This is a genomic window from Sulfurospirillum deleyianum DSM 6946 (assembly GCF_000024885.1).
In the GTDB taxonomy this organism is placed as follows: Bacteria; Campylobacterota; Campylobacteria; order Campylobacterales; family Sulfurospirillaceae; genus Sulfurospirillum; species Sulfurospirillum deleyianum.
In genome coordinates this window covers 517,967-575,637 of sequence record NC_013512.1, presented here as the reverse complement: position 1 = coordinate 575,637, position 57,671 = coordinate 517,967, and the positions used below count along the sequence as shown (strand labels likewise).

61 protein-coding genes (2 of these 61 running past the window's edge) are annotated in these 57,671 nt (G+C 38.8%); 29 read left to right on the top strand and 32 right to left on the bottom strand.

Annotated features, from left to right (window positions below; translation table 11 throughout):
* From uvrC to SDEL_RS03015, 5 genes are all read left to right on the top strand, one after another.
* Positions 1 to 1,156 carry the 3' portion of an excinuclease ABC subunit UvrC gene (uvrC, locus tag SDEL_RS03035; protein WP_041666236.1) on the top strand. The gene continues 647 nt to the left of window position 1, outside the view, so 1,156 of the gene's 1,803 nt are visible here — the last part of the coding sequence; its start codon lies beyond the left edge, outside the window; the stop codon is at positions 1,154 to 1,156.
* 65 nt (positions 1,157 to 1,221) lie between these two features.
* Positions 1,222 to 2,397, top strand: a complete 1,176-nt coding sequence (locus tag SDEL_RS03030; RefSeq protein ID WP_012856392.1) for a hypothetical protein — start codon at positions 1,222 to 1,224, stop codon at positions 2,395 to 2,397.
* Entirely contained in the window at positions 2,394 to 2,789 is a 396-nt protein-coding gene (locus SDEL_RS03025; RefSeq protein ID WP_012856391.1) for an SEL1-like repeat protein, read from the top strand. Before SDEL_RS03030 ends, SDEL_RS03025 begins: the two co-directional genes overlap by 4 nt.
* 22 nt (positions 2,790 to 2,811) lie before the next feature.
* Entirely contained in the window at positions 2,812 to 6,018 is a 3,207-nt protein-coding gene (locus SDEL_RS03020) for a nitrate- and nitrite sensing domain-containing protein (RefSeq protein ID WP_012856390.1), read from the top strand.
* Positions 6,019 to 6,030: 12 nt separating this feature from the next.
* On the top strand, positions 6,031 to 6,411 hold the full coding sequence (locus SDEL_RS03015; RefSeq protein ID WP_012856389.1) for a response regulator: 381 nt from the start codon (positions 6,031 to 6,033) through the stop codon (positions 6,409 to 6,411).
* A 10-nt stretch (positions 6,412 to 6,421) separates the two neighbouring features.
* Here the strand turns inward: SDEL_RS03015 and hisG are convergent, their stop codons facing one another.
* From hisG to SDEL_RS02990, 5 genes are all read right to left on the bottom strand, one after another.
* Positions 6,422 to 7,033, bottom strand: coding sequence for an ATP phosphoribosyltransferase (hisG, locus tag SDEL_RS03010; protein ID WP_012856388.1), 612 nt, complete (start codon positions 7,031 to 7,033; stop codon positions 6,422 to 6,424).
* 11 nt (positions 7,034 to 7,044) lie between these two features.
* Positions 7,045 to 7,668 (bottom strand): type III pantothenate kinase, encoded by a 624-nt coding sequence (locus SDEL_RS03005; protein WP_012856387.1) that lies wholly within the window; start codon positions 7,666 to 7,668, stop codon positions 7,045 to 7,047.
* A complete protein-coding gene (locus tag SDEL_RS03000; protein WP_223295833.1) occupies positions 7,655 to 7,912 on the bottom strand; it encodes a hypothetical protein in 258 nt (85 codons plus the stop codon). Before SDEL_RS03000 ends, SDEL_RS03005 begins: the two co-directional genes overlap by 14 nt.
* A 94-nt stretch (positions 7,913 to 8,006) precedes the next feature.
* Positions 8,007 to 9,017, bottom strand: a complete 1,011-nt coding sequence (locus SDEL_RS02995) for a hypothetical protein (RefSeq protein WP_012856385.1) — start codon at positions 9,015 to 9,017, stop codon at positions 8,007 to 8,009.
* Positions 9,017 to 9,598: a YfgM family protein gene (locus SDEL_RS02990; RefSeq protein WP_012856384.1), complete on the bottom strand. Its 582-nt coding sequence runs from the start codon at positions 9,596 to 9,598 to the stop codon at positions 9,017 to 9,019. The genes SDEL_RS02995 and SDEL_RS02990 overlap by 1 nt, the downstream gene beginning before the upstream one ends.
* A 150-nt stretch (positions 9,599 to 9,748) precedes the next feature.
* On the opposite strand from SDEL_RS02990, the gene gatC reads away from it, so the two are divergent.
* The 12 genes from gatC (at position 9,749) to SDEL_RS02930 (ending at position 21,184) form a co-directional block, all read left to right on the top strand.
* Positions 9,749 to 10,039, top strand: coding sequence for an Asp-tRNA(Asn)/Glu-tRNA(Gln) amidotransferase subunit GatC (gene gatC, locus SDEL_RS02985; RefSeq protein WP_012856383.1), 291 nt, complete (start codon positions 9,749 to 9,751; stop codon positions 10,037 to 10,039).
* A 29-nt stretch (positions 10,040 to 10,068) separates the two neighbouring features.
* Positions 10,069 to 11,136: a type IV pilus twitching motility protein PilT gene (locus SDEL_RS02980; RefSeq protein ID WP_012856382.1), complete on the top strand. Its 1,068-nt coding sequence runs from the start codon at positions 10,069 to 10,071 to the stop codon at positions 11,134 to 11,136.
* Positions 11,137 to 11,223: 87 nt separating this feature from the next.
* Positions 11,224 to 12,171, top strand: coding sequence for a GGDEF domain-containing protein (locus SDEL_RS02975; RefSeq protein ID WP_012856381.1), 948 nt, complete (start codon positions 11,224 to 11,226; stop codon positions 12,169 to 12,171).
* Positions 12,171 to 12,725, top strand: coding sequence for a CvpA family protein (locus SDEL_RS02970; protein WP_012856380.1), 555 nt, complete (start codon positions 12,171 to 12,173; stop codon positions 12,723 to 12,725). Before SDEL_RS02975 ends, SDEL_RS02970 begins: the two co-directional genes overlap by 1 nt.
* Positions 12,718 to 13,188 (top strand): Fur family transcriptional regulator, encoded by a 471-nt coding sequence (locus SDEL_RS02965; RefSeq protein ID WP_012856379.1) that lies wholly within the window; start codon positions 12,718 to 12,720, stop codon positions 13,186 to 13,188. Before SDEL_RS02970 ends, SDEL_RS02965 begins: the two co-directional genes overlap by 8 nt.
* 26 nt (positions 13,189 to 13,214) lie before the next feature.
* Positions 13,215 to 14,732 (top strand): lysine--tRNA ligase, encoded by a 1,518-nt coding sequence (gene lysS, locus SDEL_RS02960; RefSeq protein ID WP_190275671.1) that lies wholly within the window; start codon positions 13,215 to 13,217, stop codon positions 14,730 to 14,732.
* A gap of 3 nt (positions 14,733 to 14,735) precedes the next feature.
* Positions 14,736 to 15,983 carry a serine hydroxymethyltransferase gene (locus tag SDEL_RS02955; RefSeq protein WP_012856377.1) on the top strand — a complete coding sequence of 416 codons (1,248 nt, stop codon included), beginning with the start codon at positions 14,736 to 14,738 and terminating at the stop codon, positions 15,981 to 15,983.
* A gap of 9 nt (positions 15,984 to 15,992) precedes the next feature.
* Positions 15,993 to 16,535 carry a DUF1882 domain-containing protein gene (locus tag SDEL_RS02950; RefSeq protein ID WP_012856376.1) on the top strand — a complete coding sequence of 181 codons (543 nt, stop codon included), beginning with the start codon at positions 15,993 to 15,995 and terminating at the stop codon, positions 16,533 to 16,535.
* Between the two features lie 53 nt (positions 16,536 to 16,588).
* Positions 16,589 to 17,311, top strand: a complete 723-nt coding sequence (locus SDEL_RS02945; RefSeq protein WP_012856375.1) for an SPOR domain-containing protein — start codon at positions 16,589 to 16,591, stop codon at positions 17,309 to 17,311.
* Between the two features lies 1 nt (position 17,312).
* Positions 17,313 to 18,725, top strand: coding sequence for an anthranilate synthase component I family protein (locus tag SDEL_RS02940; protein ID WP_012856374.1), 1,413 nt, complete (start codon positions 17,313 to 17,315; stop codon positions 18,723 to 18,725).
* A gap of 4 nt (positions 18,726 to 18,729) precedes the next feature.
* Complete coding sequence (locus tag SDEL_RS02935) at positions 18,730 to 19,521, top strand: shikimate dehydrogenase (RefSeq protein ID WP_012856373.1); 792 nt, start codon at positions 18,730 to 18,732, stop codon at positions 19,519 to 19,521.
* A 22-nt stretch (positions 19,522 to 19,543) separates the two neighbouring features.
* Positions 19,544 to 21,184, top strand: a complete 1,641-nt coding sequence (locus tag SDEL_RS02930; RefSeq protein WP_012856372.1) for a fatty acid--CoA ligase — start codon at positions 19,544 to 19,546, stop codon at positions 21,182 to 21,184.
* Positions 21,185 to 21,217: 33 nt separating this feature from the next.
* Here SDEL_RS02930 and SDEL_RS02925 read toward each other — a convergent pair whose 3' ends face one another.
* The 7 genes from SDEL_RS02925 to SDEL_RS02895 all read right to left on the bottom strand — a co-directional run bounded on the left by SDEL_RS02925 (position 21,218) and on the right by SDEL_RS02895 (position 27,647).
* Positions 21,218 to 21,478: a TFIIB-type zinc ribbon-containing protein gene (locus SDEL_RS02925; RefSeq protein WP_012856371.1), complete on the bottom strand. Its 261-nt coding sequence runs from the start codon at positions 21,476 to 21,478 to the stop codon at positions 21,218 to 21,220.
* A 113-nt stretch (positions 21,479 to 21,591) separates the two neighbouring features.
* Positions 21,592 to 23,352, bottom strand: a complete 1,761-nt coding sequence (locus SDEL_RS02920) for a putative bifunctional diguanylate cyclase/phosphodiesterase (protein WP_012856370.1) — start codon at positions 23,350 to 23,352, stop codon at positions 21,592 to 21,594.
* On the bottom strand, positions 23,342 to 24,493 hold the full coding sequence (ercA, locus tag SDEL_RS02915; protein ID WP_012856369.1) for an alcohol dehydrogenase-like regulatory protein ErcA: 1,152 nt from the start codon (positions 24,491 to 24,493) through the stop codon (positions 23,342 to 23,344). Before ercA ends, SDEL_RS02920 begins: the two co-directional genes overlap by 11 nt.
* 82 nt (positions 24,494 to 24,575) lie before the next feature.
* On the bottom strand, positions 24,576 to 25,145 hold the full coding sequence (gene recR, locus SDEL_RS02910) for a recombination mediator RecR (RefSeq protein ID WP_012856368.1): 570 nt from the start codon (positions 25,143 to 25,145) through the stop codon (positions 24,576 to 24,578).
* A complete protein-coding gene (locus SDEL_RS02905; protein WP_012856367.1) occupies positions 25,142 to 26,389 on the bottom strand; it encodes an ArsS family sensor histidine kinase in 1,248 nt (415 codons plus the stop codon). Before SDEL_RS02905 ends, recR begins: the two co-directional genes overlap by 4 nt.
* Positions 26,386 to 27,057: a response regulator transcription factor gene (locus SDEL_RS02900; RefSeq protein ID WP_012856366.1), complete on the bottom strand. Its 672-nt coding sequence runs from the start codon at positions 27,055 to 27,057 to the stop codon at positions 26,386 to 26,388. The genes SDEL_RS02905 and SDEL_RS02900 overlap by 4 nt, the downstream gene beginning before the upstream one ends.
* A 98-nt stretch (positions 27,058 to 27,155) precedes the next feature.
* On the bottom strand, positions 27,156 to 27,647 hold the full coding sequence (locus SDEL_RS02895) for a Spy/CpxP family protein refolding chaperone (RefSeq protein ID WP_012856365.1): 492 nt from the start codon (positions 27,645 to 27,647) through the stop codon (positions 27,156 to 27,158).
* Between the two features lie 152 nt (positions 27,648 to 27,799).
* Here SDEL_RS02895 and dnaJ point away from each other — a divergent pair, with 152 nt between their 5' ends.
* The 3 genes from dnaJ to SDEL_RS02880 all read left to right on the top strand — a co-directional run bounded on the left by dnaJ (position 27,800) and on the right by SDEL_RS02880 (position 30,247).
* Positions 27,800 to 28,930 (top strand): molecular chaperone DnaJ, encoded by a 1,131-nt coding sequence (dnaJ, locus tag SDEL_RS02890; RefSeq protein ID WP_012856364.1) that lies wholly within the window; start codon positions 27,800 to 27,802, stop codon positions 28,928 to 28,930.
* Positions 28,896 to 29,537, top strand: coding sequence for a M48 family metallopeptidase (locus SDEL_RS02885; RefSeq protein WP_223295858.1), 642 nt, complete (start codon positions 28,896 to 28,898; stop codon positions 29,535 to 29,537). The genes dnaJ and SDEL_RS02885 overlap by 35 nt, the downstream gene beginning before the upstream one ends.
* An 89-nt stretch (positions 29,538 to 29,626) precedes the next feature.
* Positions 29,627 to 30,247 (top strand): outer membrane beta-barrel protein, encoded by a 621-nt coding sequence (locus tag SDEL_RS02880; RefSeq protein WP_012856362.1) that lies wholly within the window; start codon positions 29,627 to 29,629, stop codon positions 30,245 to 30,247.
* 28 nt (positions 30,248 to 30,275) lie between these two features.
* Here SDEL_RS02880 and SDEL_RS02875 read toward each other — a convergent pair whose 3' ends face one another.
* From SDEL_RS02875 to SDEL_RS02840, 8 genes are all read right to left on the bottom strand, one after another.
* Entirely contained in the window at positions 30,276 to 30,815 is a 540-nt protein-coding gene (locus tag SDEL_RS02875; RefSeq protein WP_012856361.1) for a manganese efflux pump MntP, read from the bottom strand.
* Positions 30,812 to 33,469, bottom strand: a complete 2,658-nt coding sequence (gene polA, locus SDEL_RS02870; protein ID WP_012856360.1) for a DNA polymerase I — start codon at positions 33,467 to 33,469, stop codon at positions 30,812 to 30,814. Before polA ends, SDEL_RS02875 begins: the two co-directional genes overlap by 4 nt.
* Positions 33,470 to 33,495: 26 nt before the next feature.
* Entirely contained in the window at positions 33,496 to 34,305 is an 810-nt protein-coding gene (locus SDEL_RS02865) for an HDOD domain-containing protein (protein ID WP_012856359.1), read from the bottom strand.
* 375 nt (positions 34,306 to 34,680) lie between these two features.
* Complete coding sequence (locus SDEL_RS02860) at positions 34,681 to 36,000, bottom strand: cation:dicarboxylate symporter family transporter (RefSeq protein WP_041666429.1); 1,320 nt, start codon at positions 35,998 to 36,000, stop codon at positions 34,681 to 34,683.
* Positions 36,001 to 36,257: 257 nt separating this feature from the next.
* Positions 36,258 to 37,580, bottom strand: coding sequence for a cation:dicarboxylate symporter family transporter (locus tag SDEL_RS02855; RefSeq protein WP_012856357.1), 1,323 nt, complete (start codon positions 37,578 to 37,580; stop codon positions 36,258 to 36,260).
* Between the two features lie 133 nt (positions 37,581 to 37,713).
* Positions 37,714 to 40,530: an excinuclease ABC subunit UvrA gene (uvrA, locus tag SDEL_RS02850; protein WP_012856356.1), complete on the bottom strand. Its 2,817-nt coding sequence runs from the start codon at positions 40,528 to 40,530 to the stop codon at positions 37,714 to 37,716.
* Entirely contained in the window at positions 40,527 to 41,279 is a 753-nt protein-coding gene (locus SDEL_RS02845) for a sulfite exporter TauE/SafE family protein (protein WP_012856355.1), read from the bottom strand. The genes uvrA and SDEL_RS02845 overlap by 4 nt, the downstream gene beginning before the upstream one ends.
* Positions 41,280 to 41,515: 236 nt before the next feature.
* Positions 41,516 to 42,853: an amino acid permease gene (locus SDEL_RS02840; RefSeq protein ID WP_012856354.1), complete on the bottom strand. Its 1,338-nt coding sequence runs from the start codon at positions 42,851 to 42,853 to the stop codon at positions 41,516 to 41,518.
* 122 nt (positions 42,854 to 42,975) lie between these two features.
* Between SDEL_RS02840 and SDEL_RS02835 the strand changes: the two genes are divergently transcribed.
* Together SDEL_RS02835 and thiC are read left to right on the top strand one after the other, a co-directional pair.
* The gene (locus SDEL_RS02835; protein ID WP_012856353.1) at positions 42,976 to 43,392 is read left to right on the top strand and encodes a chemotaxis protein CheX; all 417 of its coding nucleotides are present in this window, start codon (positions 42,976 to 42,978) and stop codon (positions 43,390 to 43,392) included.
* A 240-nt stretch (positions 43,393 to 43,632) separates the two neighbouring features.
* Positions 43,633 to 45,501 (top strand): phosphomethylpyrimidine synthase ThiC, encoded by a 1,869-nt coding sequence (thiC, locus tag SDEL_RS02830; protein WP_012856352.1) that lies wholly within the window; start codon positions 43,633 to 43,635, stop codon positions 45,499 to 45,501.
* 135 nt (positions 45,502 to 45,636) lie between these two features.
* Here thiC and SDEL_RS02825 read toward each other — a convergent pair whose 3' ends face one another.
* The 7 genes from SDEL_RS02825 to SDEL_RS02800 form a co-directional block, all read right to left on the bottom strand.
* Entirely contained in the window at positions 45,637 to 45,945 is a 309-nt protein-coding gene (locus tag SDEL_RS02825) for a hypothetical protein (protein WP_012856351.1), read from the bottom strand.
* Positions 45,946 to 46,061: 116 nt separating this feature from the next.
* Positions 46,062 to 46,352, bottom strand: coding sequence for a hypothetical protein (locus tag SDEL_RS02820; protein ID WP_012856350.1), 291 nt, complete (start codon positions 46,350 to 46,352; stop codon positions 46,062 to 46,064).
* Positions 46,349 to 46,630 carry a DUF4258 domain-containing protein gene (locus SDEL_RS02815; RefSeq protein WP_012856349.1) on the bottom strand — a complete coding sequence of 94 codons (282 nt, stop codon included), beginning with the start codon at positions 46,628 to 46,630 and terminating at the stop codon, positions 46,349 to 46,351. The genes SDEL_RS02820 and SDEL_RS02815 overlap by 4 nt, the downstream gene beginning before the upstream one ends.
* A 58-nt stretch (positions 46,631 to 46,688) precedes the next feature.
* Complete coding sequence (locus SDEL_RS12220; RefSeq protein WP_223295832.1) at positions 46,689 to 46,943, bottom strand: hypothetical protein; 255 nt, start codon at positions 46,941 to 46,943, stop codon at positions 46,689 to 46,691.
* Between the two features lie 40 nt (positions 46,944 to 46,983).
* Positions 46,984 to 47,175, bottom strand: a complete 192-nt coding sequence (locus tag SDEL_RS12215) for a pyridoxamine 5'-phosphate oxidase family protein (protein ID WP_223295831.1) — start codon at positions 47,173 to 47,175, stop codon at positions 46,984 to 46,986.
* A gap of 101 nt (positions 47,176 to 47,276) precedes the next feature.
* A complete protein-coding gene (locus SDEL_RS02805; protein ID WP_012856348.1) occupies positions 47,277 to 47,672 on the bottom strand; it encodes a cupin domain-containing protein in 396 nt (131 codons plus the stop codon).
* A gap of 109 nt (positions 47,673 to 47,781) precedes the next feature.
* A complete protein-coding gene (locus SDEL_RS02800; protein ID WP_012856347.1) occupies positions 47,782 to 48,216 on the bottom strand; it encodes a MarR family winged helix-turn-helix transcriptional regulator in 435 nt (144 codons plus the stop codon).
* Positions 48,217 to 48,398: 182 nt separating this feature from the next.
* Here SDEL_RS02800 and SDEL_RS02795 point away from each other — a divergent pair, with 182 nt between their 5' ends.
* The 7 genes from SDEL_RS02795 to SDEL_RS02765 all read left to right on the top strand — a co-directional run bounded on the left by SDEL_RS02795 (position 48,399) and on the right by SDEL_RS02765 (position 54,415).
* Positions 48,399 to 49,736 carry a c-type cytochrome gene (locus tag SDEL_RS02795; RefSeq protein WP_012856346.1) on the top strand — a complete coding sequence of 446 codons (1,338 nt, stop codon included), beginning with the start codon at positions 48,399 to 48,401 and terminating at the stop codon, positions 49,734 to 49,736.
* A gap of 9 nt (positions 49,737 to 49,745) precedes the next feature.
* Complete coding sequence (locus SDEL_RS02790) at positions 49,746 to 50,939, top strand: hypothetical protein (RefSeq protein ID WP_012856345.1); 1,194 nt, start codon at positions 49,746 to 49,748, stop codon at positions 50,937 to 50,939.
* Between the two features lie 120 nt (positions 50,940 to 51,059).
* A complete protein-coding gene (locus SDEL_RS02785) occupies positions 51,060 to 51,824 on the top strand; it encodes an exodeoxyribonuclease III (RefSeq protein WP_012856344.1) in 765 nt (254 codons plus the stop codon).
* A gap of 124 nt (positions 51,825 to 51,948) precedes the next feature.
* On the top strand, positions 51,949 to 52,260 hold the full coding sequence (fliN, locus tag SDEL_RS02780; protein WP_012856343.1) for a flagellar motor switch protein FliN: 312 nt from the start codon (positions 51,949 to 51,951) through the stop codon (positions 52,258 to 52,260).
* The gene (locus SDEL_RS02775) at positions 52,257 to 53,129 is read left to right on the top strand and encodes a hypothetical protein (RefSeq protein WP_012856342.1); all 873 of its coding nucleotides are present in this window, start codon (positions 52,257 to 52,259) and stop codon (positions 53,127 to 53,129) included. Before fliN ends, SDEL_RS02775 begins: the two co-directional genes overlap by 4 nt.
* A 6-nt stretch (positions 53,130 to 53,135) precedes the next feature.
* Entirely contained in the window at positions 53,136 to 54,065 is a 930-nt protein-coding gene (locus tag SDEL_RS02770) for an AEC family transporter (protein ID WP_012856341.1), read from the top strand.
* Positions 54,062 to 54,415 carry a hypothetical protein gene (locus SDEL_RS02765; protein WP_012856340.1) on the top strand — a complete coding sequence of 118 codons (354 nt, stop codon included), beginning with the start codon at positions 54,062 to 54,064 and terminating at the stop codon, positions 54,413 to 54,415. Before SDEL_RS02770 ends, SDEL_RS02765 begins: the two co-directional genes overlap by 4 nt.
* Here the strand turns inward: SDEL_RS02765 and SDEL_RS02760 are convergent.
* The 5 genes in view from SDEL_RS02760 to accD are tightly spaced (at most 41 nt apart) and all read right to left on the bottom strand, a layout consistent with a single transcriptional unit that may run on beyond the window.
* A complete protein-coding gene (locus tag SDEL_RS02760; protein ID WP_012856339.1) occupies positions 54,409 to 55,347 on the bottom strand; it encodes a tRNA dihydrouridine synthase in 939 nt (312 codons plus the stop codon). The genes SDEL_RS02765 and SDEL_RS02760 overlap by 7 nt on opposite strands.
* On the bottom strand, positions 55,344 to 56,354 hold the full coding sequence (locus SDEL_RS02755) for a hypothetical protein (RefSeq protein WP_012856338.1): 1,011 nt from the start codon (positions 56,352 to 56,354) through the stop codon (positions 55,344 to 55,346). The genes SDEL_RS02760 and SDEL_RS02755 overlap by 4 nt, the downstream gene beginning before the upstream one ends.
* 21 nt (positions 56,355 to 56,375) lie before the next feature.
* Positions 56,376 to 56,735 (bottom strand): RNA polymerase-binding protein DksA, encoded by a 360-nt coding sequence (dksA, locus tag SDEL_RS02750; RefSeq protein WP_012856337.1) that lies wholly within the window; start codon positions 56,733 to 56,735, stop codon positions 56,376 to 56,378.
* A 41-nt stretch (positions 56,736 to 56,776) separates the two neighbouring features.
* A complete protein-coding gene (locus SDEL_RS02745; RefSeq protein ID WP_012856336.1) occupies positions 56,777 to 57,232 on the bottom strand; it encodes a 23S rRNA (pseudouridine(1915)-N(3))-methyltransferase RlmH in 456 nt (151 codons plus the stop codon).
* On the bottom strand, positions 57,229 to 57,671 hold the 3' portion of the coding sequence (gene accD, locus SDEL_RS02740) for an acetyl-CoA carboxylase, carboxyltransferase subunit beta (protein WP_012856335.1). It continues 436 nt past the right edge of the window; the window shows 443 of its 879 coding nt (coding positions 437-879); the start codon falls outside the window, past its right edge; the stop codon is at positions 57,229 to 57,231. The genes SDEL_RS02745 and accD overlap by 4 nt, the downstream gene beginning before the upstream one ends.

The following is a 57,671-nucleotide window of genomic DNA, read 5'->3' as shown; positions in this document are numbered from 1 at the left end:
TTCTTTAAAGCTCAATTTTGAGGAAGCCGCAAAACTTCGAGACCTGATGCGCTCTATCAAAGAATCTTTACATGTAACGCATGTGGAACTCTCAACTTTGGAGAATTATGACGTTTTTGCGATTGAAATAGTGGAAAAAACAGCGGTGATTATGCGTCTGTTTATTCGTGCGGGGAAAATCGTCTCCACCTCACACTCCTTCTTGCATCACGTGCATGGATTTGATAAAGAAGAACTCTACCAGCGAGCATTGTTTGAATTTTATCAACCCATGCATCAAACGTTCGCACACCATATTCTCGTCGCAGAATCCTTTGAAGAAGCAGATGCCCTAGCAGTGTTTTTAAGTGAAAAATTTAACCAAAAAATCACTATTTCAACACCCCAAAAGGGAGAAAAGCGACACCTCATTTCCCTTGCAAAAGAGAATGCCCACCTTCTTCTCTTGCAACATATCACAAAACAGCATACGTCTATCACCGAGCAACTCCATGCCCTTTTTGATTTAACTGCTCTGCCAAAGCGTATTGAAATCTTTGATAATTCGCATCTTGGCGGCACTTCTCCTGTGGGCGCTATGGTCGTCTGGGATGAAGGATTTCTCAAAGCTTCCTACCGTCACTATCTTTTGCATCATAAAGATGAATATGCCCAAATGCGTGAAATGCTAGAACGCCGTATTGCAGATTTTAAAAAAGAATCTCCCCCTGATTTATGGCTTTTAGATGGAGGCAAAACCCTACGACAATTAGCATTAGGGCTCTTAAAAGAAGCACGTATCTCGCTTGATGTTCTTGCCATTGCCAAAGAAAAAATTGACGCAAAAGCGCACCGTGCAAAAGGAAGTGCGCATGATCTTGTTTATGGGAAATCTTCCGCTTTAAAACTAGCACCCGCAGATAAACGACTACAATTTTTACAAAAATTGCGTGATGAAGCACACCGTTTTGCTATCAGTTTTCACCAAAAGAAAAAACGCTCCAAAGATTTAAGTATGGAATTGCTTAGCATTGAAGGAATGGGTCAAGCAACCCTTAAAAAGTTAGTAAGTTATTTTGGAACCTTCGAAGCTATCTATGCTGCCACACAAGAAGAACTTGAGGTCACCATCGGTAAAAAGATGGGAGAAAAACTCTTTCAAAGCTTAAATAAGTAGGTTAATCTTAAGCATAGGTGGGCTAGAATGAGAAAATTAATGTTCACTTAATAAAGGATCTTCGTTTGGTACTTTATGACAAAAATGGTTTATTTTTAGGGATCGGGAATGAAGAGTTGTCCCTTTTAGGGTACGAAGATATGGAAGAATTCCGCAATTATCACAACGATTTTGCCGATCTTTTTATGAATAAACCCGGTTTTATTTTTAAATTTAAAAATTTTTCATGGATTGATTATGCCCTGCACAGTGGCACTCCCCATAAAAAAGCATTGATCAAACTTAAAAATGGCAAAGAGATTGAAACAACACTAAGTATCCATGAGATCTATCTACAACACGAGATCAATGGCAACACCCTTTTTTATGGAATAGAAGTGACGCACCCTCTTATGCAACATGATTTTGAACACACTATTGCTTTTGAGCCTGTTCTTGCAATTCCCGTTCCCCCCAAAGAAGAAACAACCCTGAGTGAATCGTTCTCCTCTTCTTTTGAGCGTCCCTCTTTTACTTCATCCAAGGAGACGATAGAAGAAGATTTCTCATTCACCCCTCAAGACGCCACCTCTCTTTTTGAAGCACCTATAGCACAAGAGAGTGATGCACGCGATGAGGAGAGCTCATTGGGGCTTCCACTCAAGAGCGTTATAGAAGATGAAGAGGAGCCCTCTTCCTTCAAATTAAAATTCGACGAAGCAATTTTAGAGACAAAAAAAGCAGACAAACCCTTGGAAGAAGAGAGCGTTACGCCTGTTGAATATTGTTCTATTGATCAGATTCAGCCTCACGATTTAACATTTGAAACAGTCTCATCTCCTGTTGATGAAGCGTACCCAGAAGATAACTACGAAGATTTACTCAAAGACACCACCCTTTTTGCAGATGAAAAAACGCTACCCCAGCAAGAGGAGTATGATGAAACATTTGATTTGTCAGAATGCGCAGAATCTCTGGGGCTTGATATTAGTACTCTCGCACAGATTATGGAAGAATATCTTGAAACCCTTAGCACATCTATGCCACTCATTACACAAGCGATTACGATCAATGATCGTTTTCAAGCAAAAGAAGAGCTTAATAAATTAAAAAGTGTTGCTTTACACTTACATATCCTTTCGCTATATCATCATTTTGAGCATCTTGAAACCAGCTTAGATTTTGATACCAAAGATGAAATCTTACATATCTTAGAAAAACTTCAACACAGCATTGAAACATTTAAGGAAAGTATTTTATGAAAAAAGTTTTGTTTTCGACCCTTTTTCTTCTCTCGTTTGCTCATGCAGACCTTTTTAGAGAAGCGGTATTGGCATACAAAAGTGGTCATTATAGCGATGCCAAGGAGCTATTTGAACGCTCTATTAAACAAGAAAGTAGTATGCAAAGTTACTTTTACCTAGGAAAAATGTACCTTTATGGAGAAGGATTAGAAGCCAATGCTGCCCTTGCCATTCCCTATTTAGAACAAGCCGTTATGAAAGGAAATGTTAAAGCAAAATGCTATCTTGCAGAAGCTTATCTTAAAAATCACACCAAACAAGATGAAGCCATTTTGCTTTTAAAAGAAGGTTCAAAAAACAGTCCCTTATGTCAAGAGATTGCCTCCACTTACAAAATAACATTAAATTAACCGTTAGTAAAGGACGCTTACCATGAAATTAACCATGCAAAACACGTTGAGGATGATTAGTCAATATCCGTTGATTATTCTTTTTATTTTTTCAAGTTATTTTTTCTTTGTGACTTACACGCAATTTGATGCGACTTTACAACACAAAAGCAAATTTGAAAGCACTAAAGTTCTCAGTGCACTCTCTATTGAACTTGCAAAAGAGAGAGGGTTAAGTGCTTCATACCTTTCAAGCGAAGGCGGTATTGCTAAGGAGGCACTCCAAGAACAACGCATTAATGTCAATAAAGCGATTAAAGAATTTCATGATTATTTTCAAACACGTGAGATGTCATCTTCTGTTAAAAATTCGGTTGCGCTTCTCACAAAAATTGTTGAAATTCGTCAAAAAATTGATAATTTTTCCATCAATTTTAATGACGTCTTTTTTGGTTACTATAGCCAACTTAATACCCATTTACTTAAAGAAGTAGAGTCGATTGGAACGATTAATACCAACTCCACTATTTCAAACTTAAGCTATTCTCTTATTGCTTTGTACAAAAATATAGAGTACTTAGGACAAGAGAGGGGATTTGTTTCTAAAATTCTAAGTCAATATGTTCCTTTTAGTCCAGAAGATCTTAAAATATGGATTAGTATTTTAAGTGTTTCAAATACATTCGATCATACAACTATTAACGACATCGCAACAAAAACAAGTATCGAAAACCTTTATAAACTTCCTGAAAACTTAAAGCTAGAAGAAGACATCACTCGGGTTAAAGCTGAACTGATGACCGCAGCACAAAGTGGTGAATATTTGATTGATCCAACATTATGGTTCAATCTTCTCACCAAAAAAATTGATCTTTTAGACAAATCTGCACAAATTATCAAACTCTCTTTAAATAACGAAGAGATGAACTACAACAACCAAAATCAAATTCAACTTGTTCTCACAGGTCTTATTTGGGTTATTTCTATTGTTTTAATGTTCTTAGGATTAGGGCTTTCAGCACAATTTAGAAAGAATGTTAAAGGACTTGAAAATATTTTCACACGTGTTGAAGAATTGGCTGAGACAAAAGAAAAAGTTGACTTTAATACGGCAGAAGGTATGAACGTCGCTTATGGCATCATTGATAAAGCGATTGAAAATATTGCCAAAGAGAAGAAAAATGCAGAAGAAGCAAGTGCAGCAAAAAGTATCTTTCTTGCTAACATGTCACACGAAATCAGAACGCCACTTAATGGCATTATCGGTTTTACAGAATTACTCAAAAATTCTGACTTAGATGAAGAAAAACGTGAATTTGTAGATGTTATTGAGAAAAGTTCAGAAAATCTTTTAGCGATTATTAATAATATCCTTGACCTTTCAAAAGTGGAAAGTAATAAAATTGAAATCGATGAAAGTCTTTTTTCTCCTATTGATGAATTTGAAAATGCTGTTGAAGTCTATGGACCTAAAGCGGCAGAAAAAAATATTCAACTCTCTCTTTATATGGATCCAAGTCTTCACAATTACCTTAAAGGGGACTCGGTTAAAATCAAAGAGGTTCTCATTAACCTTATGAGTAACGCTGTTAAATTTACACCCAACAATGGTCAAATTACGGTTGAAATTAAACGTTTAGAAAATGCCCCTCTGGATAAAGCAAAAGTGCTCTTTAGTGTCCGTGACTCTGGAATCGGTATTAACAAAGAGAAAATTGAAGGTATTTTTGACGCATTTAATCAAGCAGATTCTACCATTACTCGAAAATTTGGAGGAACAGGACTTGGTCTTACTATCTCTTCAAAATATATCGCCCTCATGGGAGGAAAACTTGACGTTGAAAGTGAAGAAGGACAAGGTAGCCGTTTCTTCTTTATTTTAGATCTTCCAGAATCCAGCGCGAGTGGAACCGATTACAAGAATCACTTCAGTGACTTTAATTGTGCGCTCTACTCTCCACTGAATAGTACTAAAGCGCATACCGAATTTATGTACGATTATTTCAAATATTTTGGTTCTCAAGTTCGCTACTACAGTGACTTTCCAGCACTTAAAAATCTTATTTTTAAATCTGGAAGCAATATCATTGTGGCGGATTATAATAATTTAACCAAAGAAGAACTCGAAGAGTACAAAAAAATCAAACTTCCTATTCTACTCATTTTTAAATCTTCACAACAATCAAAATTTGGTGAATACAACACACGCTATATCACCCCGATTTATGAGCCAATTAATATTACAAAACTCGTCAAAGCACTCGAAGCAAAACGCGAGTTTTTACCAGCTAAAGAGAATAGAGTTGAAGTACAACCTCTTCCAAAAGGAGCGATTGGTAAAAAATTTAAAGCCAATGTATTAGTGGCAGAAGATAATGAAATCAACCAAAAGCTCATCCGTCGTACCTTAGAAGATTTAGGCTTAAATATCACTATCGTACCCAATGGTCTTCAAGCATTAGAGCGCAGAAAAACAGATACGTTTGATATGATTTTTATGGATATTGCAATGCCTGTTATGGATGGTATTGAAGCGACCCATAAAATTTTAGAGTATGAAGAAAAAAATCATCAAACGCACATACCTATCGTTGCTATTACCGCTAACGCACTTAAAGGTGATCGTGAGCGTTTTATGAAAGAGGGATTGGATGAGTACATCACAAAACCTATTAAAAAAGATAATATCATTAACATCCTCAATGTTTTTATGCACAATAAAATAGACAATGAAGCAACCACCAATGAGGTACAACCAGAGATAGCACCGATATCAAATCCCGAGACAAAAGTAGAAGAGACTATAGAGCACTCTCCCTCTTTTGAGGCTCTTACAGTAAATGAAAATGAGTCAAATGAACCAATCATCCCAGCGTTATCTTCCGTTGTCGTAAAAGATATTTTGGTTTTGAAAAAAAGCCCGATTGAAACAAAAATTTTCACCAGCGTACTCAGTAAAATGTGTGAAAATGTTGACGCTTCGACATCGTATAATGATCTTAAAAACAAGCTTCAATCCAACCATTATAAATTAGTTCTGTTTGATAAAGAGATGCTTTTAGAAGATTTAGAGAGCTTCGCATCGATTGTTCAATCCATCACAAATGAACAAAATTTAGGTAAAATACATACCGTTATGTTTGTTGATCCAAAAGATAAAAATCTAGAAAGCACGGTTGCATTTGACGCTATCTTACCAAATCAAATTAGCAAAAAAGATTTAGAAACACTCATTCACAAGTTTATTTAAAAAGGTACTCTAATGCAAAAAAAGTTAAAAATTTTAGCCGTTGATGACGATTTTATTAATCTGAAATTAATTAGTTCCATGTTGCGCAAAAATCAAACCGTTGATGTGATTATGGAAGCCACCAACGGACTCGATGCTATCAATCTTCTTAAGACACAAGGCGATATTGACCTTGTATTGCTAGACATCAAAATGCCTGTTATGGATGGCATCGAATTTTTGACAAACATTCAATCTATGCTAGAATTTAAAAAAATTCCTATTATTGTTCTCACCACAGATGAAACACGTAAAAATGAAGCATTTGAACATGGAGCGTTTGATTTTTTGGTAAAGCCTATTCGAGAGAATGATTTAAGCAGTAAAATTGCTAAGGTTGCTGATCTTTTTTGATCAGCAACCTTTAATTTACAATCGCATTAATCTTATAATAAAGTGATGTGATTTCTTCTTTTTTTTCAATAAAACTATTTTTATTCGCAATTAAATACGCCGATGATTCCAAAATCGTTTCGACTACTTTTAAGCCATTTTGTTTCATCGTACTTCCCGTTTCAACGACATCCACAATCACATCTGAAAGCCCAACAAGAGGAGCTAACTCAATCGAGCCATAGAGTTTAATAATCTCTACTGCCATCGCTTTTTTTGAAAAATACTTTTGAGTAATATGGGTCATTTTCGTTGCAACTTTTAATTCAGGAGCACTGTAATCAATCTCTTTACCTTCTTGAATCCCCACACACACCTTACACTTACCAATACCCAAATCTAATAATCGCAATAAATCTTCATCTTTCTCTTCTAAAACATCCAAGCCTACAACACCAATATCAGCGGATTGATGTAAAACATACGCAGGGACATCTTGATTGCGCACCAACAAAAAGCGAAATCCATCTGCCTCTAAAATGAGCTTACGATCATCAAAACGAAATTCTGTTCCAAAAATTTTTTCAAAAATAGCAAGGGTATCTTCTGCAATTCTACCTTTAGGTAATGCAACAGTTAACATAGGTTTTCCTTTTAATCTAAATGTGCTTCTTGAATGACTTTCAGCATTCCTCTAAAAATAAGTGTACGATCAAAAATCGCATTACTAAAAAATTTAGAAAAAAACTTCCCGTCTCCACCTGTAAAAAAGATTCGTTTATCTTTACATGTAATCTCTAAAAGAGTAATAATAGATTTAATGACGCCATAAGAGAGTGCATCACTCGTTTTTTGAGGCAGAGCATCCAGCGCAATGCTAGGATTAAGTGGCATCTTTAAACGCTCAGAAATGGAGGCATATCCTTTTTCATACGCACTCAGTCCTGGCAAAATAAATCCACCTAAATGCATTCCTGCGGACATAATATCAATCGTAATGGCACTTCCTGCATCCACAATCATTCCATCTTTAATCGTATAACATGCCGCAATTCTATCAATTCCCATCCCTTGATAAATGGTGTCAAACTCAAAGTAAGGCTCTAGGTCAATAAACAACTCTTTTGTTTTTAATCTTTTTTGAATCGGATCATTCACACAAATATAATACACTTTCTCTTTAGGCGTAAAGTGTTCAAACTCTTTATGTGAGAGTGTCCATACCTTTCCATCTTGATAAAAATCTGCATTGGAATTACCAATATCACACAACATCATTGTAAATTTTCCAACCTTTTTCGTGAAGAAGAGACGCCGCTTTAGAACACAAAGGGGCTTGTATCATCAAATGTTTATATTTATACTGATGGTTTACATGTAAAGAGATGAGACCATATAAATGCACTATCTCGTCTGCATTTTTTCGAATAAATCGACTTGTTTGCTCAGAACGTATCATGAGATGATAAAAAGATTTTTGATCAACACCGCTGAAAATAGCTATTTTTTTACGGCTATTCAACACCTTGGGGTCTATTACGTGTAGAGATGTAAAAACGATATGTTTATTGCAAATACGTTCTAACATCTCTTTCATGATAACACTAGACTAACGATTAGGGTTTTCGATTGAGTTTAAAAAAGTGATTTTCGTAGTAAAGCGTATCTTCTGTTGTAAACAGATAACTTTCAATCTCATCAGGCAGTTTATAAACATTGGTAGAGATTAAATCTATATCCGTTGCTATCACATATCCACCCTTCTCAATCATATAAATGAAATCACCATAAATTGTTCCTGCAAATGTCGCAAAAGTAAATTTTCTATCTTTGAGCACTTTAAGATCTGCATCTGTTAACATGACTTTACCATCTTTGGTGAAAACAAAAATACGATTTTTTAATACAATCACATCCCTGACATCTGCTTCTAAAAAGTTAATTGAACGAGGACTAATAGAAACGACTTTACTTTTGGTTGCAGCCACTAAACGATCACCTAAGACCTGAAGATAGATGACATTACCAAAAAACTTTTCATTACTAACCACAACATCACGAATCGGTTTTTTTGTCACTTCGTCCACAATCACCAATTTTCCATCTAATGTGGGGAAAATAATAAGATCCCCTAAAAAATGAGGTGCTGCGATCCGTGAATCTAACGCATACACATTTTCTTGCGAAAGGTGCATAACCTCTTTACCTTCGTTAATATCAACTAAGACCAGTTCGTTCGAAGCTAAAACAAGCGCTAATAAATTGCCTTTCAAAGCAGCTGAGGCGATAGAAATATCACACGCTTTTTGGAAAAGCGTATTTTTTTTCTCATCGACAATCACCAAAGCTCCACATTTTGATGCAGCAATATAACGTCCATTATTTTCGCCATAATAGACATAATCTTTAGGTAAAATAACCGATGAGAGTCCTTTTTTCGTGACAACTTGACCATTTTCTAAAGTTGCACCATCCCTTACGGTATCCACAATAGACGCAGGCAAAGAACCATCATAACTCAATTTTCCAGAAAGCGTTTCAGGCTCAAAATATTGACGTTTGGTACCACAACCACTTACGATAAATGCTAAAGCCAAAAGTGAAAAAACAATTTTTGCGTATTTCATTATTTCAAACCTTGATAGTGTTCTAAATTTTTTGCAATCTGTTTTAAAGGTGAATTCACATCAATTTGTGCAAACTTCAACCTCGCCTCATCAACTTTTCCCTCTTTTAAAAGCGTATAACCTTCCTGAAGCAAAATCATCCCACCCATCAATGCTCCTTTTTCAGTAGCATTCGCATCAAGTTGCGATAATTGATACAAAGCGATATCGTGTAAAATAGCATCTTCTTTCGACGAAGCCACCTGAACAAGTGTCGCTTTATCTCCTTGAAAAAGAGCTTGTTCAAAAAGAAAAAGCGTATATAACTTTGGATTTTTTTGCTGCAATACCTCTTTAGCTGCTGTATTATTAGCATCCTTTAAAAGAAGTGCGTAGGCTTCATTGGAAGCTTTAAGTTGCTGTGAAACAATCATGTCATTGATACCATATGCTCCAATACCAAGAAATGCGAGTACCACTGCCGAAAGAATATATTTTTTATTACGCTTAAAGAAACGCTCTCCCTTGATGATTCCCTCAAGAAATTGCTCTTCTGTACTCATCTCTTCTTTAACCACTTGAATATTTTCTTTAAGTCCCAAACGGTTTCCTTACTACGAATTTTTATAATCTTCCAAAAGTTTATCACAAGAAATATAAAAAGATTATATGTTTGCAGATTCGTATTTCAGTATCTCACAATAGAGAATTTGCTATAATGCCTCTTTAAAATAACTTAAGGCTTTTTACGAATGAAAATTAATAACACCTTACTGACAAAACTCGAAAAGCTCTCTTCACTACGTATTAGTGACGAAAAAAGAGAAGGCGTGATTCAACAACTCAGTGAAATTGTAAATTTTGTTGAAAATCTCAATGAACTCGATCTTCAAGGCGAAGAAGCAACCTTTACAACGCTTCAGGGAGGAACACCGTTTCGAGAAGATGTTCCTGCTTTAAATTCCAACATTGTGAAAACAATTTTACAGCATGCCCCACAGAGTGAAAATGGTTTTTTTGTCGTTCCAAAAATTATTGAGTAAGTATCAAACTAGCTAAAAAAGAGGAATCTATGGCATCAATTAACATTAAGGCATTATTGAAAAATGTTGTTGCGTATAAAGCATCTGATTTACATCTGGTCAGCCGTAGTGAACCTCAAATTCGTATCGATGGGAAACTAGTTCCTCTTGATATGGAAAAACTTGATGGTAATATCATCGAAGAAATTTGCTATACCCTCATTACCGATAAACAAAAAAAGAAACTTGAAGAAGAAAAAGAACTCGACTTTGCCATTATGTTCCCAGATATTGGACGTTTTCGTGCGAATTATTACTATACGATGGGAGGCGAATTAGCTGCGGCATTTAGAATTATCCCCATAGAAATTCCCTCGTTAGATGAACTCAATGCGCCTATTGTTTTTAAAGATGTTGTTAAAAGAGAAAAAGGACTTATCTTAGTTACTGGGCCAACAGGTAGCGGAAAGTCAACGACCCTAGCTGCCCTCCTGAATGAAATCAACCTTTATGAACATCGTCACGTTATTACCATCGAAGATCCTGTCGAATTTATTCACAATAACAAAAAAGCTCTCTTTTCCCACCGCAATGTGGGGGATGATACCAAAAGCTTTGCACGTGCACTTAAATTTTCTTTACGTGAAGACCCCGATGTCATCCTTGTAGGGGAAATGCGTGATCAAGAAACGATTAGTACCGCTATTACCGCAGCTGAAACAGGTCACTTGGTACTAGGAACATTGCATACAAACTCTGCTGTTCAAACGATTAATCGTATCGTCGATAGTTTTGAAGGTGCAGAACAGGTACAAGTGAGAAATATGCTAGCATCCTCATTATATGCTGTTATTTCACAAAGTCTCCTCCCTCGTATTGGCGGAGGAAGGGTGGCTATTCACGAAATTATGATCAATAATGCGCCTATTGCGAACCTTATCCGTGAAAATAAAATGCACCAAATCTATTCACAAATGCAACTCAACCAACAAAAAACAGGCATGATTACGCAGACACAAGCAATGATGAAACATCTTCGAGCCAACTTTATTACCAAAGAAGATGCGATTCGTTATTCGACCCAACCTCAAGAACTTTTAAACAATATGGGCATTTAAATTCTTGCATAATCAAACTATTTTACAAAGATTACAGCTTCTTCAAGCTATAATCGAACAAAATTAATTTGTCTAAATTAGGGTACCATGAACAATAATAATCATATTTCAACACTTATTTTTCAAATTGCTGGAGAGACATTTCAAAAATTACATACCTTAGAGATTCCTCCTTATCCTAAGTATTACCATGACATGTTCATTGAAACATTAGAAAAAAATGGTAACGATGAGATTTTGGATCTCCCCAAAAAACACAGTTATCTCTTTTCTAACGCCTCTCAAGAAGAGATGGTGAGTGAAACATGCTTTGGATTGGTCAAAAAAGGCTTGGAAGAGTTTGTCAAAACCAATGATACTTTAAAATTTATTTCCGATGAAACTGCTGTCGATATTGATGCTATTAAAAAAGGGTATAACAGCATCGATACAAACTATGTGCTTCAAGCATTTGATAATTTCCAAACTAAAATTTTTCAAGAACTTCAAGTCGCTGATGAAACGATTGCCAAATTAAAACTTGAAGTGGAGAGGTTGGAGCGTGAATCCAATATTGATCCATTGACAAAAACACACAATCGAAGAGTTTTGGTTAAAGACCTTGAAGAAGTTTTAAGTTTTGGAAAAGAGAAAGACCTTGATATGCACCTTGTCATGTTTGATGCGGATGATTTTAAGAGTATCAACGACGCGTTTGGACATATTGCAGGAGATAAAACACTCATTTTTCTCTCAAAACTCATTCAAAACTCACTGAGACGTGGTACGCGTATTTATCGTTATGGAGGGGAAGAGTTTGTTGTCATTTTAAATCGAACATCCCTTGATGAAGCCATTAAAATTATCGACCGTATTTTAAAAGAGACCAGTGATAGTAAACTGCTTTACAAAAATCATGATATTCATCTGACCCTCAGTGCAGGTATTTGTTCCCATAGACAAAACATGAGCGTAGATGAAATACTAGACAAAGCTGATAAGGCACTGTATGAAGCAAAAAAAAGTGGTAAAAATTGTTTTAGGAGTGCGTTTTAATGACACATGTTGTAATGTTTGATCTTATTGCATTAGCTTTGGTACTTATTCTCGGAATCAAAGGTATTATCAATGGCTTTATCAAAGAAGTTTTTGGTCTTTTAGGAATTATTGGTGGTATCTTTTTTGCATCACGGTATGCCTCTGAAGCAGGAGAACTCATCCACGCACACCTTTTCGCATTCGGAAACAAAGCATCCCTCTACCTTTTTGGTTTTATCGCTGTGTTAATTCTTTTTTGGATCAGTGCTCTTTTGTTGGGTTATCTTCTTTCACATATTATCAATTTAAGTGGTCTTGGTATTATTGACAAACTTTTAGGATTTGCCGTAGGAAGTATGAAAATCTTTTTAGTTTTTTCAGCACTCTCTGTAGCTCTTAACAACATTGAGTTTGTTAAATCTCGTATTGAGCCTTATGTCCAACAAAGCATGATGTTCCCCCTCTTTTTAGAAACAGGAAAAGCTATTGTAAAACTAGATACCCATACGATGTTAGAAAGCATTCAAGCTAAAGAAAACAACACCTCTTCAGAAGGAAAACCCAATGATTAATGATACCTTTGAAAACCTTGAGTATGCATCTTTGCTTTCCACTTTTAAAGAGTTACTGAAAGAGAATAAACTGAAATTTACCAAACAACGTGAAGTGATTCTCAAAACACTCTATGAACAAAACGAGCACTTTACACCAGAAGATCTTTATATTTATCTTAAAACCAAATATCCCGAACTCAATATTGGCATTGCAACCGTTTATCGTACGCTAAACCTTTTAGAAGAGTCCCTTATGGTCACATCCATCTCATTTGGTGTTGCGGGAAAGAAATTTGAACTAGCCAATAAGCCACATCATGACCATATGATTTGTAAAAGCTGTGGGCTTATCATCGAATTCCAAAACGATAAAATTGAGCAATTACAGCTGGATATTGCCAAAGCACATAATTTTCATATCACAAGCCATCTGATGCAACTGCGTGGATTGTGTGAAAAGTGTGCGAAAGAAAAACATTAACCCCTCACAAGAAGGATACTATTTTGATATTTCAAGACCAATACCAACAACAACGGATTGAAAAAGGTAAAGCACTTCAATCTCTAGGACACAACCCTTATCGACATAATATTATTAAAGACACGAGCACAAAAGAGTTTTTAGAATGTTATGATTATGTGATTGAGAGTGAACTCAAACGCGATGAGAATAAAAACAATACTATTGTTGGACGTATTAAATTTTTGCGCCATATGGGAAAAGCTGCGTTTGCTAAAATCGAAGATGAACATGGCATTTTGCAAATTTATTTCAGTCGTGAATCCATAGGAGAAGCATGGTTTGATGAGGCGAAAAAGCTGATTGAAGTCGGTGATATTATCACTGTTTCAGGTTTTCCTTTTGTCACTAAAACAGGTGAATTATCGTTACATGTAAAAGCGCTTGATATTGCGACAAAGTCTATTATTCCTCTACCAGAGAAGTTTCATGGTCTTCAAGATAAAGAACTTCGGTATCGAAAACGCTACCTTGATATGATTATGAACAGTGATGTTCGAAAAACATTTAAAATCAGAAGCAAAATCGTTAGTGAAATTCGTCATTTCTTTGAAGAGAGAGATTTTCTTGAAGTCGAAACACCAATGATGCATCCTATCGCAGGGGGAGCAAACGCCAAACCATTTGTTACCCATCACAATGCACTAGGTGTGGATAGATACCTTCGCATTGCACCTGAGCTTTACCTCAAACGTTTAGTGGTCGGTGGCTTTGAAGCTGTTTTTGAAATTAATCGTAACTTTAGAAATGAGGGGATGGATCAAACCCACAATCCAGAATTTACCATGATTGAGTTTTATTGGGCGTATCATAATTACCACGATTTAATGCACTTGAGTGAAGAGATGTTTGATGTCCTCCTTAAAAAGTTAAAACTCCCTAAAAAACTACCTTATGGTGATATTGAAATCGACTTTTCTAAACCATTTCGTAAAATTGCTTTTCGAGCCGCACTTAGTGAGATTGGTGGTGTGCCTGATAAAATCTTAGACGATTGCCAAAAGATTATTGCTTACATTCAAAGTAAAGGTTTGAGTGTTGAAAGTAACCTCAGTCTTGGCAAACTCTATGAAGAGCTGTTTGATCTTTTTGTTGAAGAAAAACTGATTGATCCAACGTTTATTATTGACTATCCTATTGAAATTAGTCCGTTGGCTCGAAGAAGTGAGAGCAATCCACATATTGCAGAGCGTTTTGAGCTCTTTATTGCGGGGCGAGAAATTGCTAATGGATTTAATGAGCTCAATGACCCGATTGACCAATATGAGAGGTTTGCGAAACAACTCCAAGCGAAGAATGCGGGTGATGACGAAGCGCATGAGATGGATGAAGACTATGTTCACGCACTTGGGTATGGCTTACCGCCAACGGCGGGACAAGGAATGGGTATTGATCGTTTAACCATGCTTTTAACCAATGAAGCATCGATTAAAGATGTGATTCTTTTCCCTGCCATGAAACCACTCAATGAAGCGGATGAACCAACACAAAAAGATGAGGAATGAAAAATGAGTATTTTAAAAACTGTTGACCCTGTTGTTTATGAACTAACCGTTAAAGAGTTGGAGCGTCAATGTGACCATCTTGAGATGATTGCCAGTGAAAACTTCACCTATCCTGCGGTCATGGAAGCCATGGGAAGTGTCTTCACCAACAAATACGCGGAAGGATACCCTGGTAAACGCTACTATGGTGGATGTGAATTTGCGGATGCGGTTGAACAACTAGCCATAGATAGAGTGTGCCAACTTTTTGGTTGTGCCTATGCCAATGTCCAACCGAATTCAGGAAGTCAAGCCAACCAAGGTGTTTACCAAGCGCTCCTCAATCCTTACGATAAAATCTTAGGAATGGATTTAAGCCACGGCGGTCACTTAACCCACGGCTCGAAAGTCAGTAGTTCGGGAAAAACTTACTCAAGCTTTTTCTATGGCGTGGAGCTAGATGGTCGTATTAACTACGAAAAAGTCAGAGAAATCGCTCATATTGTCAAACCAAAAATGATTGTTTGTGGTGCCAGTGCATACCCAAGAGAGCTTGATTTTGCCAAATTTAGAGAAATCGCAGATGAAGTAGGCGCTTATCTTTTTGCCGATATCGCACATATCGCAGGACTCGTTGCAGCAGGAGAGCATCCAAGCCCATTTCCACACTGCCATATTGTCACATCAACCACCCATAAAACACTTCGTGGTCCTCGTGGTGGTATTATCCTAACCAACGATGAAGAGATAGCTAAAAAAGTGAACAGCGCTATTTTCCCAGGAATTCAGGGTGGTCCATTGGTGCATGTTATCGCAGCCAAAGCGGTTGGGTTTGCTGAAAATTTAAAACCTGAGTGGACAGTTTATGCCAAACAAGTCCGTGCCAACGCAAAGGTTTTAGCGGATGTGTTGATGAAACGAGGATACGATATCGTTAGTGGCGGAACGGATAACCATCTTGTGCTTGTCTCTTTCCTTAACAAAGCGTTTAGTGGTAAAGATGCCGATGCCGCTCTTGGCCGAGCAGGTATCACCGTCAATAAAAACACCGTACCTGGTGAAACCAGAAGTCCTTTTGTTACCAGTGGTGTTAGAATTGGCGCACCTGCCCTAACCGCACGTGGTATGAAAGAAAAAGAGTTCGAAATCATTGCAAATAAAATCGCTGATGTATTGGATAATATTTATGATGAAGCGTTACATGTAACGATTAAAGCAGAGATGAAAGCACTTGCTAGTCACTTCATCATTTACGATAGACCAACCTACTAAGGCTCAATAATGTACACAATGGACGTCTCTCTTATTAAAATGATTACAGACCATTATTGGATAAAGCGAGACGCCATTGTCCAAAAAATTGATTTTGGAGGTCGAGTTTTTTTTGACAAATTTGAGCGTATTGACCAACCTTTAAGCAACAGCATTATTAAAGACCATTTGGACGGTAAAATCACCGTTGCGCACTCATTGATCAATCGTTTTGATAAAGTTGAAAATATTGTTTTTGATTATAATGGACGCAATACTGAACGATTTTGGCATAGGGCACAGCTTTTGCTTAGGGAAGAAGGGTTCATCAATTTCACGGCGTTTACAAGTAAAACGGAAGGGCATTTGCATTTGTATGTTCATAAAGGGCATACTACCCTGCAAGAGGGATACCAGATTGCTAAAATGCTCTCTGCAAAACTTTCACAAAAGCTTCCCCGTGAATGGCGTATGTTTCCCACACAAGAACTTCCTCGTGAGTTTAATATTTTGGCATTGCCCTATGAGCTCTACCAAAAAGAACGCGGTGCCTCATGGTCAAAACATATGTAAAGCTTGCTTTGCATCACACAACTTTTTAGTATGATCACTCCAAAGGAGAAATGATGGAAAATAGAAATGAACTTAGCGATATTGTTTTAGAAAAAGGGGACAACAAAACCCTTAAAGTAAAGCGTATCTTGATTTTAGTTGCTTTTTTGATTCTTGTCTTTTTAGTAGCCCTTGCTAGTATGAAAGTCGCTAACAAAGATGCAAATAAAGAGGCATCTAAATTGATTTTACCCCCAGAGCCTACCCAAGAGACACAAATTCCAAAAGATGACCAGCTCTTTAAACAAGTGCCTATCATTGAAGAAAACCCTAAAAAAGAGAGTTTTGAAGATATGATTAAAACCCTCAAAGAAAAAGAGGCACAAAAACAAGAAGAGACTAAAAATACGCCAGAAACCAGCACCTCAACAACAACAGAAACAGCTGTTGCAACACTTCCTGTCCAAAAGGTAAAAGAAGAAGCTAAAAAAGAGGCGAGCAAACCACAAACGATGCTAAGAAGCACAGAGATTGATACGCCTTCTACAAGTGGCGGAGCAGTCAGTGCGGGCATTTATGTTCAAGTGGGTGCCGTCGCAACGACTCCAACTGCAAAACAATTAGCTGATTTTAAAGCCAAAGGATATGAGTGTAAAGCCTATTCTACCGTTGTCAATGGCAATAAAGTGATCAAGCTACTTGTAGGTCCATATGCCAACAGTGCGGAAGCGGACAATGCGCTTAAAAATATACGTGCGAATCTTAACAAAAATGCATTTATTTATCGGGTGAAATAAGGTGTTATACGCTCGAAAAATCCTTTTTGACCAACTCACTCCCATCACTATTTTTGCTAAATTGCAAAACTATTTTGATGGGGAACTCTGTTTTTTATTTGAAAGTGCCATCAATAATAACGATGGCAATTTCAGCTTTCTCTTTATTGGTGCGCATGAACGCATTATCCACCATCATCATACAAGCCTTCACATAGATGAATCAGGCAACACCCATCCTTTAGGCAATAGCCCTTTCCCTTATTTAAAAGAGCGTTACAAAAGCTTAGATCAACCCTTTTATCAAGCCAAAGCCAAAGAGCTAGGGGTAGGATTTGTGGATGGGTTTATTGGCTATATTGGCTACGATGCAGTTCAGATTTTTGAACCTAAACTCAAAGCCTCCATGGGAAATCTTCGAGATGAGCTGGATATTCCTGAAGTTGATTTGATGCGTCCGAAGCTGGTATGTACCTTTTCACATAAATCCAATACCTTAACCCTCACCACTTTTTTACCCGCACTTGCGGAAAAATTTGAAGCGATTGAAGCTGTTTTAAAAGAGCCTCATATTTACATACCTATTCAAACAGCAGATATTGACTCCAACAAAGGCTCGTTTGCCTTTTCTAAAGAAGCATTTTTTACGATGGTTAAAAAATCCAAAGAGATGATTCGAAGTGGAGACGTATTTCAAATTTTAATGTCAAACCGTTTTACCCAATACGCCCACATTGATCGTTTAAGTTTTTACCGCATTTTACGTCAAAAAAACCCTTCCCCTTATATGTTCTATCTCTCTTATCCAAAATTTGCGATTATCGGAAGTTCTCCTGAGGTTATGGTGGGTCTTAAAGATGGGCATATTTTACTGCGTCCTATTGCAGGAACACGTAAACGTGGTTCAACCTATGAGAAAGATATGGCATACGAAGCAGAGATGTTACATGATGAAAAAGAGCGTGCGGAACATTTGATGCTCATAGATTTGGGGCGCAATGATGTCGGACGTGTCGCCAAAGTCGGCAGTGTAAACGTCAAAGAGATGATGCGAGTGGAGCGTTACTCGCACGTCATGCATATGGTCAGTGACATTGAAGCAGAACTAGATAGTAGCCACGATATGTTTGACCTTTTTGCTGCGACTTTTACAGCAGGAACCATGACAGGAACACCTAAAATTAGGGCTATGCAACTCATCAGTGATTTTGAAGGTATTAAACGTAGTTTCTACAGTGGTGCTGCGGGTTATTTTGGTTTTGATGGCAATATGGACAGTTGTATTATGATTCGTACCGCCTATTTGGATGATGAAAAGATTGTCTTTCAAGCAGGTGCAGGCATTGTAGCAGATAGCAAACCAGAGTTAGAGTACCTTGAAGTGACCAATAAACTAGGGGCAATGACAAGCTCATTGCATGATTTAAAAGCGTGATACGATGCAACTCTTTACCCTTTTTGGCTACCCTGTAACCCACTCTATTTCTCCTAGACTTCATAATGCAGTGATGCAAGGGCTAGGCATTGATGGGTGCTATATTCGAACACCTATTGAACATCCCCAAACCCTTCTTCCAACCTTTAGGAAACTTGATCTTTCAGGTGCCAATGTAACGGTACCTCACAAAGAAGTAGCTTTCGCGCACTGTGATGAAGTCAGAGGCATTGCCAAAGAGATTGGCGCAGTCAATACATTAATCAAAGAAGGCACTCGCATCATCGGTTACAACACCGATGCAGAAGGATTTTATGCGGCAATAAAATCCTTTGGGCACCTTCGTAATGCACTGATTTTAGGGGCAGGAGGAACGGCTAAGGCGATTGCGATGATTTTAAAAGCACACCATGTTGATGTTACGATTCTTAACCGCTCTGCTAGCAGACTCGATTTTTTTGAGAAACTAGGCTTTACATGTAAAACATGGGAGACCTTTACACCCTCTTCGTATGAGCTGATTATCAATACAACCTCCGCAGGACTCAAAGATGAATCCTATCCTTGTGAAGAGGCTCTTTTGAATCTACTCTTTGAGAAGGCACACTACGCTTTTGATGTCATTTATAACCAACAAACTCCTTTTTTACGCCTTGCACAAGCGCATCATCTGACATATAAAGATGGTAAAGAGATGCTTTTATATCAAGGTGTTTTGGCTTTTCATCTTTTTTTTGCACAACAATACGATCTTAAAACAATCGAATCTTTGATGCGCCCTGTTTTTGAACTCTAACTTCTTCAAAGGAGTCTTTGGTATGCAACTAGAACAAACCTTGAAAAATCCCTATGCTTATGATTATCAACTGCTTATTAAACACCTTTTTAATGCGCCTATTGCGTACAATCCAAAACAAGAAATTGTCTATCGCTTTGATCAACGTTTTTCCTATGAAACATTTAAAAAGCGGGTGCATCAACTTGCGCATATGCTCAGTACAATGGGCATTAAAGCAGGCGATACGGTTGCTGTGATGGATTATGATTCACATCGTTATTTGGAGTGCTATTTTGCTGTACCAATGATTGGAGCTGTATTACACACCATTAACATTCGACTCTCTCCTGAACAAATTCTCTATACCATCAATCATGCGGAAGATGACCTTATTTTAGCCCACAGTGATTTTTTACCTATCTTAGAGCAAATCAAAGGACGACTTGAAGTTGACTCTTTTGTCCTTCTGCAAGATGAAGCGATGGCTCTTAAAACCTCTTTACATGTAAAAGGAGAATACGAAACTCTTCTCGCACAACAGCCTAGCGTTTTTGCGTTTCCAGACTTAAATGAGAACACCCGTGCAACCACTTTTTACACAACTGGCACCACAGGACTTCCCAAAGGTGTTTATTTCACGCATCGACAACTGGTATTGCACACATTAGGGGTTCTCTCCACGTTAGGAACAGCACCCCATCAAGGTAATTTTCACCAAAATGATGTCTACATGCCTATTACGCCGATGTTTCATGTCCATGCATGGGGACTTCCTTATGTCGCAACCATGCTGGGTGTCAAACAGGTTTATCCAGGACGCTACATTCCTGATCTCCTCCTAGAACTCATCGCAAAAGAAAATGTCACTTTTTCACACTGTGTCCCGACCATTATGCACATGCTCTTTAATTCACCTAAAATTAATGAGGTCGATTTGCGAGGATGGAAAGTGATTATTGGAGGAGCGGCACTTCCTAAGGCAATGTGTCAAGAGGCTCTCCAAAGAGGCATTGATATGTTTACAGGCTATGGTATGAGTGAAACATGTCCTATCTTAAGTTTGGCTCAACTCACTCCTGAAATGCTTGAGCTAAGCAATGAAGAGCAAAGCGATATTCGTATTAAAACAGGTCGTTCAATGGGGCTTGTGGAGATGGAAATTGTAGATGAGCAAATGCAACCCCTTCCTCACGATGGAAAAAGTACCGGTGAAATTGTCGTACGTTCTCCGTGGCTCACACAAGGATATTTTAAAGACCAAAAAAACTCAGAACTCCTATGGGCTGGAGGCTACTTGCATACGGGCGATGTTGCTTATATGGATGAAAAGGGCTATGTTAAAATTACGGATAGGGTAAAAGATATTATAAAAGTGGGAGGCGAATGGGTCTCCTCTTTAGAACTCGAAGATATTATTCATCAACATCCTAGCGTTAAGGAAGTTGCCGTGATTGGGGTGGAAGATGAAAAATGGGGAGAACGCCCTTTGGCTTTAGTTGTCTGTGATAACCTTAAACCCATTTCTGAAAAAGAGTTACTAAGCCACGCAAAAGAGTTTATCAAAAAAGGGATTATGGCAAGAGAGGGTATGCTCTTAAAGATTCTCTTTGTCTCAAGCATTGATAAAACAAGTGTGGGAAAAATCGATAAAAAAAGCTTACGTCAAAAATATACCCTCTAAAAAAGAGCTTTACATGTAAAGCTCTTTTGAGGCTTAAAAATCAAATAGTTCGCTTAAAAAACTCTCTTTTTTCCTAGAAGGATAGTGTGACTTTTCATAAGAGCGATACTCTTCTTTGGGCATCGTTCGTGCCTCTTTTTCATACGCCTTAGAGGAGGAAGAAGAACGTTCAAGAATTTTATCCAATTCACCTCTATCCAACCAGACACCTCGGCATTGTGGACAATAATCTATCTCAACACCTTGTCGCTCTGACATTAATAAATCAACCGTTTGACAGACTGGACAACGCATACGCACTCCTTTTTTCTGATAGATTATAATAAGCAAAAGTAAATAGTTTCTAAATTAGGCTTCTTGCAGAACGCATTTTAAAAGAAGTAAAAAGACTAAAGGTGTGCAGAGTATTATGCCAAAAAAAGGCGCTCAAGCTCTTCTGGAGGCATTGGCTTTCCAAAAAGATATCCTTGAAATAACCCACATCCATTTTCCATTAAAAAGTTAAACTGTTCTTTATCTTCAACCCCCTCAGCAATCACATCCAAATCAAAGTTGTGTGCCATTTCAATAATCGTCTTTACAATCATGGCGTCATTATTGTCGTGACCAATATCTCGTACAAAAGATTGGTCGATTTTTAGCTCATCAAGGGGTAGACGTTTGAGATAGGAAAGAGAAGAGTACCCTGTACCAAAATCGTCCAAAGAAAAACCAACACCTAACAACCGCAACGCTTCAATCTTTGCAATGGTTTCATGAATTGAATCTAAAATCAAACTCTCCGTCAACTCTAGCTTAATCGATCCTGCATCACTTCCACTCAAAGCAATAGCATTGGCAACCGTCTCATAAAAGGAGGCTTCTTGAAACTGTTTGGCACTGACATTAATAGAGAGATGTAAGGGCTGATGAGGAAAATCCTTTTTCCATTCAGACAACTGCTGACAAGCACGATGCAACACCCAACTTCCCACAGGAATAATCAACCCCGTCTCTTCAGCAAGGGGAATAAAGGTATTAGGAGGAATCAGTCCTTTTTGAGGGTGATTCCAACGAAGCAACGCTTCAACTCCAACGATTTTTCCCTCTAAATTGACCTGAGGTTGATAAAAAAGTATGAGTTCCTCTTTACTCAGTGCCATGCGCAACTCATGCTCCATGGTCGTTTTATGTTCAATGTTTTCTTGCATTAAAGGATCATAAAAACAGATACGATTTCGACCTTTTTCTTTGGCTTGATACATCGCAATATCCGCTTGTTTTAACAACGTCTCTTTACTCTTAGGCTGTCCATTAAAAAGCGCAATGCCAATACTAGAAGAGCAGGTGTGTTCATACCCTAAAAGCTCATAAGGTTCATTCAATAAATATTTCACACGGGTTGCAAATTTTTCTGCTTCTTGTGCTGCTTTGGACTCCTCATGCGCTAAGCCCTCGAGCAATACCACAAACTCATCACCGCTTATACGTGCCAATGTATCGCCTTCTCTAACAATGGTTTGAATCCTTTGGGCAACCTGTATCAAAAGCTCATCACCAATATGATGCCCTTTGGTATCATTCAAGGCTTTAAAATTATCCAAATCAATCATCAAAAGAGCGCCTACTTTATGATGCCTTTGGCTTTTCGCAAGGGCTTGTGCCATGCGGTCATGCAAAAGCTGACGGTTCGCAAGATGGGTTAAAGGATCAAAAAAGGCTAAAGTATGAATCGTCGATTCTGCATGCCGACGCTCAGAAATATCTTTTCCCAAAATAACAAAATAGTCATCTTCCCCAAAAGAGAGATATTGAAGCACAAACTCCAAAGGGACAACTCCTCCAGAATTTTCGATGCCCATTTCAACCATTATCGAATCTTCAACACCTTGCGCTAAGCGTTGCATACGCTCAATCAATTCATGAGGAAGCCACTGCGTAATCTCACTGTGCACTAAACTCTCTTTGGAAGCCTCAAGCGTTGAGCAGACAATCGCATTGACATCAATAATATGTAAATTCTGAGCGTCAACTAAAAAAATCAACTCCCTTGCACGATCTAAAAGTGCGTGAAATCGTTCAAGTTCCATGATTCTATCTTGCAGTTGAGGATAATAACTCTTCCGCACAGAGCTCTCCCCTAGACCAATAATTTTTGTACGAAGCTCTTCATTGTTGCTATAAGGCATGTAAAAAAATCTCCTCTACCTCATGTTGGCTAGGCATAATAGGATTGGTGACAATACATGCATCGTGTAATGCCATCGTTGACAAATGAGGAATACTCTGCTCATCAACGCCCAATGTACCCAGATGTTGCGTCACGCCAAGCGATGCTTTAAACGCATGAAGAAATGCACACATCTCTTTTGCATTGACATTTCCTTTCATTCCCATACACGTTGCAATCGTTTGATAACGCCTTTGTGCGTAAGAAAAGTTGTACGACACCGCAGAATCAAGCAGTATCGCATTGCACAACCCATGCGGTAAATCAAGCCAACCACCCAAAGAGTGTGCCATCGCATGAATGACGCCCAACGAGGCATTGGAAAAAGCAAGACCCGCTAACAGACTTGCCATCATTACAGAAGCACGTGCATCCATATCATAAGGACGCTCTACCACCTCTGGTAAATGCTTTGCTAAAAGCGAAATCGCTTCTAAGGCGTACAAATCCGTGATGGCAGAATTGGCGTTGGAGACATAGGCTTCAAACGCATGGGTTAAGGCATCCATACCCGTATACACACTCAGCGTATCATCCATGCTCAACGTCGTTTCAGGATCAATCAAAGAGACATCAGGAACAATCGATTTACTCACAATCGCAATCTTGACATGACGTTTCACATCATTAATAATCGCAAACTGCGAAACATCGGCTGCGGTTCCTGCGGTGGTTGGAATGCAAATTAAAGGAGGTAAAGGATAGAGAATTTTATCAACGCCTTCATACGCTAGAATATCTCCCATATTGGAGACTACAATACCAATCCCTTTGGCACAATCCATTGGGCTTCCGCCACCAATGGTCACAATACCATCACATTTATGTTCACGGTAACATTTTACACCCGCAAGGACATTGGTATCTCTTGGATTGGGAACCACATCATCAAAAATGGTATATTGAATCATTTCAGCTTCTAACGCTTTGATGACATCCTCAACCCAACCCGCACGACGAACGCCCTTATCGGTGACAATTAAGACATTTTTTGTTCCCAAATTTTTCGCATATTTTCCTGACATTTTTCGAGCTTCTACACCAAAAACAAATTCAGGAGTCACACATTTACGCAGCGATAATTCGATGTGATCGATCATACCAAAATCCTCCTCACATGCTTTACTGCACTCATGCTAACACAATGCAACTTAAAGAAAAGCGCTTAAAAAGAGGTTATTTTTACGTCTTTGTTCTCGCTTCCAAAGCTTTAGAAAGTGAGAGCATATCGACATTTTCAAGATGTACGCCTGTGGGCACACCCTGAGCAATTTTCGTAAAATGCAACGCATAAGCTTTGAGTCTATCCTCTACAAATAAAATCAATGCATCGGTTGATAACGAAGGGGTTAGCGCAAAGATAACCTCTTGTACGCCCTCTTTGATTCTGTTCTCTAAGCGTTCAAGAATCTCCTCATCCAAAGAAGCCAATACAAAATAGTTTCCATCAAAGAGTTTATGCTCTTCTAAAATAAAAATATCTTTGGCACTCTCCACGACACACAGCTTCGCATGATCGCGTCTTTCATCCACACAAATATCACACAGTTCATGCTCACTCAGCGCTCCACAGCGTTCGCATTTACGAATACTCTTAATCGCACTCTCAATCGTATGAGAGAGTTTCATCGCCAAAGAAGTATCGTTTAGCACCAAATGATAGGCAAAACGAAGGGCGGATTTTCTCCCAACCGTAGGGAGCTTTTCAAACGCCTCTACTAGTTTATTAAACTTCTCAAGCCCTCGCATCATGCGCTCTTTCCTTCTGAAAAATCAACACTAAATTCATGATATCCCTCAACATACGCATACGCTAAACGCAATCCATGCAACGCCATAATATTTGAAACAATGTAAAGTCCAAGCCCTAATCCACTACCACACGCCTTAGAGCCTGAAACAAAAGGCTGTAAATACTCCTCTATCGCCATGGACAAAGGCTCTCCTTGATTGGCAATAATGACGTTTTGCCCCTTTTGTTTGATAAAAACTTTTTTCGTAAAACTATGCTTCAATGCATTGTCCATCAAATTCTTAATCGCCAATGCCATCAAATCAAAGTCCACGGCAACCATAAAATCAAAATCACCTTCAAGGCAAATCTGTTCCTCTTTTTTCTTCTCATCGAGCATCAACAAATCAATCGCCTGTTCAATGATAGGAATCATCGTGTACTCTTTTACATGTAAGTCATACTGTTTGGTACTTAACTGCTCTACTTTGGAAAATTCGCCAATCAATAAATCCAAACGGCTAAAGACATTTACCAACCGTTTTTTCGCCGTTTCATCCTCTAGCATTTCAGAGACAATACGCCCTTTGCCAATCGGCGTTTTTAGTTCATGCATTAATGTGCGTAAAAAGAGTTGTCTGGATTGAATCAAATCGCGTATCTTTTTGACCGCCTTGTCAAACTCATTTGCCACTTCACCGATTTCATCACTCGAATCACTTTTACATGTAATCTCCAAATCCCCACCCGCAAATTTACGAATCTGCGCACTGAGCGTTCGCAGTGGCGAAATGCTCTTATAAATTGAAATATACATGTAAACCAAAATCAACAAAGCAATGACAAAAACAACCCATAAACTTTCATTGAAACTTTTATGTTCTTGACTCTCCAAAAGCACACTCGATTCAAAATTGTCGATAAAGAGATAGTAATGATCATTGTACACAATAGAAGAAAATCGACTAATAGGAGAGAGCTTTTGAAAAATCACCACCCCTCGCTCCAATACAGAATCCCTAAGGTGTTTACTGGAGACTTTTTTCAATCCAAAGTTATTAAAATACTCTTCAATATCGGAAGGTTGAACATTGTTTCGATACATCACTAAGAGGTAGTTGACCGATTGGAGTTGGCGTTGTTTCATGTTTTCCATATTACGCTCCCCTTGATGCTCTAGCAAAAGCGCAAAAAACATCACCAATAAACATAAAGAGAGCCCGAAAATAGCGCTAATTTTATTTAAAATAGAATTTCGTATCATCCAACCAGCTTATACCCAATACCTCGAACCGAATGAATATGCTCTGGATTTTTCGAGTCATCCCCTATTTTCGCACGCAAGCGACCAATAATCACATCCAAACTCTTCGAGCCTTTATCTTTCAACGATTTGCAGTTATACACCAACTGCTCCCTTGAAATCGAAAAACCATTTTGACGAATCATGTAAGAGAGAATCTCATACTCCGCAGGTGTTAAACTTAACACTTCGCCTTTAAAAGAGATTTCATGGCGCTTTTCATCCACCACAAAGGCACTGGCGTGGTGCGCCTCCTCTGAGGCAGAACTTTTTTTATAGCGGCGAATCAAACTTTGAATCCTTGCGTACATCTCTTTGGGATCGTAAGGCTTTGGCAAATAATCATCCGCACCCATCTGAAGCCCAATCACTTTATCGCTAATATCGCTTCGTGCGGAGGAGATAATAATAGGAATATCGTACTTAGCAACAACCTCTTTACAGACTTCAAGCCCATCCATCCCTGGAAGGGTTAAATCCAAAATCAGCAAATCATACTTTTTAATGCCCGCACTGAGTCCCAAATAAGGGTCAGGATAATTGGTAATTTTAATATTATACTTCGCAAGGTATTCGCTCAAAATTTCAGCAAACTCTTCATCATCTTCAATCATCAAAACATTAATCATCACGGAGACCTTTTGTGAGGGTTTTTAGAATTATACAGAATTTAGGAGCTTTTAAAAAGAAGACCTCCGAAGAGGTCTTAAAGAAGAGGAGGTGAAGATTATTGTGCTTGAGGCGCTGGTTTTCCCATAGGACGCATTGGACGCTCATTCATCACTTTTTTAAGCTCTAAGCGTTGCTCTTTGGTTAAGACATTAAAGACTTTTTCCATATGGTCAGCTTGAAGAGCTAGCATTTTCTCATGCATTTCATTGTGCATTTTAACAAACGCTTTTTTATCAAAGCTCTCCGCACTCATCAAATCTTGCATTTTGGTGCGCATTTTAGGGTCACGTAACTTCGTCATCTCCAGTCTCATCTCACTGCGTAAAATCGCAAGTTTGTGGCGTTGGTCATCACTGAGATTGAGTTGGTCTAACATCATCAGTGGCATACCCATCATACCACCACCTTTTCCACCATGCTGCATTCCACGCTCGGCGTTCATTCCCATTCCATTACCTTGCATCGGTTGGCATCCACCACCAAACGCAAACGCACTGCTCGTTCCAAGTGCAACCAACGTTGCGAGGGTTAAAATTGTCTTTTTCATTTTTGACTCCTTTAAAAGTTTGATAGTGAAATCTTACAAGAGGGCTATTAACCACCTTTTAACGCTTTGTTAATCAACCTTAACAACCAAAATTTAAACTACATTTTGGTAAAATTCACCTCTTCAAAATCTTACATGTAAAAGAGAAAGCAGTGGAATTAGATTATTACGAAGTACTGGAAATTACAAGATCTGCCGATTCTGGCGAGATCAAAAAAGCCTATCGAAAATTAGCGCTGCAATATCATCCTGATCGCAATCAAGGCGACAAAGAGGCCGAAGAAAAATTTAAAGCTATCAATGAAGCCTACCAAGTTTTAAGCGATGAACAAAAACGAGCAACCTATGATCGATACGGCAAAGCAGGACTAGATTCTCAAGGATTTAGCCACTTCTCCGATATGCGCTATGAAGACATTATGGGAGATTTGGGTTCCATTTTTGAATCTGTCTTTGGTGGTGGTTTTGGCGGTGGTTTTGGAAGTAGCAATGGCAAACAGAACCGAAAATATAATCTTGACTTAGAAGCAGATGTCACCCTAGCCTTTAATGAAGCCATTTTTGGCACGAAAAAAGAGGTGAGCTTCTCGTATAAAAAACCATGCGATACCTGCGATGGTACAGGAAGTAAAGACAAATCCAAAGGCACTTGCCCTGAATGTAAAGGCAAAGGACAAGTCTTTTACCGTCAAGGATTTATGACCTTTTCACAACCCTGCCCTGCTTGTCAAGGCAAAGGAAGTGTCATCACCAATCCGTGTTCAGATTGTAAAGGCAAAGGGTTTAACAGCGTTGAAGATAAAGTCACTATTGATATTCCAGAGGGCATTGACAACAACAATCGCATTCGTGTTGCAGGGCGAGGAAATATTGATGAGCGTGGGAGCAGGGGTGATTTATACATTTTAGTCCATGTCAAAGAAGATGAGCATTTTGTACGTCACAATGACGATATCTACATTGAAGTGCCTGTTTTCTTTACACAAGTAGCCCTTGGAGAGAAGATTAAAATTCCAACGATTCGTGGAGAAATTGAGTTTGAAATTCCTTTGGGAGCCAAAGATAAACAACAATTTATCTTCAAAAAAGAGGGTGTTAAAAACGTTCATAACCACCAATTAGGAAGCATGATAGCGCAAATCTCCATTCGTTATCCCAAAAAACTCACGAAAGAACAAAAAGAGTTGCTGGAAAAATTGCAAGAAGAGTTTGGCATCGAAAGCAAACATAAAGATGAAAAATTTGAGAGTGTCTTTGACAAAATCAAAAGTTGGTTTGATTAAAACCTTTATGTATGAGAGCCAAACCCTCTCATACACGCTTCACGTCAACCCTCGGCTCAAGCACCTCTATATTCAGGTTCATCCTGAAAAAGGGGTCATTGTCAAGTCCCCCTCTCCCTCCTTACTCTACATTGAAAAAGTTTTAAGCGAGAAAGCCTCATGGATTTTCACAAAAATGAACGCAAGCAAAGGGCGAATACTCCTCAAACAGCTCTTTGAAGAGGAAGGAAAAATCCTCTATTTGGGCGAGCCTATTTTGTTACATGTAAGCCAAACACCCCAAAGTTTTTACACTGAAAAAACAATTCCATTGGTAATGCGTTTGGTCGAAGAGTGGAGCTTTATTATGGGGGTGAAGCCTACTAAAATCAGCTTTCGCAGGGCAAAAAAACGATGGGGAAGTTGCTCCTATAAAAATGAGCTAAGCTTTAACCTCACACTCGCCCAACTCCCTTTAGAGTGCATCACCTACATTGTGATTCATGAACTTTCCCACATCACGCATAAGCACCATCAAAAAGCATTTTGGGAATGCGTAGAGAGTTTTATGCCTGAGTATAAACGCTGTGAAAAAATTCTAAAAAATCACTCTCCATCTTTCTCATAAAATAACAAAATAGAAACTTTTTTATAATTTAATAATATTATTCATTTGTATTCGATAACATTCTTCATTTTATTCAATGAAGGAGTTCTATGAAAAGAAGTTTAATGGTTGCATCGTTTTTGATGCTTAGTGTATCTGCTAGTTTTGCAGATAGTAATGCATGGTTTGTAGGCGGTGAATTTGGTGGTATGAGTATTCATGGAAAAAGCACAGCATCTGCGGACATTCATATTTCTAATGGAGACACCGTTCTTGGAGGTTCAACATCAGATACATTCAACACAACGTACGAAGCCATAAAAATTGGTACCTATTTTGACTATGGAAGAATCTACGGAAGTGTTGCCTATCAAAATGAAACAGAGACGATGACATCATACACCTATGGTCTTGGCTATGACTACCTCTTTAGAAACAAATCAAATTTCACACCTTTTATCGGTGTAAACGCCTCTTACACTGTCGCAGACATTGATGATGATCTTGCTAAAGAGCTCTCACTTGATAAACCAAAAGGATTCAATTATGGTGCAGAAGCTGGTGTTCTCTACGCTTTAACAAAAAATATGGAACTTGAAGTAGGTGTTCGCTATATGATCAGTGATATAGACGATACATCCACATTTGATGAGAGTGGCACAAACGTTGATCTGAAAATGGAAAATGATCGCATCGTTCAGTATTATCTCGGATTAAATTATAAATTTTAACTTCTAAGAAGGCTTTTAGGAGCCTTCTTTAAAAAAACAAAATCCTAAAACCAATCGCAACCAACACCACACCACCAAACACTTCTGCTTTGCCTTCAAACCATGTACCTGTCAATTTGCCAACATAAACACCTATACTGCTAATAACTGCGGTCATCACGCCAATACAAAGACACGCCAACAAAGGATTGAAATCCAAAAGGGTTAAACTAAATCCCGCTGCCATCGCATCAATACTTGTTGCAATCGCAAGGGTGAGCATCAGTTTATTGGTAATCTTAGCGATCTCCTCTTCAAGACTCTCATTGACACCCTCATAAATCATCTTAGCCCCAATGAGAAGCAATAAACCAAAAGCAATATAATGTGCATATGCACTAACAAATCCAATCAATCCATATCCGCCCGCATAACCAACCAAAGGCATCATCGCTTGAAATATTCCAAAAAACAACCCCGCCTTTAAGGCGAGAAGAGCATGAGAATTGACCTCTTTAGAGCCTAATCCTATGGAAACGGCAAAAGCATCCATACTCAACGCAAACCCTAGTAACACGACTTCGATCACTTCAACTCTCCCCAATTCTTACCCATCGCAATCGAAACTTTCAATGGAATACGAAGTGCATAAATCTCTTCCATCACTTTTTGAGCCTCTAAAGCGAAACTTTGAGCTTGACTCTCCACCACTTCAAAAATAAGCTCATCGTGAATTTGAAGCAAAAGTTTTGCCTCATCATGAATGAGGGTCGCCATGATTTTATTCATTGAAAGCTTAATAAGGTCTGCGGCACTGCCTTGAAAAACGGTATTGACCGCTTCACGTAAATAGCCTGCATACTGCATCGCATTGGCGTGTTCAAAATCAAAAAAGCGTTTACGTCCCAACAAGGTTTCAACATATCCTGTTGTTTTTGCCTGTTCTGCAACTTCCATGACATACGCTTTAATCGTTGGAAACGTCGCAAAATAACTCTCAATATACCGCTTTGCCTCCGCCATGGAAATCCCCAACGTCTCCGATAAACGCTTCGGTCCCATCCCATATAAAAGCCCAAAGTTAATACTTTTTGCCACACTACGTTTGGAAGCCGCTTCTTGCTCACCAAAGAGTTTTAATGCGGTTTCATAGTGAATATCTTTTCCATCTCTAAACGCTTTAACCATCGCTTCATCATTGCTAAAATGTGCCAAAAGCCTCAGCTCAATCTGCGAATAATCAATACCTATCAGCACACATCCCTCTTTAGCCACAAAACCACCTCTTACCTCTCTACCTAAAGCGGTTTTGACAGGAATGTTTTGCAAATTTGGGTCTTTTGATGAAAGTCTTCCGGTGGAGGTTCCTGTCTGGATAAAGGAGGTGTGTACTCGACCCAAAGGAGACTCTTTGGAGAGTTTTAAAAGGGGTTCAATGTAGGTAGAACGTAATTTATAAAGCTCTCGATACTCCAAAATCTTTGCGATGGAGGGATGTTTATCTAAAAGTTCATTGAGCACGTTCTCATCCGTGCTATAACCTGTCTTCGTCTTTTTAACAGGCGGAAGCCCTAGCTGTTCAAAAAGCACTGTGCCTAATTGCTGGGTTGAGTTCAGATTGAACTGTGCATCACACAAGGTAAAAATCTCATGTTTTAAAGCGTCTATCGCTCCATCAGTGCGTTTTAAAAGCGCTTCAAAATAAGCTCCATCTATCTTAATGCCCTCTTTTTCCATCCGCATCAACGTCAGGATAAACGGAAACTCTACCTCTTTGGCAATTTCTAAGAGACGAGGTTCTAACATATCATGCAATTTGTTGTAAAGTTTGAGTGTCATCCACGCATCTTCACTCGCATATTCACACGCTTTATCCAAAGGAACATGGCTAAAGTTCTCATTTTTACTGACAACATCTTTGAACTTGACCATGTCATGATTAAAAAAGCGTTTTGCCAAAGTATCAAGCCCCACGTTACTCTCAGGATTTAAAAGCCACGCCATTAGCATCGTATCGGCATAAGAAGAAGAGAGACGTAAGCCAAAATTATTCTCAATGACCGCCAAATCGTATTTGAGATTTTGCCCAACAATCTTATGCTTAAAAAGCTTTTTCAACGCCTCTTTAGCCTCTTCCATCCCAATCTGCTCTCCAACACCTAAGTAGTGATGGGCAAGAGGCACATAATACGCTTCGTGCTCATTCAAAGCAAACGAAAAACCAACAATTTTGGCATTGTACGCATCAAGGGCATTGGTCTCAGTATCAAACGCAACCCAACTCCCCTCTTCAATCCCCTCAATCACATTGAAAAGGATTTTGGCATCATCCACCAAAATCGCCCTAAAAGTGTTGCTAGGCGCTTCTTTTATCTTTACATGTAAAGCCTCATTGCGTACACGGGAGAGCATGTGACGCAGTTCATACTTCTCTAATTCATCGGCAATATTCACCAGAGGGTTGTCGCACGGAAAATAGAACGCTTCAAAAGTATCGGCGATATTGAGGCTATCATCCAAACGTACCAACTGTTTGCTTAAAAACGCACTCTCTCTGCCCTCTTCTAACATACTTTTTGAACGAGGGTTTGCAATACGTTCTAAATTTGCGTAGATATTTTCAACACTCCCAAAATCATCCAGCAGTTTTTTTGCTCCCTTAGGTCCAATGCCTTTAACCCCTGGAATGTTATCCGCAGTATCGCCCACCAAAGAGAGATACTCATTGATTTTATCAGGATAGACGCCAAATTTTTCAAAACACTTTTCGCTATCAATTTCTATTTTTTTCATCGGATCGTAAATGACCACACGTCCATCATCGATCAGCTGATACAAATCTTTATCGTGGGTCACAATACGCACTTTAATCCCATGTCTTTTCGCAAATTTAACCGCTGAAGCGATAACGTCATCCGCCTCAAATCCCTCTTCGCTGTAACACTTAAAGCCCATTTTTTCAATCCACGAAATCGCAACGGGCAACTGCTTTTTCAACTCTTCAGGCGCTTCGGGACGATTGGCTTTATAATTTGGGTCTAGCTCATGGCGAAAATTTTTTCCTTTGCTATCAAGCGCAAACATCACATAATCAGTGTCATGTTCATTTTTAATCGCATAAATAAAATTGGCAAAACCTGTTAGCAAACCTGTGGGAAACCCTTGGGAATTGCGTAACTGCGGGAGGGCATAGTAGTTCCTAAAAAAGAAACCAAAAGTATCAATAATCGTTAATGTTTTCACGCAACACCTTTTTACATGTAAAGAGTTTAGAAAGAAGATTTAAGCTGTGCAATCGCATCTAAAAAGGGTGAGGTATCCATCTGCGCTTTTTCTATTAAATTAAGCGCAACATTGATGCTTCGCTCACTCAAAGGCGCATTCAGAGGAATCGCCGTTTTGACAATTTTAAGCGCAAGGGCGTAGGATTGAATCTCCTCGTGTGCCTCTGTCCACGAATCAGAGTACAAGATAGCCTCAACCATCTTGGTATCAAATTTCCAATGTTTAAAAATAAGCGCCGTCACTTCACTGCTACTCATCCCCACAAACATCTTCTCCACATCTGCGATATTTACGCATGTCTCAATTTCAGAACGAAACGAATAGGTTTCATCGTTTTTCATTACCTCATCAGCAATTAAAATTTTCCCTGTTTCTTGAAGCAGAGCGGCTAAAAAAAGCATATCTATCTTTGAGGTGTCCACTTTACCATACCAACGCAGCATCAAAGCACTTTGCATCCCTGAAATCATCGCAAACTCCTCAGGCGTGATACCATAAGGTGCCATATCCACCTGCAAAAGTTTTTTAATAGACATATCCGTCACCAACGAACGTGTCGTGGACATCCCAAAAAGCCCCACCGCTTGAATAATGGTTTTAATCTCTCGTCTAAATCCATACAAAGGAGAATTCGCAATCTTTAAGAGATTAGCAACCAACATGGGGTCTTTCTCGATAACATGCGCTAAATCGTTAATACCACTTTGAGGGTCTTGGCACACTTTTGTCATCTCATGAAAACTTTTAGGAAGGGGAGGTAACGCTTTGATACGTTCAGCAATCGCTTCTAACATAGCATCTCTCTTTAGTCATATATTTAAAGAGATTATAACGAGGTTTTATTAAAAACCTAATAGACTTCTTACCAAATTCATTTTGTAAGAAGAAAAAGCACCAAGGGTGCGTGGGCTTTCTGCCTAAGAAAACCCAGTGTTAACGTAGCCTTTTCACAGAAACTGCGTTTTGAGCTTTGCTTTAAAGGCGTGTTAAGAATTCTATAAGAACGCTAATAGACTTCTTACAAAATTCATTTCGTAAGAAAAAAAGCACCAAGGGTGCGTGGGCTTTCTGCCTAAGAAAACCCAGTGTTAACGTAGCCTTTAGAGCTTTGCTTTAAAGGCGTGTTAAGAATTCTAATAAGAGAAGTTCTTATTAGCTTCTCCTTTTACTTATCCAGGAATACCATCTTCAATGCTCTCTGGATGGTCTAACGCATATCGAAATTTATCCATATCAATCTGCTTATCCCATGCACCAACAACAACAGCAGCAACGGCGTTACCACACAAGTTACCCACGGCTCGCATTTCACTCATAAATTTATCCACGCCCAAAAGTACAGCCACCGTTACCACAGGAATAACATCCCCCATCGCAGATAATGTACCCGCTAGAACGATAAATCCAGACCCTGTGACACCCACCGCACCTTTTGAAGCAACCATCAAAATAAAAATAATCGAAAGTTCGTGTGAAAGTGTTAAAGGAATATTGAATGCTTGAGCCAAAAAGATAATGGAAAGAGAAAGGTAAATATTGGTACAGTCAAGATTGAACGAATACCCTGTTGGAATAACAAGTCCTGTTGTACCACGACTCACACCTGCCGCTTCCAAACGTCTCATCAATGGCGCAAGAGCTGACTCGCTTGAAGAGGTTGCAAAGACAATCAAGACTTCTTTGGCAATAAAACGCATAAATTTAAAAACGTTGATTTTATAAAACCATAAGATAATACCCAACACCCCAAATAAAAACGCAACAACGGAGAGAAACATCACGCCAAGGAGACTTGCCATACCTACCAAAGACGCAATACCAAATTTTCCAATCAAAAACGCCATCGCACTAAATGAAGCAATAGGACTGAGCCACATCACAACCATTAAAATTTTAAAAAAGAACTCTTGTGCTTTTTCCAGAGGTTTTAAAATCGCCTCTTTGTATTGATTTCCAAATGCCGCAATCAAAACAGCGATGGTCAATGCCATCACTAAAACCTGAAGCGTATTGCCATGAATAAAAGGAGAGATAGGATCATGCGGAATCGCACCTTTTAAGATAGACCAGACAGAACCAGCTTCTTGCGTTTTGTGGGTAAAACTCTCCACACTGCTTGCATCCAAAGACTCCACGGAGAGATTCATTCCTCTACCTGGTCCCATTAAATTACCAAATAAAACACCAATGGCTAGAGCAAACGTACTGACCACTTCAAAATAGATAAACGCTTTAAGTCCAATACTTCCAACCTCTTTAAGGCTTTCAAGCCCCACAATACCCGAAATAATGGTTAAGAAAATAATCGGTCCTACCAGCCATTTTAATGCTTGAATAAACCAATCAATACCAGGCTTTGCCTTAATTGCCAAAGCAGGATCAACGATACCAAAAGCAACCCCCGCAATAATCGCAACCACAACCCAAAACGCTAAACTTTTAATCGTATAGTGCGTCCAATTTCTTTTTGCTACTTTGTTTTCACTCACAGTTTCCACGTATCATGCCTTTCTTGCTTTTAAAGTAGTCAATAGTCAGAAATGGTGTTTTTTACATCTCAAAAGCAGTAAAAAAAGTTTTAGTGAATATTGATAAAAAGCTCTATGTAGTTTATAAACTTTTTAAAGTCTGCATTGATTATTACACACGTAAGGGGATTTTAATGAGATTTTTTTTGAAAAAAGAAGAAAGTTTGGAAAAATAAAAAAGGGTTAGGGAAGAATTTTCCCACTAACCCCTTCACGAATTAACCAGGGATGGTATCTTCAACGCTTTCTGGATGGTCTAAGGCATATTTGAATTTTTCCATATCAATCTGCTTATCCCATGCACCAACGACAACAGCGGCAACTGCGTTACCACACAAGTTACCCACGGCTCTCATCTCGCTCATAAATTTATCCACACCCAAAAGCACAGCCACTGTCACCACAGGAATCGATCCACCCATAGCAGATAAAGTTCCTGCAAGGACAATAAAACCAGACCCTGTGACACCTACCGCACCTTTTGAGGTTACCATTAAAATAAAGATAATAGACAACTCTTCTGCGAGTGTTAAAGGAATGTTAAACGCCTGAGAAATAAAAATAATTGAAAGAGAAAGATAGATATTCGTACAGTCAAGATTGAATGAATACCCTGTTGGAATAACCAAGCCTGTTGTACCACGACTCACACCCGCCGCTTCCAAACGACGCATCAATGGCGCAAGAGCTGACTCGCTTGAAGAGGTTGCAAAAACAATCAAGACTTCTTTGGCAATAAAACGCATAAATTTAAAGATATTGATTTTGAAGATTGCCATGATGATACCAAGTACACCAAAAACAAATGCGAGAACAGAAACAAACATAACGCCCAATAAACTTGCCATATTAATCAAGGAAGCAATACCAAATTTACCAATCAAAAATGCCATCGCACTAAAACTAGCAATAGGGCTTAACCACATTAAAACCGTTAAGATTTTGAAGAAAAAGTTTTGAGCAATCTCAAGAGGTTTCAAAATGGTTGCTTTATATTTTCCACCAAAAGCGGAGATTAAGATAGCCAATGTCAAGGCCATTGTAAGGACTTGAAGGGTATTACCACTAATAAAAGGGCTAATCGGATCGTGAGGAATGGCGCCTTTTAAAATTGACCAAACAGAACCCACATCTTGATTGACGTTGGTAAACTTTGAAACACTGCTTGCATCCAAAGACTCAACAGAAAGGTTCATCCCATTTCCAGGTCCCATCAAATTACCAAATAAAACACCAATCGCTAAGGCAAATGTACTGACCACTTCAAAATAGATAAACGCTTTAAAGCCAATCGTTCCAACCTCTTTAAGGCTTTCAAGCCCCACGATACCCGAAATGATGGTTAAGAAAATAATCGGTCCAACCAACCATTTTAATGCTTGAATAAACCAATCAATACCAGGTTTTGTAGCGATTGCCATCTTTGGATCATACATACCAAACACAATACCCGCAATAATTGCAAAGACAACCCAAAATGCTAAACTTTTAATCGTATAGCTTTTCCAGTCCTTTTTTTTGATAACGACCTCTTCTTTCAATACTTATCCTTTAAAAATTTTTAGATAAGTTGATTATAAAGAAAAGTTATGTCTATCTTATGTCTCTTTACATGTAAAGCCATTTATAGCTTTTTTTAAGGAAATAGTTGTTACCAAAAGAAACACAAAAGTGCTACTTTTTTTCACTTTCCAATTCTAAAGCTAAAAATTTTCCCGTGTAACTGCCTGATTGAGAAGCCTCTTTTGCCACCTCTAAAGGCGTTCCCATCGCTATAATACGCCCACCATAGCTGCCTCCCTCAGGTCCCATATCAATGAGATAGTCCGCATTTTTGATGACATCCATATTGTGCTCAATAACCAAGACTGAATTGCCCATATCGGTGAGATGATGCAAGACTTTTACTAACCTATCCACATCGGCAAAATGAAGCCCTGTGGTGGGTTCATCTAAAACATAAAGGGTATTGCCGGTATCTTTTTTACTCAGCTCTTTCGCCAGTTTAATACGCTGTGCCTCACCGCCACTGAGTGTCACGGCATTCTGCCCCAAAGTGATGTAGCCCAGTCCAACATCCACCAAGGTTTGTACTTTTTGGTGGATTTTTGGAATCGCTTTAAAAAATTCAAACGCTTCATCCACGCTCATATTTAAAACATCTGAAATGGATTTGCCTTTGTATTTAATCTCTAAGGTTTGGGCATTGTAACGGTGTCCTTTACAGACGTCACACTTCACCATAATATCAGGTAAAAAGTGCATTTCTATTTTTATCTCACCATCTCCTTGACACTTCTCACAGCGTCCGCCTTTCACGTTAAACGAGAAACGCCCCACGCTATACCCTCGTATTTGCGCCTCTTTTGTTTTGGCAAACAAGGCACGGATTTCATCCATCACGCCTGTATAGGTCGCAGGATTAGAACGAGGGGTTCTGCCAATCGGACTTTGGTCAAGATAAATAACTTTATCGAGTTGCTCAAGTCCTATGCACTCCACCCCTGCTACTTTGTTTACCTTTTTGGCACGGTTAAGATACTCTTTTGCCACAGGAAGCAAAGTTTGAAGAATGAGTGAACTCTTACCACTGCCACTCACACCTGTAATGGCGACTAAATTGCCTAAGGGAATTTTGACATCGAGATTTTGAATGTTATTAATCGTGACATGATTAAGTTCAATCCAACGCTCTTGCGCTCTATTTTCTCGGTAATTAATAATTTTTGTACCATTAAGATACTGTGCCGTTAGGGTAGTGCTTTTTAAAAGCTCCTCTTTGGTTCCCGCAAAAACAATCTCCCCGCCAAACTTTCCAGCCCCAGGTCCAATATCCACAATAAAATCAGCCGTTTGGATGGTCTCTTTGTCATGCTCCACCACAATGACCGAATTGCCTTTTTTTTGCAAATTACGCAAGGTACGAATCAGCTTAAGCGTATCTCTCTCATGCAACCCAATGCTAGGCTCATCCAAAACATACATAACCCCCGTAAGTCCACTGCCAATTTGCGAAGCAATGCGAATACGTTGCGCCTCACCACCACTAATGGTTCTCGCATCCCTTCCCAAGCTAATGTAGCCAAGTCCAACATCAAATAAAAAGAAAAGACGCTCACGTATCTCTTTTAAAATCGGCTCAGAAATCATCTTATGTTGCGCTTTCATGTAGGCAAAGTTCTCATCGTTTTTGAAAAATTCTAAACATTTATCTATGGGCATTTCTAAGATGTCGGCGATGTTTTTTCCCGCCACTTTTACGGCTAAACTCTCCGCTTTTAAACGGTATCCACCACAGGTATCACAGATTTTTTCACTCATATACTCGCCCAACTCTTTTTCATCTTTCAGCATGTCATAAGCGATTTTAATAACCCCTTCCCATTTGCGTACGAGTTTATGTTTTTTCCAAAAGAAAGTCGCTTCTTCCACCCCGCCATGCAAGATAGCTCTTTGTTGATGCTCTTCAAGCTCTTCATACGGAATACGTGTATTAATACCAGCAGCCTCACAGTAGGCTTCTAAAAATTTGGCGTAAAAGCTTTTATTAAAGCCATAAAAAATCTTGATGGCACCCTCTTGAATGCTCACATTTTCATTGATAATTTTCTTTAAATCAAGCGTATAGCGAATCCCTAAACCATCACACACCCCACACGCCCCTTTAGGGGAGTTAAATGAAAACGAAAGAGGCTCTAAAGGCTCAAAACTAATCTTACAATCAAAACACGCCAAATGTTCACTGTAATGAATGTGTGAGGTAGGAAGTCCTACTTCCTCAGCGTTGGCAATATCTAGTTCCACCTCACCGTAACTCTCCAAAAGCGCTTTTTCGATGTCACTGGCGATGCGCTCAAAATTTTCTTCTCGCACCACCACACGGTCAATGATGACTTTAATCGTATGCTTTTTCGTTTTCGAAAGCTCTATCTCCTCATCCAAACGTACCATCACCCCATCAATTTGCGCTCTGACATACCCTTTGTGGCGCAAAGATTCAATCATATCCGCAAAACTTCCCTTTTTCTCACGCACAAGTGGCGCTAAGATAGAGAGCTTGGTTTCAGGAGGTAACTTTAAAACCTGTTCAATAATATCCGCCACAGACATCTGCGAAATCTCTTTACCACACAAATGACAGTGCTGTTTTCCAACTCTGGCAAACAATAGACGCAAGTAGTCATAAATCTCTGTAATGGTTCCTACCGTTGAGCGAGGATTTTTGCTGGTCGTTTTCTGATCTATCGCAATGGCAGGGGTCAGTCCTTCAATTTTTTCCACATCAGGCTTACCCACCCTGTCCAAAAACTGCCTTGCGTATGAGGAGAGCGACTCAATATAACGGCGTTGTCCTTCTGCATAAAGGGTATCAAACGCTAAAGTACTTTTACCACTTCCGCTAAGTCCTGTAAAAACCACGAGCTTATTTTTAGGAATTTCAAGGTTAATATTTTTAAGATTATTTTCTTTAGCACCGTAAATTTTGATCATAGGATATTCATCTCACTTAAAATTTTATTGAGGGTTAAGACAAACATAACCACATACAAGAATAAAAGCGCTCTTTTTTGCACTTTTTTCTCAACACGATGGGATAATTTTACCCCAAAATAGACTCCTAAAACAGAGCCAATCCCCACAGCCACACCCACGGTATAATCCACATGCCCACTCAGCGCTAGACTGATAAACCCTGAAATAGAGCCAAAAATAATAAAAAAGAGCGTGGTTCCCACCGCCTTTTTAATATCCCAGTGCAAAAAACCCACTAAAAAAGGGGTTAAAAAAATTGCTCCGCCCGTTCCTGTACTAATCGCAATCGCCCCAATAACTATACCAACACCAAAGAGCAAACTTTTTGATTCATTGGGTTCATGCGCTGGAACAATCGGTGCAGAAAAAAACTTGTAAATCGAGAGCGCTAAAATAGACGCAAAGAGGATAAGAAGCGCTAGTGAAGACAAAGCATCTACAATCAAACCGCTAAACCCAGCACCAATTAATGCACCAAATCCTAAATAAATACCGCTATGAAGCTGTAATACACCTGCTTTGTAGTTGTGGTAAGAGCCAAACATGGAGCTAAAAATCATCTGCATGACAGAGATGCCAATCGCCATTTTAATGTCATACCCAAAATAAATCAGTGTAGGCACTAAAATGGTACCGCCTCCAATACCAAAAAAGCCTGAGGAGAAACCTACTAAAAGACCAAAAAAACCAAGCGCAATCACCATCATTTTCACTTTAATTTAAGATACTTGATTCTACTTGAAGCGCTCTTAATAAATGGTTATCTTTACATGTAAAGCGTTTTTACATATAAAAATTTAAAAGACTTCTTGCAAAACTCATTTTGCAAGAAGAAAAAGCACCAAGGGTGCGTGGGCTTTCTGTCGAAGAAAACCCAATGTTAACGTAGCCTTTAGAGCTTTGCTTTAAAGGCGTGTTAAGAGTTTTGCAAGAACTCTTAATTTTATTTTCGAGAGAGTTTATAACCGATGGCAAGGATTCCCAACCAAATCGGAATAAGATAAACGGAGGTACTAATCCCCTCAATAAAAAGCATAATGCCCAAAATCATCACAAAGAAGACTAAACAAAGGATGTTGCCAAAGGGAAACCAAAAGGCTTTAAATTTGGGTTCGATGTGTTTTTTCATCATCGCATAACGAAATTTAAGATGCGCAAAACTAATCATAAACCAGTTCAAAACCAACGCAGAAACCACAAGCGCCATCAAAAATTTAAAGGCATCTTCTGGCATGAAATAGTTTAGAATGACACACGTTCCTGTAATCAGCGCTGAGAAAAGCACGGCATTAACAGGTACACCTTTATCGCTTAGTTTCATCAACTTTTTAGGCGCATTGCCTTGCATCGCTAAACCAAAAAGCATCCGTGAGTTAGAGTAAACCCCGCTGTTATATACCGAAAGCGCCGCGGTTAAAACGATGGCATTAAGAATATGCGCAATGATATTTTGGTCAATCACTTGAAAAACCATCACAAAAGGGGTCACATCTTTGGTCATATTCATCCATGGCATTAATGAGAGCAAAATGGCTAACGCACCAATGTAAAAAATCAAAATACGATAAATGACTTGATTGGTCGCTTGTGGGATCGTATGACTCGGATCATCCGTCTCCGCAGCGGCGATACCAATCAGCTCCAACCCACCAAACGAGAACATAATGAAGACCATCGCCATTAAAAAACCTTGAAGCCCATGTGGAAAAAAACCTCCCTCAAGCGCCCAAAGATTGCTAATTTTTGCACTCTCTCCACCGTTCCCGCTGATAAGCAGATAACTACCAAAAGCTATCATCGCAACAATCGCCACCACTTTAATAATAGAAAACCAAAACTCAAACTCGCCGTAAATACGAACATTCACCAAATTAACCAGATTGACCAGTACAAAGAAAAATGCCGCTGAAGCCCACACAGGAATATTGGGAAGCCAAAAGTGTACAAAGGTACCAATGGCGGTGAGTTCTGCCATCCCCACCAAAACATATAACATCCAATAATTCCACCCTGAAGCAAAACCCGCAAACGGGTGCCAGTATTTGTTCGCAAAGTGGCTAAATGAGCCAGCCACAGGCTCTTCAACAACCATTTCACCCAGTTGTCTCATAATCATAAATGCTATAAAACCACCCAGAGCATACCCTAAAAGTACCGCTGGACCTGTGAGTTGTACGGTGGTTGAAACCCCTAAAAAAAGACCCGTTCCAATCGCTCCACCTAAGGCAATAAGCTGTACATGCCTATTTTGCAAGCCTCTTGAAAGCTTATGTTTGTGCATACCATTCCTTTTAAAAAAGTCAAACCAGTATTGTATCTTTTTTCAAAAACATTTCGGTATGTAAAATTCTTAGCCATAATTTAAAAAAATTGATTTATAATGGCTCCTTAAAGGAGCAAAAAATGAGAGAAGCCGTCATCGAAGCAACCCACGCCTTTTTTGAAACCATTTTATGTGAAGTTCCTCAAAAAATTGAAAGTTTAGGAGAGTATTTTTACGGTTCTGCAATTTCACTGCTTGAAAATGAAGCTGAACACACGTGGTATCTTTTCTTTGAAAAAAAAGTCTTAGATGGGATTGCACTCAATCTTCTTTTTGAGGAAAATCTTTGTGAGGATGATTTGGATGATTTACTTAAAGAGATTGCCAATCAAATCATAGGCTCGGCCAAAGTGCTTTTAGAAGAGAAATATCCCCATAACAATTACCATTTATCTGTCCCTGAATTTATGGGCAATGTTTGCGCTCCCTTTCCCATTCCACTCAGCGATGCGCACCATTTTCAAATCCAAAATAGCACCTTCGTCATTGCACGCTAATCGTTACATGTAAAGAAGTGAAACGTCTTTTTAACAAATATCTATTTTTTAAAAGCCAACTTTTTTTCTTAAGTCACTTCTTTGTCTGCTTTTGTATAATCAACGCTTCAACTGTTTACCATTGTCTGTGGGGGTGCTAGCTTTTTAAAGCGGCTGAGATAATACCCCAAAGAGACCGTTAATGCGGTTTCACGAACCTGATCTGGGTAATGCCAGCGTAGGGAATAAGGAGATAAAAAGATGCCTAAAGTTCTCGACAATTTAGAAAAAATAGACGCTTCATACATTCAAAATTTCCCAAGTTCTCGTAAAATATACCTCCAAGGCTCACGAGAAGACATTCAAGTGCCGATGCGTGAAATCACATTGACGCCCACCGCAAAAAGTGATGGCACATTTGAAGAAAACCCACCACTTCACGTCTACGATACTTCAGGCGTTTACACTGACCCAAACGTCACCATCGACTTACATCAAGGCTTAAAACCTATCCGTGCCAAATGGATAGAGGAGCGAAATGACACGGAGCAACTAGAGGATTTTAGCTCTGCTTATTTTCATAAACGCTTTGAAGATGAAGAGCTTAAAACCCTTCGCTTCCCCAATCTTAAAAAACCACGCCGTGCGATGAAGGGCAAAAACATCACCCAAATGCACTACGCCCGTGCTGGCATCATCACGCCAGAGATGGAGTATGTCGCCGTTCGTGAGAACTGCAACCTTGAAGTCGCACGCCAAAACAAACTCTTAGGCGCTCAACACAAGGGTGAGCATTTTGGTGCAAACCTGCCTGAGATTTACACCCCTGAATTTGTCCGCCAAGAAATCGCCGCAGGACGAGCTGTTCTTCCTTTGAATGTCAATCACCCCGAAGCCGAGCCGATGATCATAGGTCGTAATTTCATGGTCAAGATCAACGCCAACATCGGCAACTCCGCCACCACCTCCTCCATCGAAGAAGAGGTGGAAAAAATGCTCTGGTCAACACGTTGGGGCGGCGATACGGTGATGGATTTATCGACAGGTAAAAACATCCATGAAACCAGAGAGTGGATACTTCGCAACTCCGCTGTGCCCATTGGTACGGTGCCCATTTATCAAGCGTTAGAGAAAGTTCATGGTATCGCAGAAAATTTAACATGGGAAATTTACCGTGACACGCTTATCGAACAAGCCGAACAAGGCGTGGACTACTTCACCATTCATGCGGGTGTTCGCCTTGCTTACGTACCGATGACCGCCAAACGCCTCACGGGAATCGTCTCACGAGGGGGGAGCATCATGGCAAAATGGTGTTTGCACCACCACAAAGAGAACTTCCTCTACACCCATTTTGAGGAAATCTGTGACATTATGAAAGCCTATGACGTGGCGTTTTCACTAGGAGATGGTTTGCGCCCCGGCTCACTCTACGATGCCAACGATGAAGCGCAATTTGCCGAGCTTGAAACTTTAGGTGAACTCACCAAAATCGCATGGAAACACGACGTGCAAGTGATGATCGAAGGTCCAGGTCACGTTCCGATGCAAAAAATCAAAGAGAACATGACCAAAGAGTTAGAAGACTGTTTTGAAGCGCCCTTCTACACCCTTGGACCCCTCGTGACTGATGTAGCTCCAGGCTACGACCACATCACCTCCGCCATCGGTGCTGCGCAAATCGGTTGGTACGGTACAGCCATGCTCTGCTACGTCACACCCAAAGAACACTTAGGCTTACCAAACCGTGAAGATGTCAAAGAAGGCATCATCACCTACAAAATAGCCGCCCACGCCGCCGACCTAGCCAAAGGCTTCCCCGGAGCGCAAATCCGTGATAATGCGATGAGCAAAGCCCGCTTCGAGTTTAGATGGTACGACCAGTTCAACATAGGCTTCGACCCAGACCGAGCCCGCGAATATCACGATAAAACCTTACCCGTCGAAAGTGCCAAAGTCGCCCATTTCTGCTCGATGTGCGGCCCAAAATTTTGCTCCATGAAAATCTCGCAAGATGTCAGAGAGTACGCTGAAAAAATCGGTGCCGAAGATGTCAATGTAGCGTTAGAAAAAGGGTTGGAAGAGCAAGCCAAACACTTTAAAGAGAGTGGTGGACAGATTTACATGTAAAAAACTTTTGAGCCCTTGAAATTCAAGGGCTCAACCTTGATATTCTTAACATTTGAAATGTGCCAACAAATTACCCTTAGAGCAATTCACTAGCTCCACTGATTGATTTACTATAGAATATCTTAAATATCCCATTTATTTTTTTGTATTTTTCTTTACAATTCTTAGACCTTTTTTTGAAAGTAATTCTAATTTTGAAGGGAATTGTATTTCAATTTCCTTTGTAGATTTATTTTTATTTTGTTCTTCAATCATATTTTTAAAAATGTTAATTGCACTTTCGCTACAATATTTTTCTACATATTCAAGCCATCTTTCCAAATTTGGCTTATTGTCAATTCTTTGACAGCCAGAGTTAGGGACTCTATTAATCATAGCCTTAACTTTGCTCCAAGTATGTTGAATTGAAATACCATCTGGGGTAAATACATAATAAAAATTCATCACTTACCTTTTTCATATTTTAATATTTAAAATGAGTAATCAAAAAGCCACTGAGAAGAAAATGGGACATGGCTTTACTTTTAACTTTCCCCATGTTTATTTTACATGTAAAGAACTCACACTTCCAACTTAATATCACCCTTCACATAATTATGCACCAGTGCTTGAATCAGGTTTTGGTACCCGATGCCTAGCTCTTTTGATTTTGCTTTGAGTACGGCTAGGTCACTGACGGAAAAGCGAATGGTGGTTTGCCTTTTTTCATTCAATGCTTTGGTATATTTGGCATGGTTTTGGTACGCACTCAGCTCTTGTTCATCCAAAGGTTTTTCGTGCCATTCGCCTGCTTCTATCTCTCCGAGGAGTTCTACTTCTTCGGTATCTAGGACTATTTTTTTTGTTTTCATTGTTTTTTACCTCCAAATGATTTGAGCAGTTTTCGGCTCGGAATAATGGTCTTTAAAAATATTTCACTCTCATTTTCCACGAAAGGAACATACCAAATGTACCCTTTCATCTCAACAACAAAAATCTCTTGATGGGGGTATTTTTCACGGTTAGGATGCATGAGGCGATTTAAAACAGTACCTTGTTCAATGTGATTAAGCACCTCTTCAAAACTCACCACTCGTTGAAGTTGCAAGAGTTGATTTTTGGCTTCATCCCAACGAATGATTTTATCCACACTTTTTCCTTATCGTTGATGAATTATTTTAGTATTTTGTAGATGTTTTGTCAATACACTATTTGACTGTTCCATGATGCGGATTACTCTCACCTCTAGGGATAAGTTCATCCATATTCTCTCCACCCACAAAATACGCTTTGCCAAACCCAAAGGTTGCTTCGCCATATGTCACGTTAAATTCATACAGATTAAAGTCGGTCATTTTTTTAAGTGTACCCACCATTTTGGCATCAAATTTCTCAGCAAACAGACCTAAAACCGCTTCAAAACGCTCACTGCCTCGCTCAATTTTTTGACTATCACACTGCAAACTGACACGCTTTCGTGCAAACACATTCTCCGTTTTACTCTCATCTTCCGCAAAAAAAAAGAGATACTTTTGTGTTTCTTTGAAGGTTTTTGGCATGAGTTGCGATGTCGGAGAGGTAAACGTAAAAGCGGTTGGTGTCGTACACATAAGGTGCGTACGAGCTAAAAGGGTGGTTATGGGTATCTAGCGTACCGATAATGGCGGTTTGAATGGTAGCAATAAACTCTTTCATGGTCTCTCTTTTTCTTTTTAGTCTACTATGAAAGGGTTAAAAGCGTTCTCCATAATGACAATTAAAACGACAAACTAAGGTTGCCTCTTTTGAGGCAAAAGTTATAGCCACGACGGTTTTGTCTCAGATAAAACGCCATCGCTCTGTGTAAACCCCTCTAAGCTGTTGGCTTTGGCTTGCACACAGATGAAACGAATAGCACTTGTATCGTCTGCTTTCATGCAACGCTCACCTTTTGGGTCTATCCGAAACGCATCGCCCTCTTGAATAGCAAATTCTTCACCATCGATAAACAAAAAACCTTTACCGCTTAGTACCACATACACTTCTTCATTATTTTTATGCGCATGCACAAAAGGTACACTCACCCCTGCTGGTAGTTCGTTGATAGAGACTTCTGCACCCGTTAGTGCTAATGCATCGTGAAGTACCACACGACCTAAAGATGCGACATCGCCACATGAGATTACTTTATAATTTTCTCCTGATTTTTCCATTCTATTTTTCCTTTTTTACTTTTAATCTCTATTTGTTAAGCATTAAAAACATCTCAATGTAAAAACGCCCTCCTTTATTAATTTGATATCTAACTATATAAGCAAATGTTTATTCTTGCTTTTCAAAATTAACAATCGCTTTTTCAAGCAAAATCTCTAAAAGCATCGCCTCTTCATCACGAAGACCAAAATACGCTAAGGCATTCAGTTTCTCTGAAATCATTTCGAACATTGGTTGGAGTTTAAATCCCTTTTGAGTGAGTAAAACCATCGTAAAGCGTGCATCACTCTCTGATTTTATGCGTTGCACATAGCCATTTTTTTCGAGTTTTTCTACTAAAACGGTAACAGTGGGTTTGGTGCGATGAATTTTTTTGGCAATCTCGCTCATTTCATGGGCATTGCCATCAAATAACAAACTCAAAATATCACCATGACTGGGGGCAATATCAAAAAGCTCCTGTTTTTTGAACTCTGCAATGATAAATTGATTGGCTTTTTCCGCCAAGCGGCTAGAAAGCGCTATAAGTCGTTGTTTTTTCATAAGGAGTATTATAATTAGATATCTAATTAATGTCAACTCTTTAAGCTAAATTTTTTCTTTACATGTAACACAAATATAAAAATTTCTAATTATTTTCTTAATTTCAAATTAAATTAACACATATTTAACACACATGTTTAATAATGCACCTGAATTAAAAAAATTTAATTAAAGGAGAGTTCATGGATATAATAGGACAATTTCCATTGTTTTATTTTCCTGAGTATGGAAGTGCTTGGATGATGGGTATTACGGGCACGATACACATCTTGTTTTCACATACTTCTGTTGGAGCGGCGATGTTGTTTGCCTTTTTGGCACACAAAGCCTATAAAGAAAATCGAAGTGATTACTACCCGTACATGAAAAAGTACGGCATGTTCTTGCTGATATTTTCCTATGTTTTGGGTTCGATTACAGGACCGGGCATTTGGTACACGGCAACGGCGGCTAGTCCTAGGGGCATTAGTGCGCTCATTCACAACTTTGTGTGGGTCTGGGCAACGGAATGGGTCTTTTTTATTTATGAAGTCATTGGCGTTTTTGTGCTGGTTTACTTCATGAACAAAATAGATAAAAAAACACATTTACAACTAACCTATACATTTGCGATTGCTTCGGTGGGAACCTTAGCGCTGATTATTGGTATTATCAGCTTTATGATGTGGCCAGGTACACAAGCCTACTATGCAACCGGTAGTGCGAGTGATGCTTTTTTTGGTATCAATACCTTCCCGCATATGTTCTTACGTGTTGGCTTTATGATTATGATGTCAGGGGTTATTGGATTGTTGATTTCCAGTGCTATGCGCAAGGAAAATGAAGAACTCTCCAATGAACTGAGCCGTAAAATGGGTTATGTAAGTATTTTTGGTGGGTTTATTACCCTCTTCTTCTTTGTCTGGTATATGGGAACATTACCTGATAATGCCCATGCGGTTTTTGCCTTTTCAAAAGAGACAATTATTCAAAATAGAATCATCCTCACCCTTGTTTTTATGAGCTATTTTGCAATCGCTATCATCAAACCAAAACTGATTCATCCAGCTCTTGCAAGTACGATGATAGCTGTCATTCTTATTTCAGGATTGTGGTCAGGTGAGAAGCTTAGAGAGTCTATGCGAAAACCATATGTTGCGGGTCAATACATCTACTCTAACCAAATCATCAGTCGTGATGTTCCTGGTAAAAACATTAAAAGTGAGCTTCCGATTATTGCGGAGAAAGGGCTTTTACATGTAAACCCTTTTGTTCCTAAACGCCTTAAAACGATTACCGAAGAAAATAAACTTGAAGCAGGTGCGCTTCTTGCAAAAATGGCGTGTTCTAACTGCCACTCTTTGGAGACAACAGGGGTTTATCGACCACTCAAAGATAAGTTAACAGGCATGGACAAAGAGGGAGTGAAAGCCATTTTATATGCAATGGGTGATGGTGCATTTTCCTACATGCCAACCCTTAAACTACCCGAACATGAATACGATGCCATGGCTGAATACCTCGCATCGCTTAAATACTAAGGAGAAAACATGGACGCATCTGTATTATTGGCACTAAGAGACCCTGCGGGAGTTCCTTTTTATCCTATCATTTTTCAAATACTCTATGTTTTAACATGGGCATTGCATATCGCTTTTGTACTTCTTTCATTAGGTTCCTTGGGGCTTTCGCTTTACGGTTCTGCAAAGGGAAGTAGCGATAAGTATTGGAGTATTTTAACACCACACCTGATTCAAACAGGCAAAATCAGCGTTTCAATTTTGATTGTTTTAGGAGTTGCACCACTTTTGTTTACACAAGTCATTTATGACCCAAATTGGTACGTAACCAATACGCTCTCTGGTATGTGGGTTTTCATTTTTATTTATAGTTTGATTGTGGGTTATAGTATGTATTATTGGTACTACTATGCCAATAAAGCTCAAAAATCAAGTAGTACCTTCATAGGGTTTATCTCATTTGCTATTTTGGTTTTTGCGGGTATTTTGATGCATAACTTTACCGTAACGTCACTTATGCCAACTGAATGGATGAATATGTACGCACCTAATGGTGTGGTTGATACGAGTGGCTGGACATTTAATGTTGATACCATTCGCCTTGCATTTATGGTGAGTTTGAGCATTCCTGTGGTAGGAATTTTCTTACAAAATTACAGCCGTTTTTTATCCACCCGTAAAGATTTTGAAGCATCTTTTATTGAGTACAGTGCTAAATTAGGCACCACACTTGCGGTCAGTGGATTGCTAATCAGTGCTGTTCTTTTTGTCGCATGGATGTTCCAAATCAACTACCTCTTTCATCCTGTATCCCTTGCTACGATTGTGGGAGTTGTACTGCTCTTGGCGATGGCGAAAACCAATCGCAATAGCTACTACACAACCTTAGTTTTAGTCATCGTTGCCCTTTTGATTTCAACCATCAGAGAGCTGATTCGTTTTGATCTGATGATAGATTTGGGCTATAACATCTATGACTATCCTGTCAATCTTGAGATTCCAACGATTGTTATGTTCCTCTCAACGTTCCTTATTATGGGATTTGTAGGGGTAGCCTATCTCTTAACCATGGCATGGAAAGTCGGTAAAAACGAAGGTGTTTTTGATGGTTCTAAAGATGCGCTTGTAAGCAAACTAGGACAATCCACCCTCTATATTATGATTGCATGGATGGCAATCTATTTTGCATGGGGTATTGGTATCTTATTTAACAATATTCTCTAAAAAAAGGTGTACCAATGCTTTAGGCTTGGTACACTCTCCTCTTTTTCTTCTTACATGTAAAAACAAAGTGCCCTTTCAAGAACCCTATGATAGGATTTTTCTATCATTTAAAGGAGTTTTATGAAACTGATTTCGTGGAATGTCAATGGCATTCGAGCCGTCGCAAATAAAAATGCTTTTAGCTGGGTCGATGAGGAAAAACCCGATGTTTTATGTTTGCAAGAGATCAAAGCTGAAGCGCACCAAATTCCTGAACCTCTTTTCACACACCCTTTTACATGTAAACATATCAATTCGGCTACGAAAAAAGGCTACTCTGGCACGATGAGCTTTTCAACACGTCTGTTTGATACAACCAATACCGCATGGCACATCGACCATACCAAAGAGGGGCGCATCTTAGAACACCACTTCGGTGATGTTGTTTTGTTCAATGTCTATTTTCCCAATGGACAACAAAGTGAAGAGCGTTTACGTCATAAAATGCAGTTTTACAGCGACTTTTTAGCCCACACCGAAGCCCTACGCACAATGGGCAAAGGAATTATTATCTGTGGCGATGTCAATACAGCACACCGAGAAATCGACCTTGCCAATCCCAAAGCCAACGAAGATATCTCTGGCTTTTTGCCCATTGAGAGAGCGTGGATCGACACACTTTTAGCAAAAGGCTACCTTGACACGTTTAGAGAAGTGCATGGGAATGTTAAAGACGCCTACTCGTGGTGGTCGTATCGCTCAGGGGCAAGGGAGCGAAATGTGGGATGGAGAATTGACTACTTTTTTATCTCCAAAGAGCTTCAAAAAAATCTCAAAGACGCCTTTATTTTACCGCATATTCAAGGCTCAGACCATTGTCCTGTGGGTATTGAAATAACGCTTTAATCCTTACATGTAAAAAAGGTTAATCAACAATTTAACCTAAATAAACTATAATAAAACGTATTTATAAAGGTTTTGGAAGAGTTTTTGCTTAAGTAAAAAATCTCATCATGACAAAGGAAAACCATTGGACGCAGCCGATCAAGAGTATGTTGAACGTAAACTTCTTTCAGGATTTGAAAATTTACTGGATATTAGTGTCGATTTTGTTGCAGAACTTGGAACAACAACCCTTACAATTCAGCGTCTTTTAAAACTGGAAAAAGGTTCTGTCATTGACCTTGAAAAACCTGCGGGAGAGAGTGTTGAGCTTTACATCAACAATAAAATTTTTGGTAAAGGCGAAGTCATGGTGTATGAAAAAAACCTTGCCATTCGTATCAATGAAATTTTAGACTCCAAAACGGTTATTCAATACTTTAAAAAAGAGAATCGATGAAAATTTTTCTTGCCATTATCACCTTATGCGCGTGGGTCAATGCTGCAAATTTATTAACCTACAATGTTTATGAAAGAACAGATAGAGTCGATGTAATGCTCTCCTTTGATGCACCGCACGAGGGAAGTATTACTCAAAAAAATGAGACCAATGCTATTATCTTGACCATTAACGATTTGGGATACGATAAGATGATTGAAAAGAGTATTAACTCTGAAATCATTCAAGAATTAACCATCCTTCCTGAAAAAAACAATACCCTTCAAATTATTCTTAAAAGCAACAAAAATATCAGTGTCGTCGCTTCTAAAACGGTAGATGGATTTGGACTTCGTATTCGTAGTAGCATCCTACAAGCATCCTCTGCCTCACAAAATACAGCGCTACAAACACCATCTTCTAGCACGTCTGCCCCTTCAAGCTTTGAGCTTGTAGATACCCGCTATATTATTGTGATTGCTATTTTACTGATTTTAATTGCGCTGATGCTCTGGATAAAACGCCGTATGGCATTTCAAACCACCAACAAACCAATGCCATCACGTTCATCATGGCTTTTTAGCCCTAAAACTACTAATTCTGGGCATGAAGTCACCCTTTTGCATAAAAAAATAATTGACAACCAAAACAGCATTGTGCTCTTTGAGTACGGTTCCATCAAATACCTTGTTATGACAGGAAGTTCAAATCTTTTACTCGAAAAGTTCCAAAACGGTGAAGTGAAAGATGACAATGACTTCGAAAAAGTTTTTGAGGAAAATCGCCGCCGCTTGGATGAGTATCTTAAATTGCAAGACACAAGCAAACAACAAAACAGTTATAAGGACAAAGCTTCTGCTGATTACGCTCCCTATGATGATACGCATTAACCACGCATGACCATTGCGATTTCCATTTTATCCATCTACGCCTTCATCCTTTTGGGATTTATGGCAAAAAAGATGCTCAAAGAGCAGATGAACGAAAAAGGCATGATCTTGATGTCCATCTACTTTTTACAACCCATGCTCTCTTTTTGGGGACTCTCCACAAAACCCATTCAGGTGGAACTGCTTGAAGCGCCTTTTTGGTATCTTGTGATCTCTTTTATCTGTATTCTTATTAGTGGCGTCATTGGTCGTCTTTTTTTTAAAGAAGATATCAAAGAAAAATCCATCATTACCATTTGTGTTGTCCTTGGCAATACAGGCAACCTTGGGATTCCTTTAGGGATGGCACTCTTTGGCGAAGCCTCTATCATTTATATGAGTATGATTAATTTAACCAATGTTTTTGTCGTCTATACGTTGGGTGTCTTTTTCTATTCAAGGGGAAATTGTAGTATTAAACAATCCCTACTCAACATTGTGAAACTTCCCGTCATTTGGTTTGCCACGTTGGCTGTACTCATGAATATTTTTGATATAAAACTCCATCCTGCGATGCAAACACCTTTGCAAATGGGTGCTTATTGTACGATGGTCATTCAATTAGTCATTTTTGGGATGTACCTTTATAACATTAAACTGCGTAGCATTAACTATAAACTACTGTTCCATGTGAGTATCATTAAATTTATCATAACACCACTCATTGCAGGATGGATTCTTTATAGCATGCTAGAACTAGAGCCGATGCTAGCAACCCTTATTTTTATCGAGCTTATCGTTCCCTTAGCCGTAACCAATGTCAATCTAGCAGCACTCTATGAGTGTAAACCTTTGGATGTAACAGCCATGGTCTTTTTTACCTCATTGATTTTTATTCCTTTTTTTATTTTAGTGAGCAACTTGCTCCATTACCTTCATATTGTGAGTTTACCATGAAAGACAAAGAAGCGAGAGTCAAATATATCCGTGCATTGGAGCGTTTTTTAGGAAGCTGTATCAGTGCCTTAAAAAATGAAAATTTTGACTATGCCCTTTTTGTCAAACGTGTTGAGAAGAGCTTAAAAACACTTCAAAAAGTTGAACCGATTCATTTAGATTCTACCTATACCAATGGGCTACAAAACTATGCCAATCTTGTAGCCCAAAGCATTCTAAGCGAAGATAGTGACCCTCAAGAGATTCATAGAAAACTCTTAAAAGAGGCGAATTTGCTAGAGAAAGAGAAATACAGGGGAAGTTATAAAAAAGAGAAACACAAAGCACAAGGGTTTAACGACGGTTATTGAGCAAAAAAATGCGCAATCGCCTCACGCATTAACACCTTATCTTCAATACGATTGATTTTATCTCGGAACTCAGAAGCTTCACGAAAGCCTTTTGAATAGGTATGTAAATGCTTACGAAAAATCGAAACACCTTTTTCGCCATAAAACTCAACCATTGCATCATAATGTTCTAAAACAATTTCTAAAATCTTCGTTTTTTCAACATGATGCAATCCATTTTTAAGCTGATAAAAAATCCACGGATTACCTAACGCTCCTCTACCAATCATGAGGTTTTTACACCCTGTCACACTCATTACATGTAAAGCTTTTTCAAGACTCGTAATATCCCCATTCGCAATCACAGGAATTTTCACTGCCGCACGTGCCTCTGCAATCGCTTGATAATCCACTTCCGCTTTATACGCACCTGAACGTGTTCGCCCATGCATACTCATAAAATCTGCACCCGCATTTTCACACGCTTTGGCAATCAACTCTGGAATCTTCGTATTAAACCCCAAGCGTACTTTTGCACTCGTGTAACGCTTATTAGAATAGGTCTTAATAGTTTCAATCACTCGTTGCATATGATCTAAATTGAGCAAGAGCGATGAGCCTGCTTCTTGTGCGACCATTTTAGGAACAGGACACCCACAATTCAAATCAATACCCGCAATGCCCTCCATGTCATTTAAAATCAAGACCGCTTCTTTGATAGACGTTAAATCAGAACCGACTATTTGTACAATATAAGGAATTTCTAAAGGAGATTTTGTGAGCATTTTAAATGTTTTTTCTGATTTGAAACGTAGGGCATTAGCACTAATCATCTCTGAAAATGTCACATCTGCACCAAATTTTTTAACCACAGAACGAAAAGGAAGATCTGTAAAACCAGCAAGCGGAGCAAGGGCTAAAATACCCTGCTCAAAATCTATCGTATCTATCATATATTTAAGAAGGTGTCGATGTTAATACTTTTACCATTATCTCTTAAGAAAAGAAGTGTTCTAAACTTGACAAACTCCTCAGGGTCAGAATTGAGTAAAATCTCACGAATTTTATCAATCATCTGTAAATCATACAGAACATACAAATACGCATCCGCAGCCACACTCCCTTTTGAATTGTAAAGCTTTTCAAAAAGTGCAATCAAAGAATCAGGTGAAAATTTCACTTTAATTTTACGTGCCAGTTCAACATAATCCATTCGATCAGCGTTGAGTTGCTCTAAAATCTCCTCAATGGATTTAATATCCATTTCAAAGCTATCATCAGAATTTAAATAACGCTCCATCATACACGCAAATGCTTCCTTCTCAATAGGAAAGTTGTAACGCTTAATTTCATTGAAACTGGCAAACCCTAAAAGCGTTTCATACGCTTTTTTACACAAATCTCCCTCAAGCTCTTTACAATTTTTCAAAACTTCAAACGCATATTTTGGCTCAACTTTAAGACGATTCATACTGTTTTGAATCACCAAAGGATTCTCTTTTGAAAGTTTATACTTTTTTAAATCTTCATAGTTTCCATTGGCAATGCTAATTGCAACCGCAGAAGCCGCCGCAATGTCTTCTTCAATAAACGAAGAGGGAATAGAAGGATCAAACTTCATGGCTTGAAGCATTTTACCCGCAAATTTAAATCCATCCGTTTTATAAGAGGCATTTAAATTCTCTCCTAAGATACGATTTTTTGCCTCTTCATGAAACACTTCGCTATCTTTTTTCCACGCACGTTTGTATAAAAAATCTTTGAAGTTATAAAATACCAAATGTCCCACAGAAGCAATACACAAAAACAACACAGGGAAAACGATCCAAAATGCCACTGGGAGAGTCATCGATAAACCAAAAAATTCTAAGGTATAACTCTCTCCATTAAAACTATAAACATAAAGTCCGATAGCCAACATATAAATCAGTGATACTAAAAAATAACGTTTAATTCCCATGTGTTTCTCCCCTGCGTTCTCTTACTTAGTTTTTGCCGATTTCTCAATAATCTCTCGACACACAATACAATATCTCGCATGAGGTTTTACTTTAAGGCGTTGAAACCCAATATCTTCCTCACACATTTCGCACATCCCATACGAGCCATTGCGAATTTTATTTAAAGCAAACTCTATCTCATTAAGCTCTTTGGTTTGTTGTGTACTAATCGCCTGTTCAATCATACGATCCGTACTCACGGAAGCATGATCTGCCTCATCCCCAACTTCACTGTCTTTTAAATCTTCGATTTCTCGCATCGAATCTTCAATATTTTTCTTAATTTGAGTTTTTCTTTCTTTTAGAATATCCTCAAAATGCTTTAGCTCGTGCTCTCTCATTCTCTGTTTCCTTTACGAAAAATTGAAACCATTATAGATAACTATTTGTGATAGGGATGGTTATTTTTTATGCACAATCCCCGATAAATCTGTTCAAATAAAACCACCTTTGCGATTTTGTGCGCATATGTTAATCTACTTAAACTTATAATCTTTTGAGTTTTACCTAAAAAAGCCTCTTCAAAGCCAAAAGCACCTCCAATGAAAAAATTAATATTCACATCATAATCAAAAAGCGTACTAAACTGTTCACTGTTTAGCTCTTCTCCTTGAACATCTAAAGCGACATTGTACCCTTTTAAATGGGGTTCATACGCTTTAGTGTAAGAAGTTCTAGCCTCTTTTGCACCCACCATCTGTGCGGCTGCAATTTGTTTATTAAAGAGCGTTATCGCTTCTATTTTAGCGAAGCGAGAAATCATTTTAGTGTATTCACCAGCAATGCCGTCTAAGGCTTTATCGCTGCTTTTTTCTATCGTAAAGAGGGTGATATTCATGCTTTGAGTTTTAACTCAAAAGCCTCTTTATGACACGACTCACCCAAAAGTGTCAACAAGTCTGAGAGAACCTTTTTCATATCACTGCGTTTAACAATCATATCAATTAAGCCATGTTCCAACAAAAATTCAGCTTTCTGGAAGCCTTCTGGTAGATCGGCACCAATCGTTTGTTTAATGACTCTCTGACCCGCAAAACCCACTAAAGCACCCGGTTCAGCCATAATAATATCACCTAAAAAGGCAAAAGAGGCACTAACCCCACCCATCGTTGGGTCGGTTAAAACAGAGATGTAGGGGAGTTTTGCATCAGCAAGTTTCGTGAGTGCGGCAGATGTTTTAGACATTTGAAGCAAAGAGAAGGTACTCTCTTGCATACGAGCACCACCACTGGCACTGATAATAATTAAGCCCTCTTTATTGGCAATCGCACGATGAA

Coding starts and splice junctions, on each gene's coding strand:
- SDEL_RS03025 (WP_012856391.1), top strand. CDS start 2,394: ATGAAAAAAGTTTTGTTTTCGACCCTTTTTCTTCTCTCGTTTGCTCAT.
- SDEL_RS03020 (WP_012856390.1), top strand. CDS start 2,812: ATGAAATTAACCATGCAAAACACGTTGAGGATGATTAGTCAATATCCG.
- SDEL_RS03015 (WP_012856389.1), top strand. CDS start 6,031: ATGCAAAAAAAGTTAAAAATTTTAGCCGTTGATGACGATTTTATTAAT.
- hisG (WP_012856388.1), bottom strand. CDS start 7,033: ATGTTAACTGTTGCATTACCTAAAGGTAGAATTGCAGAAGATACCCTT.
- SDEL_RS03005 (WP_012856387.1), bottom strand. CDS start 7,668: ATGATGTTGTGTGATATTGGTAATTCCAATGCAGATTTTTATCAAGAT.
- SDEL_RS02995 (WP_012856385.1), bottom strand. CDS start 9,017: ATGAAATACGCAAAAATTGTTTTTTCACTTTTGGCTTTAGCATTTATC.
- gatC (WP_012856383.1), top strand. CDS start 9,749: ATGAAAATTAATAACACCTTACTGACAAAACTCGAAAAGCTCTCTTCA.
- SDEL_RS02980 (WP_012856382.1), top strand. CDS start 10,069: ATGGCATCAATTAACATTAAGGCATTATTGAAAAATGTTGTTGCGTAT.
- SDEL_RS02975 (WP_012856381.1), top strand. CDS start 11,224: ATGAACAATAATAATCATATTTCAACACTTATTTTTCAAATTGCTGGA.
- SDEL_RS02970 (WP_012856380.1), top strand. CDS start 12,171: ATGACACATGTTGTAATGTTTGATCTTATTGCATTAGCTTTGGTACTT.
- SDEL_RS02965 (WP_012856379.1), top strand. CDS start 12,718: ATGATTAATGATACCTTTGAAAACCTTGAGTATGCATCTTTGCTTTCC.
- SDEL_RS02955 (WP_012856377.1), top strand. CDS start 14,736: ATGAGTATTTTAAAAACTGTTGACCCTGTTGTTTATGAACTAACCGTT.
- SDEL_RS02950 (WP_012856376.1), top strand. CDS start 15,993: ATGTACACAATGGACGTCTCTCTTATTAAAATGATTACAGACCATTAT.
- SDEL_RS02945 (WP_012856375.1), top strand. CDS start 16,589: ATGGAAAATAGAAATGAACTTAGCGATATTGTTTTAGAAAAAGGGGAC.
- SDEL_RS02935 (WP_012856373.1), top strand. CDS start 18,730: ATGCAACTCTTTACCCTTTTTGGCTACCCTGTAACCCACTCTATTTCT.
- SDEL_RS02930 (WP_012856372.1), top strand. CDS start 19,544: ATGCAACTAGAACAAACCTTGAAAAATCCCTATGCTTATGATTATCAA.
- SDEL_RS02925 (WP_012856371.1), bottom strand. CDS start 21,478: ATGCGTTGTCCAGTCTGTCAAACGGTTGATTTATTAATGTCAGAGCGA.
- SDEL_RS02920 (WP_012856370.1), bottom strand. CDS start 23,352: ATGCCTTATAGCAACAATGAAGAGCTTCGTACAAAAATTATTGGTCTA.
- ercA (WP_012856369.1), bottom strand. CDS start 24,493: ATGATCGATCACATCGAATTATCGCTGCGTAAATGTGTGACTCCTGAA.
- recR (WP_012856368.1), bottom strand. CDS start 25,145: ATGATGCGAGGGCTTGAGAAGTTTAATAAACTAGTAGAGGCGTTTGAA.
- SDEL_RS02905 (WP_012856367.1), bottom strand. CDS start 26,389: ATGATACGAAATTCTATTTTAAATAAAATTAGCGCTATTTTCGGGCTC.
- SDEL_RS02900 (WP_012856366.1), bottom strand. CDS start 27,057: ATGATTAATGTTTTGATGATTGAAGATGATGAAGAGTTTGCTGAAATT.
- SDEL_RS02895 (WP_012856365.1), bottom strand. CDS start 27,647: ATGAAAAAGACAATTTTAACCCTCGCAACGTTGGTTGCACTTGGAACG.
- SDEL_RS02880 (WP_012856362.1), top strand. CDS start 29,627: ATGAAAAGAAGTTTAATGGTTGCATCGTTTTTGATGCTTAGTGTATCT.
- SDEL_RS02865 (WP_012856359.1), bottom strand. CDS start 34,305: ATGTTAGAAGCGATTGCTGAACGTATCAAAGCGTTACCTCCCCTTCCT.
- uvrA (WP_012856356.1), bottom strand. CDS start 40,530: ATGATCAAAATTTACGGTGCTAAAGAAAATAATCTTAAAAATATTAAC.
- SDEL_RS02845 (WP_012856355.1), bottom strand. CDS start 41,279: ATGATGGTGATTGCGCTTGGTTTTTTTGGTCTTTTAGTAGGTTTCTCC.
- SDEL_RS02840 (WP_012856354.1), bottom strand. CDS start 42,853: ATGCACAAACATAAGCTTTCAAGAGGCTTGCAAAATAGGCATGTACAG.
- SDEL_RS02835 (WP_012856353.1), top strand. CDS start 42,976: ATGAGAGAAGCCGTCATCGAAGCAACCCACGCCTTTTTTGAAACCATT.
- thiC (WP_012856352.1), top strand. CDS start 43,633: ATGCCTAAAGTTCTCGACAATTTAGAAAAAATAGACGCTTCATACATT.
- SDEL_RS02825 (WP_012856351.1), bottom strand. CDS start 45,945: ATGAATTTTTATTATGTATTTACCCCAGATGGTATTTCAATTCAACAT.
- SDEL_RS02820 (WP_012856350.1), bottom strand. CDS start 46,352: ATGAAAACAAAAAAAATAGTCCTAGATACCGAAGAAGTAGAACTCCTC.
- SDEL_RS12215 (WP_223295831.1), bottom strand. CDS start 47,175: ATGAAAGAGTTTATTGCTACCATTCAAACCGCCATTATCGGTACGCTA.
- SDEL_RS02805 (WP_012856348.1), bottom strand. CDS start 47,672: ATGGAAAAATCAGGAGAAAATTATAAAGTAATCTCATGTGGCGATGTC.
- SDEL_RS02800 (WP_012856347.1), bottom strand. CDS start 48,216: ATGAAAAAACAACGACTTATAGCGCTTTCTAGCCGCTTGGCGGAAAAA.
- SDEL_RS02795 (WP_012856346.1), top strand. CDS start 48,399: ATGGATATAATAGGACAATTTCCATTGTTTTATTTTCCTGAGTATGGA.
- SDEL_RS02790 (WP_012856345.1), top strand. CDS start 49,746: ATGGACGCATCTGTATTATTGGCACTAAGAGACCCTGCGGGAGTTCCT.
- SDEL_RS02785 (WP_012856344.1), top strand. CDS start 51,060: ATGAAACTGATTTCGTGGAATGTCAATGGCATTCGAGCCGTCGCAAAT.
- SDEL_RS02775 (WP_012856342.1), top strand. CDS start 52,257: ATGAAAATTTTTCTTGCCATTATCACCTTATGCGCGTGGGTCAATGCT.
- SDEL_RS02770 (WP_012856341.1), top strand. CDS start 53,136: ATGACCATTGCGATTTCCATTTTATCCATCTACGCCTTCATCCTTTTG.
- SDEL_RS02765 (WP_012856340.1), top strand. CDS start 54,062: ATGAAAGACAAAGAAGCGAGAGTCAAATATATCCGTGCATTGGAGCGT.
- SDEL_RS02760 (WP_012856339.1), bottom strand. CDS start 55,347: ATGATAGATACGATAGATTTTGAGCAGGGTATTTTAGCCCTTGCTCCG.
- SDEL_RS02755 (WP_012856338.1), bottom strand. CDS start 56,354: ATGGGAATTAAACGTTATTTTTTAGTATCACTGATTTATATGTTGGCT.
- dksA (WP_012856337.1), bottom strand. CDS start 56,735: ATGAGAGAGCACGAGCTAAAGCATTTTGAGGATATTCTAAAAGAAAGA.
- SDEL_RS02745 (WP_012856336.1), bottom strand. CDS start 57,232: ATGAATATCACCCTCTTTACGATAGAAAAAAGCAGCGATAAAGCCTTA.